Annotated in this window: 52 protein-coding genes (1 of these 52 cut by a window edge); 13 read left to right on the top strand and 39 right to left on the bottom strand. The window is 44.3% G+C overall.

Features of this window, described 5'->3' with window-relative positions; genetic code table 11:
• Window positions 1-570: 570 nt before the first annotated feature.
• From lysS to pth, 12 genes are all read right to left on the bottom strand, one after another.
• Window positions 571-2,064 (bottom strand): lysine--tRNA ligase, encoded by a 1,494-nt coding sequence (gene lysS / locus A5870_RS01275; RefSeq protein ID WP_005230758.1) that lies wholly within the window; start codon window positions 2,062-2,064, stop codon window positions 571-573.
• Window positions 2,065-2,160: 96 nt separating this feature from the next.
• On the bottom strand, window positions 2,161-3,174 hold the full coding sequence (dusB, locus tag A5870_RS01270) for a tRNA dihydrouridine synthase DusB (RefSeq protein WP_086291581.1): 1,014 nt from the start codon (window positions 3,172-3,174) through the stop codon (window positions 2,161-2,163).
• Window positions 3,175-4,056, bottom strand: coding sequence for an Hsp33 family molecular chaperone HslO (gene hslO / locus A5870_RS01265; protein WP_086291580.1), 882 nt, complete (start codon window positions 4,054-4,056; stop codon window positions 3,175-3,177).
• A gap of 142 nt (window positions 4,057-4,198) precedes the next feature.
• Complete coding sequence (ftsH, locus tag A5870_RS01260; protein WP_081119268.1) at window positions 4,199-6,307, bottom strand: ATP-dependent zinc metalloprotease FtsH; 2,109 nt, start codon at window positions 6,305-6,307, stop codon at window positions 4,199-4,201.
• A gap of 73 nt (window positions 6,308-6,380) precedes the next feature.
• Entirely contained in the window at window positions 6,381-6,926 is a 546-nt protein-coding gene (hpt, locus tag A5870_RS01255; RefSeq protein WP_005230750.1) for a hypoxanthine phosphoribosyltransferase, read from the bottom strand.
• 19 nt (window positions 6,927-6,945) lie between these two features.
• Window positions 6,946-8,346, bottom strand: coding sequence for a tRNA lysidine(34) synthetase TilS (gene tilS / locus A5870_RS01250; protein ID WP_086291579.1), 1,401 nt, complete (start codon window positions 8,344-8,346; stop codon window positions 6,946-6,948).
• A gap of 100 nt (window positions 8,347-8,446) precedes the next feature.
• Window positions 8,447-8,890, bottom strand: a complete 444-nt coding sequence (locus tag A5870_RS01245) for a S1 domain-containing RNA-binding protein (RefSeq protein WP_005233352.1) — start codon at window positions 8,888-8,890, stop codon at window positions 8,447-8,449.
• Window positions 8,891-8,964: 74 nt separating this feature from the next.
• On the bottom strand, window positions 8,965-9,411 hold the full coding sequence (locus tag A5870_RS01240; protein WP_086291578.1) for an FtsB family cell division protein: 447 nt from the start codon (window positions 9,409-9,411) through the stop codon (window positions 8,965-8,967).
• 83 nt (window positions 9,412-9,494) lie between these two features.
• On the bottom strand, window positions 9,495-9,761 hold the full coding sequence (locus A5870_RS01235) for an RNA-binding S4 domain-containing protein (protein ID WP_005230745.1): 267 nt from the start codon (window positions 9,759-9,761) through the stop codon (window positions 9,495-9,497).
• Window positions 9,748-11,379, bottom strand: a complete 1,632-nt coding sequence (locus A5870_RS01230) for a putative polysaccharide biosynthesis protein (RefSeq protein WP_086291577.1) — start codon at window positions 11,377-11,379, stop codon at window positions 9,748-9,750. Before A5870_RS01230 ends, A5870_RS01235 begins: the two co-directional genes overlap by 14 nt.
• A 15-nt stretch (window positions 11,380-11,394) precedes the next feature.
• Window positions 11,395-14,913 carry a transcription-repair coupling factor gene (gene mfd / locus A5870_RS01225; protein WP_016608449.1) on the bottom strand — a complete coding sequence of 1,173 codons (3,519 nt, stop codon included), beginning with the start codon at window positions 14,911-14,913 and terminating at the stop codon, window positions 11,395-11,397.
• A gap of 11 nt (window positions 14,914-14,924) precedes the next feature.
• Complete coding sequence (pth, locus tag A5870_RS01220) at window positions 14,925-15,485, bottom strand: aminoacyl-tRNA hydrolase (protein WP_086291576.1); 561 nt, start codon at window positions 15,483-15,485, stop codon at window positions 14,925-14,927.
• 355 nt (window positions 15,486-15,840) lie between these two features.
• Between pth and A5870_RS01215 the strand changes: the two genes are divergently transcribed.
• From A5870_RS01215 to A5870_RS01205, 3 genes are all read left to right on the top strand, one after another.
• Complete coding sequence (locus A5870_RS01215) at window positions 15,841-16,824, top strand: L-lactate dehydrogenase (protein WP_005230720.1); 984 nt, start codon at window positions 15,841-15,843, stop codon at window positions 16,822-16,824.
• A 269-nt stretch (window positions 16,825-17,093) separates the two neighbouring features.
• Complete coding sequence (locus A5870_RS01210; RefSeq protein ID WP_086291575.1) at window positions 17,094-18,491, top strand: L,D-transpeptidase family protein; 1,398 nt, start codon at window positions 17,094-17,096, stop codon at window positions 18,489-18,491.
• A gap of 156 nt (window positions 18,492-18,647) precedes the next feature.
• Window positions 18,648-18,947 (top strand): hypothetical protein, encoded by a 300-nt coding sequence (locus A5870_RS01205; RefSeq protein ID WP_086291574.1) that lies wholly within the window; start codon window positions 18,648-18,650, stop codon window positions 18,945-18,947.
• Between the two features lie 63 nt (window positions 18,948-19,010).
• Here the strand turns inward: A5870_RS01205 and A5870_RS01200 are convergent, their stop codons facing one another.
• Window positions 19,011-19,379 (bottom strand): winged helix-turn-helix transcriptional regulator, encoded by a 369-nt coding sequence (locus A5870_RS01200; RefSeq protein WP_086291573.1) that lies wholly within the window; start codon window positions 19,377-19,379, stop codon window positions 19,011-19,013.
• 97 nt (window positions 19,380-19,476) lie between these two features.
• Between A5870_RS01200 and A5870_RS01195 the strand changes: the two genes are divergently transcribed.
• The 3 genes from A5870_RS01195 (at window position 19,477) to A5870_RS01185 (ending at window position 21,367) form a co-directional block, all read left to right on the top strand.
• Window positions 19,477-20,355 (top strand): aldo/keto reductase, encoded by an 879-nt coding sequence (locus A5870_RS01195; RefSeq protein WP_086293367.1) that lies wholly within the window; start codon window positions 19,477-19,479, stop codon window positions 20,353-20,355.
• A gap of 39 nt (window positions 20,356-20,394) precedes the next feature.
• Window positions 20,395-20,877, top strand: coding sequence for a VOC family protein (locus A5870_RS01190; RefSeq protein ID WP_005233337.1), 483 nt, complete (start codon window positions 20,395-20,397; stop codon window positions 20,875-20,877).
• Between the two features lie 160 nt (window positions 20,878-21,037).
• Window positions 21,038-21,367 (top strand): SdpI family protein, encoded by a 330-nt coding sequence (locus A5870_RS01185; RefSeq protein ID WP_077452392.1) that lies wholly within the window; start codon window positions 21,038-21,040, stop codon window positions 21,365-21,367.
• Between the two features lie 201 nt (window positions 21,368-21,568).
• Here the strand turns inward: A5870_RS01185 and A5870_RS17460 are convergent, their stop codons facing one another.
• The 5 genes from A5870_RS17460 to A5870_RS01160 all read right to left on the bottom strand — a co-directional run bounded on the left by A5870_RS17460 (window position 21,569) and on the right by A5870_RS01160 (window position 25,712).
• Window positions 21,569-22,426, bottom strand: coding sequence for an IS3 family transposase (locus tag A5870_RS17460; protein ID WP_236596275.1), 858 nt, complete (start codon window positions 22,424-22,426; stop codon window positions 21,569-21,571).
• Between the two features lie 35 nt (window positions 22,427-22,461).
• Window positions 22,462-23,154 (bottom strand): helix-turn-helix domain-containing protein, encoded by a 693-nt coding sequence (locus A5870_RS17455; RefSeq protein ID WP_086291571.1) that lies wholly within the window; start codon window positions 23,152-23,154, stop codon window positions 22,462-22,464.
• Between the two features lie 74 nt (window positions 23,155-23,228).
• Window positions 23,229-23,924 (bottom strand): YoaK family protein, encoded by a 696-nt coding sequence (locus tag A5870_RS01170; protein ID WP_077452393.1) that lies wholly within the window; start codon window positions 23,922-23,924, stop codon window positions 23,229-23,231.
• Window positions 23,925-23,987: 63 nt separating this feature from the next.
• Window positions 23,988-24,503, bottom strand: coding sequence for a VanZ family protein (locus A5870_RS01165; protein WP_086291570.1), 516 nt, complete (start codon window positions 24,501-24,503; stop codon window positions 23,988-23,990).
• Between the two features lie 228 nt (window positions 24,504-24,731).
• The gene (locus A5870_RS01160) at window positions 24,732-25,712 is read right to left on the bottom strand and encodes an aldo/keto reductase (RefSeq protein ID WP_086291569.1); all 981 of its coding nucleotides are present in this window, start codon (window positions 25,710-25,712) and stop codon (window positions 24,732-24,734) included.
• A gap of 319 nt (window positions 25,713-26,031) precedes the next feature.
• On the opposite strand from A5870_RS01160, the gene A5870_RS01155 reads away from it, so the two are divergent.
• The gene (locus tag A5870_RS01155; RefSeq protein ID WP_081119252.1) at window positions 26,032-26,613 is read left to right on the top strand and encodes a histidine phosphatase family protein; all 582 of its coding nucleotides are present in this window, start codon (window positions 26,032-26,034) and stop codon (window positions 26,611-26,613) included.
• Between the two features lie 243 nt (window positions 26,614-26,856).
• Here the strand turns inward: A5870_RS01155 and A5870_RS01150 are convergent, their stop codons facing one another.
• The 6 genes from A5870_RS01150 to arcA all read right to left on the bottom strand — a co-directional run bounded on the left by A5870_RS01150 (window position 26,857) and on the right by arcA (window position 32,879).
• Window positions 26,857-27,354, bottom strand: a complete 498-nt coding sequence (locus A5870_RS01150) for an arginine repressor (protein ID WP_077452397.1) — start codon at window positions 27,352-27,354, stop codon at window positions 26,857-26,859.
• A gap of 81 nt (window positions 27,355-27,435) precedes the next feature.
• A complete protein-coding gene (locus A5870_RS01145) occupies window positions 27,436-28,887 on the bottom strand; it encodes a YfcC family protein (RefSeq protein WP_086291568.1) in 1,452 nt (483 codons plus the stop codon).
• 44 nt (window positions 28,888-28,931) lie between these two features.
• Window positions 28,932-29,621 (bottom strand): Crp/Fnr family transcriptional regulator, encoded by a 690-nt coding sequence (locus A5870_RS01140; RefSeq protein WP_086291567.1) that lies wholly within the window; start codon window positions 29,619-29,621, stop codon window positions 28,932-28,934.
• Between the two features lie 42 nt (window positions 29,622-29,663).
• A complete protein-coding gene (gene arcC, locus A5870_RS01135) occupies window positions 29,664-30,599 on the bottom strand; it encodes a carbamate kinase (protein ID WP_086291566.1) in 936 nt (311 codons plus the stop codon).
• A 17-nt stretch (window positions 30,600-30,616) separates the two neighbouring features.
• Window positions 30,617-31,636: an ornithine carbamoyltransferase gene (gene argF / locus A5870_RS01130; protein WP_081119247.1), complete on the bottom strand. Its 1,020-nt coding sequence runs from the start codon at window positions 31,634-31,636 to the stop codon at window positions 30,617-30,619.
• 19 nt (window positions 31,637-31,655) lie between these two features.
• A complete protein-coding gene (arcA, locus tag A5870_RS01125) occupies window positions 31,656-32,879 on the bottom strand; it encodes an arginine deiminase (protein WP_086291565.1) in 1,224 nt (407 codons plus the stop codon).
• 391 nt (window positions 32,880-33,270) lie between these two features.
• Here arcA and A5870_RS01120 point away from each other — a divergent pair, with 391 nt between their 5' ends.
• The gene (locus A5870_RS01120) at window positions 33,271-35,076 is read left to right on the top strand and encodes a M3 family oligoendopeptidase (RefSeq protein ID WP_081119245.1); all 1,806 of its coding nucleotides are present in this window, start codon (window positions 33,271-33,273) and stop codon (window positions 35,074-35,076) included.
• 47 nt (window positions 35,077-35,123) lie between these two features.
• On the opposite strand, the gene A5870_RS01115 is transcribed toward A5870_RS01120, so the two are convergent.
• From A5870_RS01115 to A5870_RS01100, 4 genes are all read right to left on the bottom strand, one after another.
• Window positions 35,124-35,591, bottom strand: a complete 468-nt coding sequence (locus A5870_RS01115; RefSeq protein WP_086291564.1) for a TspO/MBR family protein — start codon at window positions 35,589-35,591, stop codon at window positions 35,124-35,126.
• Between the two features lie 141 nt (window positions 35,592-35,732).
• On the bottom strand, window positions 35,733-36,566 hold the full coding sequence (locus A5870_RS01110) for a glycosyltransferase family 8 protein (protein WP_005233315.1): 834 nt from the start codon (window positions 36,564-36,566) through the stop codon (window positions 35,733-35,735).
• 224 nt (window positions 36,567-36,790) lie between these two features.
• The gene (locus A5870_RS01105) at window positions 36,791-37,312 is read right to left on the bottom strand and encodes an NADPH-dependent FMN reductase (protein WP_086291563.1); all 522 of its coding nucleotides are present in this window, start codon (window positions 37,310-37,312) and stop codon (window positions 36,791-36,793) included.
• Between the two features lie 36 nt (window positions 37,313-37,348).
• Window positions 37,349-37,954 (bottom strand): NADPH-dependent FMN reductase, encoded by a 606-nt coding sequence (locus A5870_RS01100; RefSeq protein WP_086291562.1) that lies wholly within the window; start codon window positions 37,952-37,954, stop codon window positions 37,349-37,351.
• Window positions 37,955-38,153: 199 nt separating this feature from the next.
• Here A5870_RS01100 and A5870_RS01095 point away from each other — a divergent pair, with 199 nt between their 5' ends.
• Both A5870_RS01095 and A5870_RS01090 read left to right on the top strand, forming a co-directional pair.
• A complete protein-coding gene (locus A5870_RS01095) occupies window positions 38,154-39,008 on the top strand; it encodes a MarR family transcriptional regulator (protein ID WP_086291561.1) in 855 nt (284 codons plus the stop codon).
• Window positions 39,009-39,067: 59 nt separating this feature from the next.
• A complete protein-coding gene (locus A5870_RS01090) occupies window positions 39,068-40,819 on the top strand; it encodes an ABC transporter ATP-binding protein (RefSeq protein ID WP_086291560.1) in 1,752 nt (583 codons plus the stop codon).
• A gap of 41 nt (window positions 40,820-40,860) precedes the next feature.
• Here the strand turns inward: A5870_RS01090 and A5870_RS01085 are convergent, their stop codons facing one another.
• The gene (locus A5870_RS01085; protein WP_077452409.1) at window positions 40,861-41,226 is read right to left on the bottom strand and encodes a hypothetical protein; all 366 of its coding nucleotides are present in this window, start codon (window positions 41,224-41,226) and stop codon (window positions 40,861-40,863) included.
• Between the two features lie 163 nt (window positions 41,227-41,389).
• Between A5870_RS01085 and A5870_RS01080 the strand changes: the two genes are divergently transcribed.
• Window positions 41,390-41,722: a helix-turn-helix domain-containing protein gene (locus A5870_RS01080; RefSeq protein ID WP_005230670.1), complete on the top strand. Its 333-nt coding sequence runs from the start codon at window positions 41,390-41,392 to the stop codon at window positions 41,720-41,722.
• A gap of 5 nt (window positions 41,723-41,727) precedes the next feature.
• A complete protein-coding gene (locus A5870_RS01075; RefSeq protein ID WP_034858679.1) occupies window positions 41,728-42,204 on the top strand; it encodes an ImmA/IrrE family metallo-endopeptidase in 477 nt (158 codons plus the stop codon).
• A 69-nt stretch (window positions 42,205-42,273) separates the two neighbouring features.
• On the opposite strand, the gene A5870_RS01070 is transcribed toward A5870_RS01075, so the two are convergent.
• The 5 genes from A5870_RS01070 to A5870_RS01050 all read right to left on the bottom strand — a co-directional run bounded on the left by A5870_RS01070 (window position 42,274) and on the right by A5870_RS01050 (window position 46,505).
• Window positions 42,274-43,086, bottom strand: a complete 813-nt coding sequence (locus tag A5870_RS01070) for a metallophosphoesterase family protein (RefSeq protein WP_086291559.1) — start codon at window positions 43,084-43,086, stop codon at window positions 42,274-42,276.
• Window positions 43,087-43,090: 4 nt separating this feature from the next.
• The gene (gene phnE, locus A5870_RS01065; protein WP_086291558.1) at window positions 43,091-43,873 is read right to left on the bottom strand and encodes a phosphonate ABC transporter, permease protein PhnE; all 783 of its coding nucleotides are present in this window, start codon (window positions 43,871-43,873) and stop codon (window positions 43,091-43,093) included.
• Window positions 43,870-44,649: a phosphonate ABC transporter, permease protein PhnE gene (gene phnE, locus A5870_RS01060; RefSeq protein ID WP_010748971.1), complete on the bottom strand. Its 780-nt coding sequence runs from the start codon at window positions 44,647-44,649 to the stop codon at window positions 43,870-43,872. Before phnE (A5870_RS01060) ends, phnE (A5870_RS01065) begins: the two co-directional genes overlap by 4 nt.
• Window positions 44,621-45,412: a phosphonate ABC transporter ATP-binding protein gene (phnC, locus tag A5870_RS01055; protein WP_005230661.1), complete on the bottom strand. Its 792-nt coding sequence runs from the start codon at window positions 45,410-45,412 to the stop codon at window positions 44,621-44,623. The genes phnE (A5870_RS01060) and phnC overlap by 29 nt, the downstream gene beginning before the upstream one ends.
• A gap of 160 nt (window positions 45,413-45,572) precedes the next feature.
• On the bottom strand, window positions 45,573-46,505 hold the full coding sequence (locus A5870_RS01050) for a phosphate/phosphite/phosphonate ABC transporter substrate-binding protein (RefSeq protein WP_016620312.1): 933 nt from the start codon (window positions 46,503-46,505) through the stop codon (window positions 45,573-45,575).
• Window positions 46,506-46,701: 196 nt separating this feature from the next.
• Here A5870_RS01050 and A5870_RS01045 point away from each other — a divergent pair, with 196 nt between their 5' ends.
• Window positions 46,702-47,373: a cyclic nucleotide-binding domain-containing protein gene (locus A5870_RS01045; protein WP_005233292.1), complete on the top strand. Its 672-nt coding sequence runs from the start codon at window positions 46,702-46,704 to the stop codon at window positions 47,371-47,373.
• Window positions 47,374-47,560: 187 nt separating this feature from the next.
• On the opposite strand, the gene A5870_RS01040 is transcribed toward A5870_RS01045, so the two are convergent.
• The 5 genes from A5870_RS01040 to A5870_RS01020 form a co-directional block, all read right to left on the bottom strand.
• A complete protein-coding gene (locus A5870_RS01040; protein ID WP_086291557.1) occupies window positions 47,561-49,432 on the bottom strand; it encodes a beta-glucoside-specific PTS transporter subunit IIABC in 1,872 nt (623 codons plus the stop codon).
• 138 nt (window positions 49,433-49,570) lie between these two features.
• Window positions 49,571-50,413: a BglG family transcription antiterminator LicT gene (gene licT / locus A5870_RS01035; RefSeq protein ID WP_005233287.1), complete on the bottom strand. Its 843-nt coding sequence runs from the start codon at window positions 50,411-50,413 to the stop codon at window positions 49,571-49,573.
• Between the two features lie 278 nt (window positions 50,414-50,691).
• Window positions 50,692-51,597 (bottom strand): EamA family transporter RarD, encoded by a 906-nt coding sequence (gene rarD / locus A5870_RS01030; RefSeq protein WP_005230654.1) that lies wholly within the window; start codon window positions 51,595-51,597, stop codon window positions 50,692-50,694.
• Between the two features lie 156 nt (window positions 51,598-51,753).
• Window positions 51,754-53,190 carry an MDR family MFS transporter gene (locus A5870_RS01025; RefSeq protein ID WP_242595945.1) on the bottom strand — a complete coding sequence of 479 codons (1,437 nt, stop codon included), beginning with the start codon at window positions 53,188-53,190 and terminating at the stop codon, window positions 51,754-51,756.
• Window positions 53,187-53,433, bottom strand: partial view of a MarR family winged helix-turn-helix transcriptional regulator gene (locus tag A5870_RS01020; protein WP_005230651.1) — the 3' portion only. The gene runs 194 nt beyond the window's last position; the window shows 247 of its 441 coding nt (coding positions 195-441); its start codon lies beyond the right edge, outside the window; it ends in the stop codon at window positions 53,187-53,189. Before A5870_RS01020 ends, A5870_RS01025 begins: the two co-directional genes overlap by 4 nt.

The raw sequence follows: 53,433 nt of genomic DNA, 5'->3' as shown, positions 1-53,433 counted from the left end.
GTCCTACACATTGGTTCGTTTGCTTGCTTTGTTCAGTTTTCAAAGGTCTACCGTGCTGTGTTAGCAACTTTTATATCATATCAGAGCGACGTTTGATTGTCAACTCTTTTTTAAAAGTTTTTTTCGCTCGTTGTTTTTCAACTTCGTAGCGGCTGTCTCAGCGACTTTATTAGAATAACAAATGATTTGTTATTTGTCAACAACTTTTTTTAATTAATTTTGTTGATGTATCAACATCAATTAACTTTTTTAAAATTGCGACTTCGTTATAATATCATCTGTCGAGCTGTGCGTCAACTACTTTTTTCAATTCTTTTTAGGAATTCATTTAGTCATTTGGCACATGTAATAATATACCAACTAAATCCCTTGCGGTCAATCATTTTCTATGGCTTTTTTCAATTTTTACAAACCCGTCTAATCGCATTGGATCCAGCTTTTATCGTTCGCATTTAATCCGTTTTCTAGCATCTGCCCTAACGTATTTCCCTCTATTTCCTCGCTGTTTTTCTCCCTGATCCAGCAGACAAGAAAAAAGCCGCCCATCTCTTGCGAGTGGACGGAGTTTTTTTATCTCATTGTTGGGAATAATAAAACGTCACGAATCGATTGTGCATCGGTCAACAGCATCACTAAGCGATCGATCCCGATCCCTAATCCACCAGTTGGCGGCATACCGTATTCAAGTGCTTCTAAGAAATCCTCATCCACCCCATGGGCTTCATCATTTCCTGCTTCGCGCTCTTTTTCTTGCCCTTCAAAACGTTCTCTTTGATCGATTGGGTCATTCAATTCCGTGAAGGCATTCGCAAATTCACGACCAACGATAAATAATTCAAAGCGGTCGGTAAAGCGTTCATCTTCTGGATTCTTTTTCGCTAATGGCGAAACTTCCACTGGATGACCAAAGACAAAGGTTGGCTGCTGTAACGTTTCTTCAACAAATGTCTCAAAGAATTCATTGATGATATGGCCAACAGTCATGGCATCAGTGATTTCAACATGATGTTCTTTCGCTAAGCTGCGGGCTTCTTCAACGGACATTGGTTGCCAGAAATCCACACCTGTTTGATTTTTGATTGCATCGACCATATGGATTCGTGCAAAGTCGCTAGCTAGATCGACTTCTTGTCCGTCGTATTGGATCGTTGCTGTATGCAAGACTTTTTCAGCAGCATTACGGATAATGCCTTCGGTTAGATCCATCACATCTTTGAAATCTGTATATGCCGTATACGCTTCTAGCATTGTAAACTCAGGATTATGGGTCGTATCGATCCCTTCATTTCGGAAAACGCGGCCGATCTCATAGACTTTTTCCATGCCGCCCACGATCAATCGTTTTAAGTGAAGCTCAAGAGCGATCCGTAAATACAGATCCATGTCTAAGGCATTGTGGTGGGTAATGAAGGGACGAGCCGCTGCACCACCTGCTTGATTATGCAATACTGGCGTTTCGACTTCGATATACCCATGACCGTCAAGGTAACGACGAATTTCGCTGATGATTTGGCTTCGTTTCATGAAACGATCAAAGCTTTCTTTATTACTGATCAAATCCAAGTAACGTTGACGGTAGCGTTGTTCTACGTTCGTCAAGCCATGGTATTTGTCAGGCAATGGACGCAATGCTTTTGATAAGATCACGATTTCTTTGGCTTTGATGGTCACTTCACCGGTATCGGTCTTCATGATTTCACCAGATACGCCGAAGAAATCACCTAAGTCTGCGTGTTTGAATACTTCGTAAGGTTCATCCCCTACTTGGTCTTTACGTACATATATTTGAATACGGCCTTCGCGGTCTTGTAAATGCGCAAAACCAGCCTTACCTTTTCCACGTTTTGTAACGATTCTTCCTGCAATGCTTGCTGAAAGATTCATTTCGGCTAATTCTTCTTTGGTTCTTTGATCAAATAACTCATGTAACTCGGCAGAATTATGGGTGCGTTCGAATCGCTTGCCAAAAGGATCAATGCCTTCTTCCCGTAGTTTTTCCATCTTTTCACGGCGAACCAACATTTGATCATTCAATTCTTCTTGTGTTTGTCGTTCCTCTGTCACGAGTTTTCCTCCATTCTTAACTTGGGTTTCCTTCTTATAATGCCAATGATGACGCAAAAAATCAAGCCGAACTTTCGAATCGACTTGATTTGTTTCTTATTCCTTAAGAGTTGCTAGCGGCTGTTTTTCGATCTTTTCCACAAATGCATCTAATAAATCAAAAATCGTCTGCTTATCTTCCGCTTGGTTAATTGCCGCTTTGACTTTGGCTGCCCGCGAAATACCTTTTAAGTAGTACGCAGCATGTTGACGAAATTCTCGCGAAGCGATTTTTTCCCCTTTTAGATCAGCCAAACGTTCTAAATGAAGTTTCGCTGTCGAAATTTTTTCTCGTGGTGTTGGTTCCGGCAATAACTCGCCTGTCTCTAAGTATTGCTTGGTGCGGTGGATCATCCACGGATTGCCTAAGGCTGCCCGTCCGATCATCACTGCATCGGCGCCGACTTCTTCCAACATTCGTTTCGCATCTTCAGGGGTTTTGACATCGCCGTTGCCCATAAAGGGAATCGTGATACTTTGCTTCACTTGTTTCAACACGTCCCAATCAGCCGATCCTTCATACATCTGTACACGGGTTCTGCCATGCATACCGATTGCTGCGGCACCCGCTGCCTCCGCGGCCTGGGCATTCTCAACCGCAAAGACGTGCTGCTCATCCCAACCGATCCGCATTTTGACGGTAACGGGCTTGTCGATCGCACTGGAAACAGCATGGACCATTTCATAAACCTTGTCGGGATCTAAAAGCCACTTCGCACCAGCTTCTGCTTTGATGATTTTGTTTACAGGACACCCCATATTGATATCAATGATATCGGCAGTTGTGTTCTCTGCGACAAATTGCGCTGCTTCTACTAAGGATGCTTTATTCCCACCAAAAATCTGAATACTAAGAGGATGCTCCGTCTCGTCAATAAACAGCATCTCAAGGGTCTTCTTATTACGCAGTTGAATTCCTCGATCACTGATCATCTCACAGACGACTAAACCCGCGCCAAATTCTTTGACTGTCACACGAAACGCAGAATTGGTGATCCCTGCCATTGGCGCAACGACGACGCGGTTGGGAATCTCAACCGAGCCGATCTGCCATGTCTGTCTATCTTTCACTTACGCTTCCGCCTCTTTCTTCAACGTCGCCAATTCCGTTTCATCAAAATGATACTTGTTGCCACAAAATGAGCAGACTGCCTCTGCCCCGTGGTCTTCATCGATCATCGCTTGGATCTCGTCAGCCCCTAAGGTGATGATCGCTGTCGCAAATTTTTCTTTCGTGCAATCACAGTGGAACTGGACGGGCATTTTTTCTAGTACTTCGATTGTCGTGTCTGGCAACAATGTCACTAAGATCTCTTCTGGTGATTGGCCTTCATCGATCAAGGTTGATACTCGAGGCAATTCTCCCAAACGTTTTTCGATGGCATCAATGATCTCTTCACTGGCACCAGGCATGATCTGTAGCATAAAGCCACCGGCTGCCCGAATCGAATCATCGGTTTCTACTAATACACTCAGACCAACAGCAGAAGGAATCTGTTCTGACACTGCTAAATAATAAGTAAAGTCTTCCCCAAGCTCCCCCGAGACGATCGGTGTTTGTCCAGAGAAGGGTTCTTTTAGCCCTAAGTCTTTGATTACGGTAAAGATCCCTTGGTCACCCACTGCGCCCCGAACATCCAATTTCCCTTGAGGGTTCAACGGCAGACTGATCTGCGGATTTTTTATGTATCCTTTTACGTCCCCACGGCCATTGCTGTCTACGACGATTGCCCCAGCAGGACCATTTCCTTGAATTTTGACGGTCAATTTGTCTTCCCCTTTTAAGGTACTGCCTAATAACAAACTTCCCACCATCGCTCGCCCTAAAGCAGCAGATGCCGTATTCCATGTTTCATGACGTCGTTGTGCTTCGGCGATCGTTTCTGTTGCCGATACGGCGTATGCTCGGACGAAGCCGTCATATGCTAGTGCTTTTACTAAATAATCCTTCATCTTGATTCTCCTTTTTATTCATTAATGAATCATACTAGGAAGCGCCGCTTTTTTCAACTGAATGTGTTTGAATTTAAGGAAAGTCTTCTTAAATAGAAACAAAAAGGCACCGAGTTTCCTCGGCGCCTTGATACGTCTTGTTTTAGGCGTTATCATCTTTGTTTTCTTGATCAGTCGGTTGGCTTTCGCTATTGCGGCGAACGTCTTCCAATTGTTGATCAAAATCGTTTGATGGTGCATCTTCGCTGTGTTTTTCTGCAGCTTGCTTCTCTGCATCTTTTTCTTCCAGCGCACGTTTTGCTTCTTCAAACGTTTGGGCTTTTTCACTAGGATACTCAGAGCTTTCGGTTCCTTCAGGCATTTTGCCTTCTTCAAACAAGGATTTGATTGCTTTGGCATCTAATGTTTCATGTTCAAGCAGTTTTTCAGCGATCAATTTGTGCTGTGCACGGTGTTCTTCAATGATTTCATGGGCTTTTTGATGGGCATCCATTAAAATCTTGCGAACTTCTTGATCGATTTCAAAGGCAACTTGTTCAGAGTACGCTTTTGTTTGACCATAATCACGACCGACAAAGACTTGATGGTTTCCTTCATATTGAACTGGACCTAATTTGTCACTCATTCCATATTCTGTCACCATGCTTCTTGCAAGCGCAGTTGCTTGTTCAAAGTCATTGGAAGCACCTGTTGATTGTACACCGAAGATGATTTCTTCTGCCGTACGTCCACCAAGCAACCCAACGATTTGTTCAAACATATCTTCTTTGGTCATCAAGAATTGATCTTCTTTCGGCAAGGCGATCATGTAACCACCCGCACGTCCCCGAGGAATGATCGTTACTTTGTGTACCACACGGGCACGACTCAAGACTAAACCAACAATGGTATGTCCTGCTTCATGGTAAGCAACCATTTCACGTTCGCGTTTGTTGATGACACGGTCTTTCTTCGCAGGACCAGCGATCACGCGGTCTTCTGCTTCATCGATATCTGAAGCATCGATTTTTTTCTTGTTACGACGAGCAGCAACTAATGCCGCTTCGTTCAAGACGTTTTCCAGATCCGCACCGGCAAACCCTGGTGTTTGTTGGGCAACGACTTTCAAATCAACATCATCTGATAAAGGTTTGTTGCGGGCATGGACACGGAGGATCGCTTCGCGGCCTTTCACGTCTGGACGACCAACTAAAATCTGACGGTCAAAACGACCTGGACGTAGCAACGCTGGATCTAGAACATCCGAACGGTTCGTTGCGGCAATGACGATCACGCCTTCGTTTCCATCAAAACCATCCATTTCAACTAGTAACTGGTTCAACGTTTGTTCCCGCTCATCATGTCCGCCACCCATACCGGCACCACGTTGGCGACCGACAGCATCGATTTCATCGATAAAGATGATGGCTGGTGCATTTTTCTTCGCTGTTTCAAATAAGTCACGCACCCGGCTTGCACCGACACCGACAAACATTTCAACGAAATCTGAACCAGAGATCGAGTAAAATGGTACGCCAGCTTCACCGGCAACGGCTTTGGCTAGCAACGTTTTCCCGGTTCCCGGAGGTCCCTCAAGTAAGACACCTGCTGGGATACGAGCACCTAATTCAACGAAACGTCGAGGATCTTTCAAGAATTCCACGACTTCGACAAGCTCTTGTTTTTCTTCTTCTGCACCGGCTACGTCTGAAAAACGTACGCGGTTGGCTTTTTTGTCCGCTTCTTTGGCTTTTGATTTGCCAAAGTTCATCACACGACCGCCACCGCCACCGCCGCCGCCTTGTTGGCTCATCATCATATAGAAGAAGAAAATGATGATCACAAGTGGTAAGAAGCTAACCAAAAGCGATAACCAAATACCACTGTTGGATTCTTCTTCGATGGTAGTTTTGACCCCTTGTGCTGAGGCCAGACTGGTGACTTCGCTCAGCGTAGAATCATTTGGTAAAATGATCGTTGAAAAGCGGGTCGAACTTGCCTGTGTATTGCCTAAAACAGACAAGCTGTTGTCATTGCTGACAGTTTGTTCTTCATTGTATTCACCCACGATTCGATAAACACCGTTAGCGGGTTGGACAGTAAATTGTTTGACCTTCCCGTCTTTCAGTTGTTCTGTAAACGTGGAGTACTCGATCGTTGGGGTCTGCTGATTGCCATTTCCAAAGATGAAATAAACGACCATGACCATTGCCAACAAGACAAGTACATAATATAAGGTATTTTTTACCATACCGTTATTTTTCTTATTCATGCGTACCTCCCTGGCTATTTTGTTTTATCAATCCTGACCATTTAATTGTATCACAATTGATTTAGAACAGTCACTAATTTGACTGATAAACACTAGGTTTTAAGACGCCAACGTAAGGTAAGTTTCGATATTGCTCTGCATAGTCCAGTCCATATCCAACAACAAACTCATTTGGCACATCGAAGCCGACGTAATCAGCATCGATCTCAACAACACGGCCTTCCGGCTTATCTAATAACGTCACGATTTTCACTGATTTCGCTTTACGGTATTTGAATAGATCTACCAGATAAGCCAACGTGCGACCGCTGTCAATGATGTCTTCAACGATCAAAAGATCGCGGCCCTCAACATTTGTATCTAAATCTTTGATGATTTTGACTTCTCCAGATGAAATCATGGCATTGCCATAACTCGAGACATCCATGAAGTCTAACTCCAAGTAACAATCCATCTCACGAACGATGTCTGCCATGAAAGGAACGGCACCTTTCAGTACACCTACGACTAGAGGATTTTTATCCGCATAAGCCGCCGTTAATTCTTGACCAAGTTCCACACAACGATTTTTGATTTCGTCACGGGAAATCAAAATTTTCTCAATATCTTTATCTAGCATAAAGTTCTCCTTCCAACTCTTACTTCTGATATTTATAAAGAAGTATGTAGTGTATTTTATCAGTTTCTGGCGCAATACTCAAATAGGAAAATGCATGAGGTAGCAAGGCAATCACCTGTTTATCAAGGTTTGTGACGACCCAACTTTTTTCTCGCTCTTCATTAGGAATTTTTGAATCGATAAAAAAACGACTGATCTTTTTGGTCAGGCCACGCGCCAAGCGGATTCGGTCTCCCGGCTGACGCTTACGTACGATCAGCTCAGAGGAATAGTTTAGCGGTAAATCTTGGGAAAACTCTGACCAATTTGTGATTTTTTTGGGAATATGCTGTTCATTTATCGGAAAATACCCAATCCATTCCTTTTCAGAAAGATAGATCCCCTCCCCTAAAACCAGACGCTGACTGACTTCTGTCAACGGCGTTGCAGGCTTTTGGGAAACAGCTACAGGTTCCAATAATAATTGGTCATAACTGCGCCGCAACTGCCACTGTTTGTGCAATGCCAATTGCCATTGCCCTTTCTTTTCGTCTAGCAGACGCAATAACTGCGGCAGCTGTTTTTGATTGAGTGGCTGCTTTGTAAAAGCTTCTGCTTGCTGCAAAATCCCAGCATAGAAAAAATAGCGCTGCGCCGGCGAAAACTTCGGCAGCTGTTGCAGATCGATCACTAAGCGAGCAGCTTGCTGTTGAACGAACGCAGACAACCATTGCTGCTGCTCTTGCTGGATCATCTGATTGGCGAACTGCATTTCTACAGAAAGCTGTTGAAAATGTGGCAGCAGTTGCGGATTTTCCGCTTTTAATGCCGGCACTACTTGCTGGCGTAGTCGATTTCGCAAATACAGCGGTTCGTGATTGCTTTCGTCTTCAAAGTAGGGAATCTGCTGTGCTTGCGCATAGTCGTAAATCGCTGCCTTACTGACACTAAGCAGCGGCCGCAACAGGACTCCTGTGTGAAAAGGCTGCTGCTGCTGCATCCCGCCAGCCGATTGCAAGCGGCCTTCTCGCATCATCTTCATCAGCATCGTTTCTACTTGGTCATCATTGTGATGGGCAGTCAGCAAAACATCATAGCCTTCTTGGGACATGACATCGGCAAAAAACGTATAGCGAAAGTCGCGAGCGCTAGCTTCTACGCCGGTTTCTGGCGGATTTTCCCAACACCGCTCATAAAAAGGAATGCCGCGTTCCTGGCAGTACTGCCGTAAAAAAGCCGCTTCCTCAGCAGATGCTGGACGCAATTGATGGTTCACATGTGCCACGCCAAAACATGGCTCTTTTTGCATTTCGGGAAACAACTGACAAAAGACCTGCAACAAGACCATCGAGTCGACGCCCGTCGATACCGCCAGCAAAAAGCGGCGTTTTTTTTCCGGATCGATAGCAGCGATTTGCCCTCGAACGGTTTGAATGACCATCTTATGACCTCCTTTTCCTTCGGTAGACCCACAAGAAAGAAAGCTGAAACAAAACGAACCAACAGTTTTGTTCCAGCTTTTTCCAACTTGCTATTCATGTTTAGTTACGGCGTCCGCCGCGGCCACCGCGTTTTCCTTCTGTATTTCGACGTAATGATGAAAGACGATCATCACTATCTTTTAGAAAAGAACTCATCAATGAATCGAAGTCTTGTTTATTTACATTCGTAGTTTGATTGCGTGAAAAAGATTTTTTCGGATTTGGTCGATTGAATTCTTTTTTCGGGTATTCACGTTTTTCTTCCGGCTTATCTTCTGCCTTGCGGATCGATAGTCCAATTTTCCCATCGTTGCCGATTGCCGTAACAAGTACTGTCACTTCATCCCCAACAGACAACACGTCGTGAATGTCTTTGACGAATCCGTTTGATACTTCACTGATATGCACCAAACCAGTTTTCCCTTCACCAAGATCAATGAACGCACCAAAATTTGTAATACCAGACACTTTGCCCTTTAGTTTCGCTCCAACTTCGATTGACATATAAAAAATGTTCCTCCTAATTTTTACCCATTTAAAATAATTCAAACTACTGCGCTGAGTAGGTATGACATTGCTTAATCTTGTGACTCTGTGGATGATGATTCTTGCTCGCTTTGTGAAGAGCCTTCATTCGTGCTCTGAGAATCCGTTCCGTCCGGCAAGACCGGATAGATCTTTTCGCCATCTTTTGAATAGAAGAATCGGCTCCGGGCCAATTTCGCTACATATTCATCGTCTTTCAGTAAGGCAACATCCCGCTCCAACGAAGCCACTTTTTGTTCAGCCTCTTTTTGTTCAGCGACTGTTTCCGCCTTATATTCCTTTAGCTTTTGCAGGCGCATTTGATCGTTGAACATCTGAATGCCTACGATCGCAAATATCGCTAATGCCGCTACGAAAAACGCCACCAGCCGACGTCGACGAAACACGACTTGCCGCCGCTCTTTTTCAAACTTGGCAAATTGCTCTTTCGCATAATCGGTCTGCAATAGTTCTATTTTTTTATTTGATTCTTTTGCCACCTGAACTCGCTCCCGTCGCTGTCTTTGTTTTTTACATTATACCAACATCCGCAAAGCTTGTCTAACTGAAAATGCCGTAAAAATCAAGCATTTTCTGAGATTCTTTCCTCTGAAACGATCTCATACATTTTTGCAGCGTCTTCTTTTTTCGTCGATTCATGCAATTCATTGACTTTTACTTCCAAGACCTTATTCCCGAATTGAATGCGCATAGTATCGCCTACTTTGACGTCACTGCTTGACTTGGCTAATTTGCCGTTGATCTGAATTCGTCCCTTGTCTGCCACTTCTTTGGCCACAGAGCGACGCTTGATGATGCGGGAGATTTTAAGAAATTTATCTAATCTCATGTTTTTCACCTCTTCTTAATAGTTTCTTTCCAAATGGAACTAACAGCCATTCGCGAATCGTTAACAATTTGATTTTGATCGCTGTCCCGATAAAGGCTGCGCCTCCCAGACCGACACCGCCTAGGCAAAAAAGCAACGCCTGTAGTCGATGGGTCAAAGGACCGTTCAATAAGATTGCCACGAAGCTATAATATAAGAATAGCACGCTTGCCATGATCCCTAAACAAATAAATAATTTTTTTCCATAATTTCCTTCATACCAAAAGCGATTGATGCTACTTTGTGCTCGACGCTGTTCGGAAACCACAAAACAGCATAAGGTCGCGCCTAACCCCAACAGCGTACTGATACTTGCTCCTGCAGTCCCATAAGAAGCGGTCAGCGGCCACATCGATAGACATTTGACCAAAAGACCGATCCCCGCAGCGAGCAAGCCGAAGGTATAGGTATTGCGACTTTGTTGAATACTTTGATAGGCTTGGATCGTCGCCATCAGAGCGATGGAAAAGACAAACAATACCAGCGCCGCATTGCCAGATCCGTCTTTGAATAAGGCAAAGTTGATATAAGGCAGCAAAATCGCTAAGCCTACGGCGGAAGCCGAAGCAATCCCGATCGTTAGGCGTAAATACATTTTTGCCGACTTTTCAAACAGCTGCTGATTTTTTACCGTCAAATACTTGGTCAATGTTGGCAAAAACGTCGAACTCAACGCCATCGCCACCACAAGACCTAGTTGGACGAGGGGTTGTCCTCGATCATAGATCCCTTTCGAAATCCGAGCTGCTTGTGCCGTCAACCCACCTGCTTCCAGTGCATTGGTCAACAAAAACGAATCCGCTAACTGGAACAAGATCAAATAGCCGCTATAAATCGTCAACAGACCGCCTTCTAAGAAGAACCGTTTTTTCAAGGAGGCTGATAAAACAGCAGTGTTTTCTCCTGTACTAGTGACTGGTTTATGCCATAACGATAAGCGTTTGCCGTTGATTTGTCGGCTATAGTAACTTAAAATCCACCACGCCGCAAGCCCCCCGACTAAGGCACCCATCATGGCGACAGTCCCCGTTTGATAAACCGTCCAACCCAATTGCTGGAAAGCTGCCGCAGCACCTAAAATCACCCCGACTCTAAGGAGCTGCTCTACGACTTGGGAAACTGCGGTTGGCACCATTTGTAAATTTCCTTGAAACATTCCTCGATAAAAGGTCAAAGGTGGGACAAACAAGAAGGTAAAGGAAACGACTCGAATCAAGCCTGACAGTTGGTAGTCCCCCATCACTTGCGCGATTGGACCGGCAAATAAAAAGGTCATAGCCCATAAGCCGATCGCCGACCAAAGCACATAAGGCGTCAAAGCTTGTAGCCGTTCCTTGCTTTTCAAAGGATCGGGTTCTTCAGCGACAATGCGGGAGATAAACTGTGGCAAACCTGACAACGCCAAAGTCATTGCCAATCCATAAATCGGATAGACTTGTTGATACACATAAAACCCTTCGTCCCCTACCAGGTTCTGAAAAGGGACCCGATAAACGGCACTTAAGATTTTTGCGATAAAGGAAGCGATCGTTAAAATAAACGCCCCTTCCATCGTACGCTTCAATTGTGATTTCGGCATCCCTCTGGTTCCTTTCTAGCCTTGACTGGCGTATTTTTGTTCCCGTAATGCTTTGACAAAATCTTGGATTTCTAATAGCCAGGTGCTTTCTTTCATCACTGGTGGAATCTGTAATTTGATGGTCATTTGCTCATGATCGACACCCATCGTGGCTTTTAATTTAGTGGCTTTTAATGCCTCAAACAGCTGCTCCACCGAATAATTTTTCGTGCCGACTTTACTCAAAGTAAACGACACCGTCTGTTGCTGCTTACGGATAGTTTCTAACAAGGCGCGATCGCCGTTCATCTTGATCTCGCCCACCGTTAAGAGGTGCGCCACTTCAACAGGGTATTCTCCAAAACGGTCTAACAAATCATCTTGAAGTTCATCGACTGCTTCTTGGGATTCCAACTCACGAATTCGTTTGTAGATCTCGATTTTTTGCCGTTCATCTTCAATATACGAAGTCGGCAAGTAGGCATCGATCCCCAGATCAATCTCAACAGTCGTTTTCTCTGTTTGGGTATTTTTCCCTTGCTTACGGGTAACTGCTTCCGACAGCATTTGCGAGTACATATCAAATCCGACTGCATCGATAAAGCCGTGCTGTTGCGCCCCCAATAGATTTCCCGCTCCCCGAATCGAAAGATCGCGCATCGCGATTTTGAATCCTGAACCTAACTCCGTAAAGTCCTTAATGGCTTGTAGTCGTTTTTCACTGACTTCGTTCAACACTTTTTGCTGTTCATACATGAAATACGCATAGGCGACTCGATTGCTCCGACCGACACGGCCGCGCAACTGATACAACGTCGAAAGCCCCATGTAATCGGCATTTTCCACAAACAACGTATTGGCATTGGGAATATCCACACCGGTTTCAATGATCGTCGTCGTCACCAACACATCGTATTGCCCTTCAATAAAGTCAAACAGGGTATTTTCCAATTGGATCTCGGTCATTTGCCCGTGAGCATAAGCGATTCGTGCGTCTGGCACTAACGCCTGCAGTTCTTCGACTTTTCGCTCGATCGTATCGACACGATTATAGAGATAAAACACTTGCCCTCCCCGGGCCATCTCCCGTTGGATCGCTTCTCGCACCGCTCCTGGATTCATCTCCATCACATAGGTTTGGATCGGGTAACGATTTTCCGGTGGTGTTTCGATCACAGATAGGTCCCGCACACCCAGCATTGACATATGCAATGTTCGTGGGATCGGCGTTGCCGTCAACGTCAACACATCGACTTGCGAACGCAGTTGTTTCAAGCGCTCTTTGTGTTTGACCCCAAAACGTTGTTCTTCATCGATCACCAACAAGCCCAAATCAGCAAACTCGACATCTTTTGACAATAATCGGTGGGTCCCCACCAAAATATCGACTTGCCCTTTGCGCACTTGCTCGATCGTTTCATTCTGCTGTTTTTTCGTCCGAAAACGACTCAGCACCCCAACATTGACGGGGAATCCTTCAAAACGATCGACCATCGTTTCATAGTGCTGCTGCGCCAAGATCGTTGTCGGCACTAAGAAAGCCACTTGTTTGCTTTCTTTGATTGCTTTAAAAGCAGCCCGCAGCGCCACTTCTGTTTTCCCAAAACCGACATCTCCGACTAACAAGCGGTCCATCGGTTTTTCTTTTTCCATATCCCGCTTGATCTCTGCCGTACTGCGCAGTTGATCATCGGTTTCCGAATACGGAAAAGCATCTTCAAATTCTTTTTGATAGGCATCGTCTGGTTGAAAGGCATAGCCTTTTTCCGATTCGCGTTTGGCATACAATAAAATCAAATCATCTGCGATGTCTTCAATTTTAGCCGTCACTTTGCGCTTGGTCTTCGCCCACTCACTGCCGCCTAATTTATTGATTTTCGGTGTTTTCGACTCGGAAGCCACATATTTCTGAATCAAATTCAATTGGGTGACTGGAATAAAGAGCTTGTCTTCGTTTTGGTACAAGATCGTCATGTAATCTTGGTGGACGCCATCGACTTCTAAGGTTTCCATGCCGATGTACTTCCCGATCCCATGATTCGCATGGACGACATAATCGCCGGCTTTTAACTCATTGTAGCTTTTGAGACGTTCCGCATTGGTGACATTTTGCCGGCGGGCTCTTTTTTTGTTCATCTTTTGGAAAATTTCTTTTTCCGTAACCACCACTAGCTTGTCTTGCGGCATTTCAAAACCGCTTTGCAAACGTTCCACCACGATTTGGGTGCGTCCCGTAAACAGACGGTCTTGTTGCGTCTGCACGGCATAGATATCATGATCTCGCAGATCTTGCTCTAACTTCTTAGCCCGTTCTTGGTCACTGACCAGAAAAATCACCGTTTGCTGTTGCTTCTCCCAGCGATCGATCTCAACTTTCAAGAGACCCATTTGGCTGAAAAACTGCTGCATCGGCCGGTATTGGAATTGATGGATCGCTTGGAAGCGAATGTTCCCCATTCCTTTTTGGAATAAAGAAAAGAAGCTGGTCACAAAGGTTTCTTTTTGCAGCAATTGATGGACATCGATCCCGAATTGCTGTTCAGAAAAGACCCGCAGTTCCGCTAATTTTTGGGTATGCCACTCCGCTTCTTCCCGTTCGATCTCACGATTGGTCTCCATGATCCGGGCATAATCATCGATCATTAAAAAGGCATCTTCAGAAAAATAATCTAAGACACTTGTTTGCTGACGATAAAGCAAATCCGTGTAATAGCGGGCACTTTCACCAGGAATCCCCGCTTGCCATTGGGAGGCCAATTGGCCGAAATAGTCTTCTAAAAAGGCACGATCGGTTGCTTCTTTGGTGACTGCCAACCGCTTGTTCAATAATTCTTGCAACTGCTTTTGCCCCGCAGCTAAATCTTCCGCTGAGAAAACTAATTCAGTAGTGGGTAAAATAGCCACTTGTTGCAGCGTTTCCACTGAGCGTTGCGTTTCCACGTTGAAAGAACGCATCGAGTCGATTTCCACATCGAACAACTCGATCCGTACGGGGTATTCGGCATTTAATGGGTATATATCGAGGATGCTTCCACGAATACTGAATTCGCCGGGTTTGCCAATCATTGACTGCCGTTCGTAACCCATCAAGATCAATTGTTGCGGCAAACGCTCTAAATCGATCTCATCGCCAATCTGCCATTGAAATTGGTTGGCTAACCAGGTTTTCTTTTCAGGCAAATACTTTCGCAAAGCCGCCACCGGCAACACATAGATCCCGGTTTTTCCTTGCGAAACAGCATTCAGCGCGGCCACTCGTTCTTCTCGTGCTTCTGGTGAAGAAAAAGCCATTTCGGCTGACAACACTTCATCCACTGGAAAAACATAGACATCTTCCGTCACATTGCGCAGATCTTCGGCTAGTTGATTTGTATAATAGAGATTTGGTGTCACCACGATCACTTGCTTTTGAAATGCCTGATACACACCGGTGATCGCCAATGTTTTTGCCGATCCAGCTAGACCGGTCAATAATTGCCGGGGGGCCTGTTCACGTAAACCTGTATGCCAAGCCGCCACTGTCGGCACTTTATTTATTAATTCAATTAAATCCATCTCGGCCCTCCTTAGTTAAATCGATTCATTGTGGCAAGAAAGTCGCCGTTGGTCAAGTAATCACTACTTGCCTCGACCGCTTTATCAATACTTTGTAAAACGATCGGCAGATCGTCTTTTGCAAAAGGACTCAGGACATGATTGACCACGGTTTGTCCCTGTCGCGGCCGATCGATCCCGATTTTGATCCGGTCAAAGACTGTCGAATCCAAGTGAGCGATCAAACTCTTGATCCCATTGTGACCACCTGCACTGCCTTTTTGGCGCAAGCGGATTTTCCCTAATGCTAAATCAAGGTCATCATAGACCACCACTAATTCTTCTTGGTAGATGCCAAAATAGGTCATCAACGGACCTACCGCACGACCCGATTCATTCATGAAGGTTTGCGGTTTGACCAAAAGAATTTTTTCACCCTTCAAGAAAAACTCTGCCACCTCTGCTTCAAAAGCCGACTTTTTAAAGGTTGCTTGGTACTTTTGTGCCAACGCATCCACTACCATAAAGCCAACATTATGTTTGGTTTTTTCATATTTTTTGCCGGGATTTCCCAAGCCTACAATCATTTTCATTTTTTAGTTACGCTCCATTATTTCTAGTTTCAAGCTGATTCTTCATCTATTTTATCGGTTTTCTTATCCAAACACAAAATACTGGGCACACAAATGCGCCCAGTTCTTTTGCTTAGGTAATTATAACACGAAATGGACTGTTATGGTGGCGTCCTCTTGCTCAGTTTTTATCTTTCTTAACGAATCTTAATAAAACGTTGGTATATCTTCTTTTTGACGTAATAACAAAGAAAGCATTTACAACTGAAACAGTGATATTTTGTGTAATATTGTTGTGCAAATCACATGACAAATATACTTGAAAATGGTAGGATGATAGCGAGTAAAACAATTATGCGGAAGGAATGATACACAGATGACTGCAAAAACGAACAAAAAAGATCACCAAAAGGTAATTCTTGTTGGAGACGGTGCGGTTGGTTCTAGTTACGCGTTTGCGCTGGTGACCCAAAACATTGCGCAAGAAGTCGGAATCATTGATATAAATACAGCAAAAACAGAAGGCGACGCAATTGACTTGTCCCATGCTTTGGCCTTTACTTCCCCTAAAAAAATCTATGCCGCTTCTTATGAAGATGCACATGATGCTGATTTAGTCGTTATTACTGCTGGTGCGCCTCAAAAACCAGGCGAAACCCGTTTAGATTTGGTTCATAAAAACTTGAAAATCAACCGGGAAGTAGTTACCCAAATCGTTGATTCAGGCTTTAACGGAATTTTCTTAGTTGCAGCAAACCCAGTCGATATTTTGACTTATTCTACTTGGAAATTCTCAGGCTTCCCGAAAGAACGCGTTATCGGTTCAGGTACCTCATTAGACTCTGCCCGTTTCCGTCAAGCATTGGCTGAATTGGTCGATGTCGATGCCCGTAACGTCCATGCCTATATCTTAGGGGAACACGGCGATTCAGAATTCCCTGTTTGGTCTCATGCCAACGTAGCTGGCCTACAAATCTATGAATGGGTCAAAAATAACCCAGACATCGATGAAGAAGCCATGGTCAACATTTTCTTCAGCGTTCGTGATGCAGCCTACACCATCATCGAGAAAAAAGGTGCGACTTTCTATGGGATCGCAGTAGCTTTAGCACGGATCACTCGTGCGATCTTAGACGATGAAAATGCTGTCTTACCACTATCTGTGTATATGAATGGCGAATATGGTTTAAACGACTTGTACATCGGTGCGCCTGCAGTCATCAACGCCCAAGGGATCCAAAAAGTGATTGAGATCCCATTGACGGATGGGGAAAAAGACCGGATGGCCGCTTCTGCAAAACAATTAAAAGATATTCTTGATGAAGCTTTTGCAAAACTAGATGCAGAAGACAATCAATAATTTCTTTCACTTCGTTTAGCTAATCAACCATGCAACTGAACGAACCTTACAGCTTACTCTTTTTCAGAACAATTTGATCAAGATGACCTGCTGCCGGTTCGTTCAGTTTTTTTATGCAATGAAATGCTTTTCTACAGCTTAGCTAAAGATAGTTTAAGAATTTTCTATTTTTCATGGAAGTTTCATTTGCCATATTCGCTTTCCTGGGGGAATATGGTATGATTTAAGCGTTATTATCTATTATGCCATTAGAAAAAAGGAGTAGTTGAATGACTCGTTCAAACAAACATACTGACGCCAAGAACAATACCAAGAAAATTGTTCTGATCGTTGTGGCTGCTTTATTAGTAGTGATCGCTGGCGGCTATACCTACCGAAGTACATATTATGCAAACCGTTTTTTACCAAAGACTGAAATTGAGGGCATCGATATCAGCAACAAAACCGTCGCTGAGGCCAATGCCCTGCTGCATGACCGCTATTCGCAAGAAGATTTCACCATCAAAGAAGGCGATAGCGAATGGAAGACAATCAACCTTGCTCAATTTGGTTTACAGACGGATTTCACCGATGAGCTACAATCGTTAAAAGATGAACAGAACCAGTGGAGTTGGGGAATGGCTTACGTTTCTGCTGCAGAAGAAAAAACACTGGATAATCTCTCGGTAGATCAAGATACGCTAAACAGCGAAACAGACACGATTCAAAAGGAACTAGAAACATTAAATGAGGATCGTACCAAGTCTGCCGATGCAACATTGGAAAAAGGCGAAGACGGTTTTTCTATCAAACCAGAAGTTGACGGCGATGCCATTGATGTGGACAAAGCAGTGGCTGACTTACAAGAAGCCATCGTCAGCGGCGAAAAGGAACTAAATCTCGGCGATTACATCACAAAACCAAGTGTGACCGCTGATGATCCTGATCTAACCAAAGAAATGGATTCGTTGAATAAAATCGCCAAAGTAACCGGCAATTATACGATCAACGGAAACACGTTTCAAATTCCAAGAGAATCGATCATGGATTGGCTCTCTTACAAAGATGGCAACACCACGATCGACGAAGACAAAGTAAGAAGCTATGTCGCTTCGATCGGTGAGCAATACAACACCAGCACCAATTCTTCGACCTTCAAGAGTACCAAACAAGGCGAAGTAACAGTTCCAGCCGGCACCCTCAGCTGGACGATCCAAACCGATGCGGAAACAGAAGCATTGATCGAGGCGTTAAAAGCCGGCGAAGACTTCACCCGCACACCGATTGCTCAAGGAAGCACCGATGCTGGCAGCCCGTTATTTGGCAACACGTATATTGAAGTTGATTTGAAAAACCAACACATGTGGTATTACAAAGATGGCGAGCTGGTGCTAGATACGAAAATTATCTCTGGGAAACCAGCTACACCAACGCCAACTGGTGTCTTCTATGTCTGGAACAAAGAAGAAGATGCAACCTTGACCGGTGAAGATTATGCGTCCCCTGTTGATTACTGGATGCCGATTGATTGGACCGGTGTCGGAATCCATGATTCTGATTGGCAAACGGAATACGGTGGTGATCTTTGGAAAACCCGCGGCTCTCACGGCTGTATCAATACTCCGCCAGGCGTCATGAAAGAATTGTACAGCAAAGCCGAAGTCGGGACACCCGTGATCGTGATTTAACCGAAAAAAGAGTCAGACCTTTTTATAGATGAACCAAAAGCTGCAAAAGAAAATTCTTTTGCGGCTTTTTTTGTTATTTCCCCCATGTTCCTATTTACAAAGCGTCATTTAATTAATATACTTAATTAACTACATTAATTAATAAGAAGAATCATTTTGGTAAAAGTCGTCTTCATCGATCGTTCTACTTTGGCTGGAAGTTTGATTAAAATTTTTGCCCGCAACATCCAAATGCTTTCTGAGGATCAAATCAGCGTGACGGTTCTGACACCGGAACGACTAGCAAGTTATCGTTTTTCGCAAGAAAAAATCGTTTTGGTCGACCCCTTGCTTTCTTTAACAGATCCAATGATCCAACAAGCTATCCCACCGCGCATCAAACGCCTGTCGTTTCCTGTCAATCATTACAGCGGCATGAATACTGAAGCCATTCTAGAATTGATCCAACAAGCATAACCTAAAAAGGCCGACGGAAACCAATGGTTTCTACCGGCCTTTTCTCATGCCACTTGCCCTTTGCTAGACCATCGCTTCTTCTTGTTCTAACAAAGTAACTTGCTCTCCTTTGTCTTGCAGCGCGGCGACGTGCATCGTCCCCCACTGGCAAAGGGTATCCAATAAGCCGCCTAACGTTTCTCCATATTCACTCAAGGAATACTCAACTTTGGGTGGTACTTGATTATAGGACTTGCGGGTAACGATATCAGACTCTTCTAATTCCCGCAATTGCTGCGTCAACATTTTTTGACTGATGCCAGGAATTTTCCGCCGTAAATCACTAGGACGCAATTCCCCATGGCGTAAATTACAAAGAATGATTGGTTTCCATTTCCCGCCGATGACATCCATTGTTGCTTCTACACCAATATTATAAATTTTTTCTTCCATTTTTTTCACCTCATCATGTTTGCTCACATACAAAAGTTACCAAAAGGTGTGTATCAAACAAAAAAGTACGTACTATACAACTTTACCTCCTCATTATATGATGATTACAGAAAAAAATAAAGGAGATGTTTTTATGATCGAAAAATTATCGGATACCGTTACACTGAACAATGGCAGTAAAATCCCCGGTTTGGGGTTAGGTGTCTTTCAAATCCCTGAAGCTGAAACAGCAGAGGTCGTGAAACAGGCCATCGTCAATGGGTATCGCCTGATTGATACGGCGGCTATCTATGGCAATGAAACAGGAACAGGGAAAGGAATCAAACAAGGCTTACAAGAAACGGGGTTGTCTCGTGAAGAACTCTTTGTCACTTCCAAACTTTGGAACGATCATTTAACTTATGATGAAATGATCCACGCCTTCAATGAAAGTTTGGCCCGCTTAAACCTCGAGTATCTCGACTTGTACTTGATCCATTGGCCGGGAAATCAGGCATTTCAAGAGTCATGGCGCGCATTGGAAGACTTGTATGCCGCAGGAAAAATCAAAGCAATCGGGGTCAGCAACTTCCAGATTCATCACTTGGAGCAATTATTGGCCGTTGCTAAGGTCGTTCCTGTCGTCAATCAGATCGAACTGCATCCCAAACTGACGCAGCATGACCTGCGGAACTTTTGTGCTGAAAAGGGGATTGCGATCCAAGCCTGGTCACCTTTGATGCAAGGCAAACTGCTGACAGATGACACCGTCTTGGCGATCGCCGATGCACAGCAAAAATCAGCGGCACAAGTGCTTTTACGCTGGGCTATCCAACAAGGAATCTTAGTCAATGTCAAATCGACACACCCTGAGCGAATGATCGCCAATGCAGCGATTTTTGATTTCCGTTTATCAGAAGAGGAAATGGCCCGCTTGAACACATTAAATGAGGACCTGCGAGTGGGTCCAGATCCAGACACATTCGATTTTCATTAATCACACTATATACTAAACAAAACCTTAGGAGGAAGTAGAATGACAAACACAAACACAGGATTTTCAATGGTGAACCACGTGGGAATCACCGTCAGCAATCTCGAACGTTCCATCCAATTTTATGAAGCATTAACTGGAAAGAAAATCGCCAATCAAGATACGATCGGTGGCAAACGCATGGCGCAAACGCAAGGTTTAGAGGATACATTGATCAAATACGCCAATCTTCATTTAGACAATCTCAACATCGACCTTTTAGAATACGTCGAACCAAAATCCAACAAAGCTAGCTATTCCAATGAGCAAATCAGTGCCATGCATCTTTGTTTTGAAGTCGAAAATATTGATGAAGCCGTTGCTCGTCTAAAAGCCATCGGGGTTGAACCTGACGGTACCCCAATCGTTTTTGAAGAACAAGATGGTTTAAAAAGCGGCTTCGGGACAGGAGTTGCCTACTTTACAGATCCAGACGGTACCAATCTTGAACTGATTGCACCAAAAGGACCATTTCAACGCGGATAATTGAAAAAGGGATGGCGACTTATAGCGCCCTCCCTTTTTATTTACGCAAAACTATCTATTTTTTCAATAGTTCACCTTCATAGAACTCTTTACAGCGAGTACAATAAATAGATAATCCTCTTTATTCGCTGGTTTCCCAACAAACCTCGCTTGAAAGGAAGTGATCTCGATCGATATTGGCCTTTTGTTGTTGATTTTTACGGGGATTTTTTTCATCGTCTTCCTGTTCTTTTACCGAGAAGAACCCAATTATATCTTCGGCTTTCGCACCAAGCGCAGTACAGCCAGTGTCAGCAATTGGCGTTTTTCCCAGCAGTGGTTCTCCCTTTTGGCGATGCTCTTTCTAGGTGGGGTCATTGTGCTGCAGCGCAACGAGCTGATTGAAGAGAAATTTTACCAGCTAGCCGTCCTTGGCAGCTATCTTCTAGCAGCATTGCTGGTAGAAATAGCGCTTTATCTCAAAGATTCACGCGCGAGCACCAAAAAGTAAGACAAAAAAGACATACCGGGGAATGCTGGGCTCCCCGTCAAGTGGACAATGAAATAGAATAAAATTATTTTGACGACTGTCTACCGAAATTCGGTAGGCAGTTTTTATGTTTTTTACTTTGTTTAACCTCAACTTTGCTCGACTGGCCTCCTTCTTGGTTAAGCGGATTTATTCTATTCGCTTGTCCAAGAGGGGGAGTGATTAAGCTGCCATTAATAATTCTTGATGAACTTGGATCGGTGTTTTGCTCTTCAAACATCGTTGATAGCGACCATTGTTGTAATAGTTCATGTATTTCTCGATCATTTCAACGAGACTTTCTCTACTGATAAACTTTCGCCGATAATATTTTTCTCGCTTAAGCATTCCCCAGAAGCCTTCCATTGGACCATTATCGGTACAACGGGCGACACGAGACATACTCTGCTTCATTTTCGCTTTCTTTAGCTTTGTGCAAAAAACTTTACTTGTATATTGAAATCCGCGATCGCTATGAAATAGCGGATGAGCGGTTGGTTCGGCGGCGACTGCTTGATCGAAGGTATCAAAGACTAATTTATTGTCATTTTTGTCGCTGATGACAAATGAAACAATGCGACGATCGGCGAGATCGAGAATAGCGCTCAAATAGATTTTCTTCACTTCAGCCCCTTCATAATACTTGAATTCACTCACATCTGTTAGCCATTTTTGATTCGGTTGATCCGCATTGAACTTTCGATTCAAATAATTTTTCGCAATATGATACGGAGTCTTGGATGCCTTAGTGATACTATTGCCTGAATGCTTGATGGTTGATTGGATTTGAAGTTTGCGACAGATTCGAAGAATACGCTTGTCATTCACTTGAAAGCCATAATCATTCACGAGATCTTCACAGATTCTGCGATATCCTTTATCGTTGTCTGCTTCATAAATATAACGAACAAGGTCAGCCAACTGTTCATTCAATACCACTTCAGGCAGTTTGGGATTTTTTAACCAACGATAATAGGCCGATCTTGTGACATGGAGCAGGGTACACATGGTGTTAATTGGATAGCTTTTTGTCTCGTGCAGCTCTTTGATCGATTGGTATTCAAACGTATGACGAACTAATTCAAATCCCGCCTCCTTTCTAACTCGCTGACTTTTTTTAACAGGTCATTTTCCATTTCAAGCAACTTGATCCGTCGTTCTTGTTGAGCCAGTTTATCGCGCATTTCTTCTTCGGGTGTTCTGGCAGGTTTACTTCCCGCTCGTTGCCCTCGACGGTCTTCTAAGCCTTTTTCTCCCATCTCGTCGTATTTCAACACCCAGTTCCGAACTTGTTGGTAAGAGACTTGGTACTGAATCGCGGTTTTCCCATAGTCTCGACCGTTGATAATACAGTCATGCACAATTTTAATTCGTTCATTCAATGTTGTTTTTCTGGATTTACTCATTCTACTTCCACCACTTTCTGATTTGAAGTTTCTATGAGTATTATATATCTTTAACCAGTCTTCTAATTGTTTTTTGTTACGAAGCCCGTATTTCTTGGCGACAGCTCTTAAGCTACCATGTGTTCCAGCTAAATAATCATGGACCGCATTCAGTTTCAACTCTGTTGAGTATGATTGATTCCTTTTTGTAGGGAGTAAACCTGTGGGTCCTTCATTCTCATAAAGAGTGATCCACCTTTCTATCGTACTGAAACTTACTTGTGCTTCTTTGGCCAGGCTATTTATGCTAGCTTCATTTCTTAAAGCTCTTTCTACAAAAGCTAGCCGTTTTTCTGAACTTAATTTCATTTTTCCTCTAGACATACAAACTCCCCCTATATAAGCCACTTTATATTTCAGTGTCCTATATAGGGGGAGCATATCAGAATGTCTTTTTTCTATTCTTTATTTTGACTGTGGATCGTGATTCCCAACACCAGGGCTAAAATTCCTGAAACCACCCAGATGGTCCGGTGGAATAAGAAAATTCCTAGCAAGCTGCTTAAAACCGCCCCAAAAAAGAAACCGCCGATGATCAAGGAAATAGAAATGATCTTGGGTGTCACTGATCGGTCCTGCTTAAACCAGCGCAAATACAAGTAATCAGCCAGCGAACGTAAATTGCCAGTGGTCATCGTGGTGGCATAGGGCATCCCTGCCAAGCGCCGATAGGCGGCATATTGAATCGCTGCAAAAAAAGATAATCCGGAATCAACCAGGACATTGGGTAAAGAACGCGCAAAAAAGCCCAGAACCAAAATACCGATTGCTTCAAAGATCAACGCAGCATTTTGCCAAACGATCCAACCACCAGTCGGAAAATGATGTTGCAGATAATTCGTCACCACGATCCCCACTAAAAACATACAGATTGGTGGCAGATACCGAAAGGCTTGTTCAAACTGCCCCGTTGAAAGATTGATCCCTAACAAAATAACATTCCCCGACTGCATGCTCGCAAACACTTCACCGTGAAAGAGATAGGTATAGGCATCTAAAAAGCCGCCAGCCATCGCGAGAAGAACCCCCACCGGCAAACTTTCATGCACGACAAACTCGGTTTTGCCTTTGACACTACTCAAACTTTTTTCCATTGGTTTCGCCTCTTGTTTTTTATACTTTCTAACAGCATAACGCTTAAAAACGCCGACAACTCGTTATGTTTTGCGGCGTTTAGGTGACTTTTTCGATAGCTGACAAATCAACCACCCCAAAAGAACGGCGGTCAGTGCTCCAGCTGAATCCAGCATGACATCTTGAAAAAGCGGCGTCCGTCCTCCCGTCAGCATTTGATGGTATTCATCGATCCCAGCATAGCCGGTGGCTGCCAACCAAGCAAAAAAAGCGGCTAGCCAATACGGCATACGGCGATAAACGAGCACGAAAAACAAACTGCCCCCTAGGACAAAATAGGTAAAGAAATGTGCGCCTTTACGAATGAAAAATTCCACAAAGGAGAAATAGCCTTTTTCCGCAATACTGATCTCCGAACCAGCATAGTAAAAAGAAATCTTCTCTAGCCACTCTTTCAATGGTTCATTTTTTAAGATTCGTGAAAGCAACCCGATTTGCGATTGCTGCTCATAGGTTTGTGAAGAGCTGATAAAGAGGATGACCATGACCGCAACTGCGATACAAAAGTAAAAATTCGGTTCTTTCAGTAATTTTTTCATAATTTTCACTCCTCATTTTCCTATCTTACCATTTTCATTTGGTGATGCAACTGTTTTTCAAAAAGAGCGTTCTATTGATCCTTCAGCGTTTCGATGAAAAACGATCTTCCTTTAGAGTCTCTCTTTCAAAGCGATTCCTCAAAAAACATAAAAAAGTATCTGAAACAGCTTTTCATGCCATTCAGATACTTTTCTAATTTCTCAGACCATAACCTAGAAGGAAACGAATTATTCAAACCCAACGATTCGATGAGGAACATAAGGCTCCTCGAGATATGCAATATCAGCGGGATCCAAAGCAATGCCTGTCGCCTTAACTGCTGTTTCAACATGAGACATTTTCGTCGCGCCAATCACTGGTGCTGCCAGAGTTGGTTTGCTGAATAACCAAGCTAGAGAGATTTCTACTCGACTGACACCATAGCGACTAGCCAATTCTCCAACGCGGTCAATAATCAGTTGGTCTTTATCTGCGGTTTCGTCATATTTGGAGCGAGCAACCTCATCAGTCACTAACCGTTTTGATGACTCATTGTTGCTTCTGGCCAAACGACCAGAGGCTAATGGACTGTACGGTGTAAGAGCGATACCTTCTGATTCACAATAAGGAATCATTTCTCTTTCTTCTTCACGATAGATCAAGTTTAAATGATTCTGCATAGAAACGAATTTGGTCCAACCATTTTTCTCAGCAATATAATTGGCTTTTTGAAATTGGTAAGCATGCATCGCTGATGCGCCAATATAGCGAGCTTTTCCTGATTTGACCACATCATGTAAGGCTGCCATCGTTTCTTCGATCGGTGTGTTGTAATCCCATCGATGAATGATGTATAGATCAACATAGTCTGTTTGCAAACGTTTCAAGCTCTGATCTATTTGGGACATGATATGTTTCCGAGAAAGTCCACCGCCATTAGGGCCATCAAACATTTTCTGATGTACTTTTGTTGCCAGCACGATTTCATCCCGTTTAGCATAGTCTTTCAATGCTGCACCTAGAATCTCTTCACTACGCCCGATTGAATAAACATTCGCCGTATCAAAAAAATTGATTCCCAAGTCAAGTGCCCCTTTAATGATTGGACGGCTGTCAGCTTCTTCCAAAACCCATTTGTGTATCCAATTGACTGGGTCACCGAAACTCATCGCACCTAAACAGATTTTGGAAACATCCAAACCCGTATTGCCTAATTTGGTATACTCCATTTTACTGATCACTCCCCACTATTTTCTTTGTTAGCTGAATTTTAATTCAAACAAAAAGCGATGTCTATTGCTTAAAAAACGCCTTCCTATGCTTTTTAGGCATAGACTTTCTGGCGATTAGGTGATCACTTGATCTTTCCTAAGATAAGTGATGTATCCACTTAATAAATAGTCTGCTCAAAATTACGCAGCTAGAAACAATGCTTATCCATTTTTTAAGGGTTCAATATGGCTTTTGTGGTCACAAAAAAACAAGGCTTGTTCCCCTTGACTTCAAGTACACTCAAACAGCTACAATAGTAAAAAAGGAGTAATGATTATGAAGCGGTTATACTTAATGCGCCACGGAGAAACTCTTTTCAACAAACTTGGCAAAGTACAAGGATGGTGTGATTCTCCCCTAACGGAGACCGGCAAAGAGCAAGCCCATAAGGCAAAAGCTTACTTTGCAAGAAACCAACTAACTTTCGGCCATGCAGTAGCATCGACTCAAGAAAGGGCCTGTGACACACTAGAAATAATTTGCGGGACAACCGACTATGAGCGCCGAAAAGGATTGAAAGAAATGAATTTTGGTCTATTCGAGGGAGAAAGTACCCACTTGCAGCCGAAAGGACCAAAAGCTTACGAACATTTTTATCAATCCTTCGGCGGAGAATCTGCTGCTGAAGTTCGCCAACGAATGTTTGCCGAGCTTGTAGATATCATGACCACTACCAAAGCTGACAATACCTTAGTTGTCTCCCACAACGGAGCAATCTTTTATTTTTTCAAACACTTATTTCCAAATGAAGTTCCCCCTTTACGATTGGCTAATTGCGGTTTTATGGTCTTTACTTATGAAAATGGCCACTTTTTTTATCTCGAGACCGTTGATCCTACAAGATCAGTGACCAACTGATTCAATAATACCGTCTCCTTTCAGCACTCTCCCATAATAACCAACTGCTGTCGTGACCTTCCTGCTTAACCATGTTCTACCTATAAAAAAAGTGCGTCGAACCTATCTCTGTTCGACGCACGGATTTTTTCATCATTCACTAGTCAGTAAAAACAGCTTTGTTCATCCTTATAGAGCTGACATACTTCTTTTGAAACAACTTAAGCGACACATCGCTGCCTACCTGCAAGTTTTTGCTTATTTTCAGACCTGTGGTTCATCCTTGAAGAGGCTTGTACCCATCTCATAGCCCTCGACATAATGATTTAAGCGGCGAACGACGGCTTCAGCAGCAGCTTTTGAAGGGGTAATGATCAATAGGATATCAAAACCTGCGATGGTACCGGCGATCTCCGGTAGCTCCATCTCATCTAGGTAGTTGGCGATGACATCTGCTCCATTTCCCGCAGTATGCACCACCACCATAAACTCGACTTGCGTGATCGCTTTTAAATATTCATACATAGAAAAAGCAATTTTGTCCTCCAAATTGCGCTCTTTTGATTCAAAAATCGAATAATAAGGACGACCATTTTTCGCATAGGTTTTGGCAATATTCATTTCTCGCATATCACGGGAAATCGTCGCTTGGGTTGCTGTAACGTTTTCTTGTTTTAATAAGTTCATCAATTCTTCTTGAGATTCGATACGGTGTTCCGCAAAAAGACGTTTGATGATCACTTGACGCTCTTTTTTCTTCATTTGTTCAATCAGCTCCTCTCAGATCTTATTAAATAAGCAGAACCTCTCACTCAGTGGGGGAGCAGCAAGACAGATTGCCTATCATAGGAAGAGCATCGAGAAGATCAAGATCAGCAGATTCGAAACCCCAATCACAAGTAACGGTTTGCGCATAAAGCGGGTCCAAGTGGAATAGTTGACCCGAGCCAGCTCCAATCCCCCCATCACGACGCCAGAAGTTGGTGTGATCAAATTCACTAATCCGCAACCAGCAGTAAAGATCATCACCATAACGTTCGGATTGAGTCCGATGCTTTGCGCCAAGGCCCCCATGATTGGGATCGATACATACGCTAGTCCGGAAGTTGATGGAATCAAGAACGATAAGAGCAAATACAAAATGTAGGCGCCAATCACGAACAGGACGGGCGATAAGCCTTCTAAAAGATGAGAAGCCCGATCCAAAATAAACAGATCCAAGTAGGTCGTCTGCATAATATAGGAAGCACCCCGTGCCACAACGATGATCAAGACCACTGATAAAATGTCTTTGACCCCATCAATAAAGTTGGTCACGATTTCTTTTTCTGAGAACCCTTGAATCAACGCGATAATGATACTGATGTAGAAGAACCACATGGCCAAATCACCAAAATACCATTCACCGAAGCTATTGCCGGTCAAAAAGGCGGTCCAACCGTCAAACACATGGATATCAAAGTCGCCCCAAGGAATCAAGGAAACCACCATGATCACAAAGGATAAGCCAAAAATCGTCAAAATCAGGCGATGTTTTTGCGTAAACACCAAGGCTTCGTTCGTGTCTTTGACAAAATGTTCTTCCATTTCTTTTTGCTCTTGCAGCGATAAGATCGTCGACCCTTTGTCAGCTTTGACTTTTTTGGCATAAGACATCACTACAAAGATACAGTATGCGGTCGTGACTAACCAAAGCATTGCCCCGACTACTAAGATCGTGCCGTTGTTTGGGGCAATATCGATGCTTCGCAAGGCATCCATCGCAACGCCGGTCGCAAAGGGATTGACGGTGGAGCCAATCACGCCAGCTCCAGCACCCAGCATAACGGTTCCTGCTGCGACGATCGTATCAAAACCTGATGCCACCATCGTGATTGCTAATAAGGAATAAAAAGGAATCGTTTCTTCCGCCATTCCATAAGTGGAGCCGCCGATCGAAAACAGGATCATTAAAATCGGAATCAAAATCAACTCATTGCCTTTGAGTTTTTTGACCAAATGTTGAATCCCGGCTTCCAAAGCGCCTGTTCGCGTGACGATATTCAAAAAACCACCTAAACAGAGAATAAACACACAGATCTCGATCGCATCACGAAATCCGTTAAAAGGCGCCATAAAGAAATCAGAAAACTTGGCACCTACCACTTGGCTGACCATCTCTTCTTGGCCTGCTGGTAAAGAAGGCGCAAAAGGCTGCCCTGCTAAAAGCCAGGAAGCGACCGTCAAGGCGATAATGATCAGAAATAAGATACTGAACGATGTCAGCGACTTTTTTTCTTTTTGCTTTTTTTTCATCTGTGTTCCCCCTTTATTGAATCAATCCTATTTGCTGCCAGCCATTATTTGGCAACATGAGAAAAATAATCCTGGTCATAAATAATGAGTTCTTTGTAGCGATAGTAAATCTTTCTTTTATGCACGAGCGCCTTGAGCGTTTGACTGACTGTCTCTCGCGTCGTTCCACTGTACTTGGCTATATCATTGATAAAAACGGGAAAAGGGATGCGAATCTGCTCACCTTGTGTCTGCCCATGCTCGATCATCAAAAGACCAATCGTATTGACGACTCTTGTTTGCGCACTGGAGGTGACACAATACTCGACACGGCGTCTTTGTTTTTCCAATTGACGGCTCAGTTGCTGATTGAGCCACAGCAACTGACTTGTAGACGAAACAACTAGCGGTTCAAACAGCGACATCGCTGCAAACTGCACGACAATGTCTGTTGCAGCGAATGCCGATACATCATAGTTGTCTCTTTCAAACAAGCCAATCAAAGGAAATAACTGATCAGGCCCAACAAAATCTACATAACAATAGGAATCAGTTCCGTCGGTTTTTTCGATCCGCACAAGTCCTTCTATCACGAGGAATATCCGATCTCTTACGTCGCCTTCATAAAAAAGTACCTGGCCTTTTTTGTACGTACGGCAGTAAATATGCTCTTTCAACCGCTGCTGATTTTCTTCTTCCAGCCATTGAAAGCTGTTCACTCTTGTTGATGGATCTTTTATTTGGTGGTCGATCATTTTTCTCACTCCAATGTTTTGGGTCTTGCTTTGCTGCTTCGCTTATTTCCAGGTGATCTGCGTACCAGCGTCTTCGATGTCCGCCAGCTTGTCTAAAGAAGTAATCACTGCCTGTTTTTCCGCCCCCATTTTGACAAAATTCAAAGCGGCTTGCACTTTCGGCAACATACTACCTGGTGAAAAATGGCCTTCATCGACATAGGTTTCCAATTCAGCGGCGGTCACATGATCCAACCACTGCTCATTTTCCTTACCAAAGTTCAAAGCGATTTTTTCTACGCCCGTTAAAATGATCAGCTGATCCGCATCGACTAATCGAGCCAATTTTTCAGAAGCAAAATCTTTATCGATCACGGCTTCAACACCCAGACCATTGTCTAACACGGGAATGCCGCCGCCTCCTGCACAAATGACGATCGTGTTTTGTTCAATCAGCGCTTTGATGCTGGCAACTTCTTGGATCGCTTGTGGTGCAGGACTGGCTACGACTTTCCGCCAACCACGACCAGCATCTTCACGATAGATGGCATCTGTTGCCGCCATGGCTTCTTTGGCAGCCGTTTCCGTTAAGAAAGGCCCGATTGGTTTTGTCGGATGGGCAAATGCTGGATCTTGGGCATCGACTGTAATTTCCGTGACCACAGTCACCACCGGCTTCGCTATTTGAGCGGCTTTCAACTGGATTCTCAGCTCATTTTGCAACCAATAGCCAATACTGCCTTGGGTCATGGCGACACAGGTATCTAAAGGCATCGCTGGATTTTTACTAGAATCGCTCGCTTGCTGCTGCAAAACCAGGTTTCCCACTTGGGGCCCATTCCCATGGGTAATGATCAAATGAACGTCTTTTTGGATCAGGGGAATTAAATACTCGACCGTCTGTTTAAGCCGCTCTTTTTGCCCTTTGGCACTGGCATCTTCTGCTAAGATGGCGTTGCCGCCAAGGGCGACAACGATCGTTGGTTTCTTTTCACTCATCTGCTCACTGCTCCTTCTTACACTCTAGGAATAAATAGATCGCCTAAGGTTACTGCCATGATCGCTTTGATCGAGTGCATCCGGTTTTCAGCCTCTTCAAATTGACGACCCCAGTGACTACGGAAAATATCGTCTGTGATCTCCATTTCAGAAATGCCGAATTTTTCTTCGATCATTTTTCCATACGTCGTATTCGTATCATGGAACGCTGGCAAGCAATGAAGCACGATCAAGCCATCGTCTTGTTTTCCGGTAGCCATCACCATTTCGCGGTTGATCTGGTAATCTTTCAACAGCTTCACCCGCTCTTCGAACTGGTCTTCTTCCCCCATTGACACCCAAACATCGGTATACAAGACGTCTGCATCTTTAACACCTTTTTGGATATCGTCTGTTACCATCAACTGACTGCCAGATTCTTTAGCAAATTCGTTGGCATAATCTGTCACTTCTTGCGCTGGGAAAAGTTCTTTTGGTGCACAGATACGAACGTTGACCCCTAAAATCGCCCCCGTCACTAACAAACTATTCGCCATATTGTTCCGACCGTCACCCACATAAACTAGCGTAATGTTTTCCAAGGTACCGAAGTTTTCTTTGATGGTCATAAAGTCAGCGATCATTTGGGTTGGGTGCCATTCATCGGTTAAGCCATTCCAAACAGGAACACCGGAGAATTTGGCTAAATCTTCAACGACTTGTTGGCTGAACCCACGGAACTCAATGCCATCAAACATGCTGCCTAAAACTTTTGCTGTATCTTCGACGGATTCTTTTTTGCCTAGCTGAATATCATTCGCGCCTAAAAATTCTGGATGGGCACCAAGATCGATGGCAGCTGTCGTAAAGGCCGCCCGTGTCCGAGTCGATGTTTTTTCGAACAAAAGAGCAATGTTCTTGCCTTCCAAATAGCGATGAGAAATATTTTGTTTTTTCAACTGTTTCAAATAGATTGAAAAATCAATGAGGTATTCTAACTCGGCTTTCGTAAAATCTTTTTCTGCTAAAAAACTTCTTCCTTTAAATACTTGTTCCATCGATGATTCCTCCTCTGATTTAAATATCTTCTCTAACAAATGGCATGCTCATGCAACGAGGGCCGCCACGACCGCGAACCAATTCACTGCCGGAGATTTTGTGCAATTTGATGCCGGCTTCTGCCAACTTCTGATTGGTGATGGTATTGCGGTCATATACGACGACTTCGCCAGGTGCGATCGTTAAAGTATTCGAACCGTCATTCCACTGTTCCCGAGCCGCTGCAATCAAATCGCTGCCACCGCAACGAATCAATTCAACCGCATTCAGTTCTAGATAGCGACATAAAATATTTTCCAACGTGTCCTTTTCTTCTTTGATCGTCACCCCATCACCTGCTCGTGAGATTGAATAAACCGTCAGCTCTCCTTCGATTTCTGGATGGATAGTAAACTTGTCATGATCGACCATTGTAAATACCGTATCTAAATGCATGAATTTGCGCTCTTGACCAATGTCAAACGCTAGGACATATTCAAAGCTTGGCTCATTTTCGAATACTTTGCGGGCCAGCTGCTCAATCGAAGCGGCATCCGTTCGTTGCGAGATACCAATCGCCAACACATGTTTTGACAGAACCAATTCGTCGCCACCTTCGATGCGGGTTGGTTGGGCGCGATCATAAAGCATATGAGGCGGATTTTGCTGAAACATTGGATGATGAGCAAAAATATATTTGCCGTATAACGTTTCGCGCCGTCTTGTTTCTGAATACATGCGATTCAACGAAACGCCGTTTCCAATCGTCGCAAAAGGATCGCGCGTAAAATACAAATTCGGCATTGGATCGATCAGAAATGGGTATTGATCATCCACGGTCCCAGCGAGGCTCTGGGTGTTTGGCAGCTCCAGTTCATTTTTGGCTAAACCAGCCATGGTTTTGTCGATCAGTTCCCGATCATTGTCACAAGACAGAAAATAATCCGTGACTTCTTTGATGATCTCGGGACTTTGGATCGTTGTTTCCGCTAAATAATCCTTGAGAAATTGCTGTTTGATTTCTGGTGACGTGAGCGATTCAGCAGCTAAATCTTCTAGGTACAACACCTCCACATCATTTTGACGTAGGACTTCCGCAAACCGATCATGTTCTGCTCTGGCTTGTTCCAAAAAAGGAATATCATCAAATAGCAGGCGGTTCAAATGATCAGGAACAAGGTTCTCCAATTCCCGACCAGGGCGGTGAAGCATGACTTGCTTCAAGCGTCCAATCTCTGAAAAAACATGAATAGCATTTGGCATTTTTCTTCCTCCTTCTTCTGTTTACGCCTCTATGCTACCTAATTGTATACGCTTTCGTAGTGGTATATTTCGTGTTCTTTTCGCAAAGGATTTGGCATTATGCATGAAAAAGCGAATATCGCTCTTCAGACGTTTTTTTACTCGCTGTTTTTTTTCATATGTAATATTTATCCATCGTTTTTTTTCTAAGAATTTGATGAGGATGTAATAGTTTTTTTATTTTTGACGTTTTTCCGCCCTATCAATAGATCAAGGAGATATACATTCCATTTTTTGCTTTTGATATAGTTTCATCAAAAACCCTTATTTCATAAGGATTCTGATGGTTGCGACCAAATTTCGTTATGCTATACTTAATAAGATCGAAGGAAAAGAAAGGGGTTTGATAGGAATGACCTATTCAATCAATTGGGATCTAGAAACAATCTTTCCGGGAGGCAGCGATTCTGTTCAATTAAAAGAACGCATGAGCCAACTGGAAGAACAAATTGCAAATTACCGAACAACAGTCGATGCATGGTCGCCCAACAGCGAAGACGATGCAGCAAAATTAGGAGAGTTACTTGATTTATCCGCAACTATCAGTCAAGGATTTTCACAATGTGGTAGCTTTATCAATGCCTTGCTTTCAGCCAATGTCAATGACAGCAAAGCCAAAATCCTGACGGGTGACCTCTATGCAAAATTGCCAGCACTGCAAGCAGCACAAACCGTTTTTTCAAAAAAATTGACAGAAATTTCTGAGGATGATTGGACAGCACTAGTTAAAGCAGAAAACTTAGCATCTGTCGCTTTTCGTTTAAGCGAGATTCGCCGCGACGGCAAAGAATTGTTATCCGAGGCAGAAGAAACCATCATCAACACTTTAAATTTAGATGGCTTGAATGCTTGGAGCCAACATTACGATACAATCGTTGCCTCAATCGAAATTCCTTTCCAGCAAGAAGACGGCACGACGATCAAGTTGTCAGCTGGTCAAGCCTTCAATAAAATGATGGGCGATCCTGATCCGGAAGTTCGTGCGCGTTTATTCGATACTTGGGAAAAGACGTGGGCAGAAAAAGAAGACCTCTTTGCGGATACCTTGAACCACTTAGACGGTTTCCGCCTCTCTACCTTCAAACTTCACGGTGTCACTGATTACTTGAAGGAACCATTAGAATACAATCGTCTGCAAAAAGCGACATTGGATGCTATGTGGGGCACGATCCAAAAAAACAAACAGCCGATCGTTGATTTCTTGACCCGCAAAGCCCAGCTTTTCGGCAAAGAAAAAATGGAATGGCAAGACCAAGATGCGCCAATCATTCTTGGGGACATGGAAGAAAGAACCTACACCTTTGATGAAGCAGCTGACTTTATTTTGACCAACTTCCGTAAGTTCAGTCCGAAAATGGCTGACTTTGCCCAAGTCGCTTTTGAAAAAAGCTGGATCGAAGCAGAAGATCGTCCAGGCAAACGTCCTGGCGGCTATTGCACCAGCTTGCCAGAAACCAAAGAGTCACGTATTTTCATGACCTACAGCAATTCAGTCAACGAAGTAGCGACGCTCGCCCATGAGCTCGGTCACGCTTTTCACAGCAGCGTTCTTTGGGAGCTGCCGGAATTAAACCGCAACTATGCCATGAACGTTGCCGAAACAGCAAGTACCTTTGCTGAATTGATCGTTGCGGATGCAACCCTTAAAGAAGCAACAACAAAAGAAGAAAAAATCAATCTATTGGATGCCAAAATGCAAAATGCGATCGCGATGTTCATGAACATCCACGCACGCTTTATTTTTGAAAACAGCTTCTATCAAGCTCGTCAAAAAGGCTTGGTTTCAGCGGAACAAATCACGGAAATGATGACAGCGGCGCAAAAAGAAAGCTATGCCGATGGGTTAGCGACTTATCACCCACATTTCTGGGCAGCCAAATTGCACTTCTTTATTGACGATGTGCCGTTCTACAACTTCCCGTATACCTTTGGTTACCTCTTTAGTATGGGGATCTACGCGTATGCCAATGAAAAAGGGTCTAGTTTTGAAGAAGAATACATTGCTTTATTGCAAGATACTGCTTCAATGACCACCGAAGAATTGGCACAAAAACACCTTGGTGTCGATTTAACGAAACCAGACTTCTGGCAAGCAGGGATCGACATGGTCCTAAAAGATGTTGCCAGCTTTATGGAATTGACTGAAGACTATATCTAAAAGAAAAAACCCTCTTCCAACACGACGCTTGGAAGAGGGTTTTTCTATCAGGTATTCAATAAAGTTAAGCCGATCGTTAAGTAGCCTGCGTACAAACACCAAATCAAATAAGGAATAAACAAGTACATCGCTTTTTTGTCGATACGGGCAAAGAGGATCATACAGATAATCACTGATAACACTAACAAGACAATAATGATGGTTCCGGCCCAGTAAGCATTCCAGCCAAAGAAAACAATACTCCACAAGAAGTTTAATACTTGCTGAATCGCAAAAAAGATATAGGCATTTTTTTTAAGTGCTGGATTGACTTTGGCTACGATCAGTAGATACAACGCCGTTCCCATAAAAGCATACAAAATCGTCCAAACGATCCCAATGATCCCGCCAGGAGGGTCCAAAAAGGGTTTTTCCATTTGCGCATACGTTCCGGCAATGTCCCCTGCAAACAAACTCGAGATGATTCCTGTTGCTTCAATGCCGATCACACAGACCAGCCAAATTAAAAACTTCATGTTCTCCACTCCTTCTTTTTTTCATGACTCTCTCGTTTCATCGTACCATCGAATCGAAAAAAAGCAGAATAGAACGCTTAAAAAAAGAAACGCCCGTGTGGACGTTTCTTTCAAGGTAATTTTGATTATATTCAATGACAGCTACTTTGATTGTTCCTCTTCAAACTTCCGCCGTTCATTTTCTACATATTTGTATAACGAACCGTAGCGGCTGCGATAGCCTTTCTTCCATGGTTTCTCTTTGCCGCAAAAATGCAGCAAAACGGTATGTTCGATGACCCAATCCAAACTCCATTCCCCTAGGCTAATCGTCTCATACGTACGGTTTTTCCGTACATCATAGTTATAGAGCTGATCAGGAATCGCCAGCACCCGATCGCCATATAACCCATTCAAAATATCTTGATCCGGCAAAAAGAGGTTCAAATGATTTTTCTCAATGAAGGCTGCGATCTCTGTTTCTTTGACCTCTTGCCGTAGCTGGTGCACGTTCATCAGCAAAACACCTGAATTATAGTAGCCTTCCGACTCATAATTGCGCAAACGGACTTTATTGATGACTGTTGTCACTTCTGTCAGTTTAGAATGGCTGGCGGCGGCATACAGAAAATCCCCTAACGTCAGCTCATACAAGGGGCGCAAATCATTGATGCACAAAATATCCGCATCTAGATACAGGATTTTTTCCACCTGCTGCGGCAAGTAATTTTGTGCCAACAATCGATAGTAGATCGACTCTGGGTAGCGGTCACTAACTGGTGCCGTTTTAAAGATCGAACCAGAACCGATGATGACGGGATGATAGGTCATCGCCAATTTTTGACAAAAGACCTCTAGCTCTGCACCTTGTCTCAATTCTTTTTCTTGTAAAACATAGACATCGAAAGATGCTGCTGTCGTATGACGTTTGATTGAATATAACGTTGTTTTTAATTGTTCACTGAATCGATCATCAATCGCAAAAAGTAGATTCATGCTCTTGTTCACTCCTCTGTTACTGGTTGCGTGCTCGTTTTTGGAAAAATCGAACGCAGTTGCCCGCATCTTCTGCTCTTCTAGTATACCCGATTTTTAGTCATTCTTTCAGTGAAATAGCCTTTCCAGTGAAAACCATCCCTTGGAAACGCAAAAAAATGCTGCTCCATTCAATGAATGAAACAGCAAATGATCGATGATAAATGGTGACATCCTAAAACAGATCAGCGAATCGTGGCAAAAGCTTTTGACCACAACAACAATTCATCTAGCATATCATTGACACCCGCAGCCATGTGCTCACCGGGTTTGAAGGTACTGAAATTTTCAAAATCAGTAAATAAGTTGAAGGCTGGGTTGGTCCGCACGGTGGCAACTTTTTGTTCAGCTAATACGTTGCGCAATTGTTCAGCGGCCCGAATCCCACCGCCAGAACCGTAGCTGACGATCCCAGCAGCTTTATCAAACCATTCTTCCCGAGCAGAATCTACGGCATTTTTCAAGGAAGCTGCAAAACCGTGGTTGTATTCTTGCACGATGAAGATATAGCCATCTAACTCAGCGATTTTTTTGTTCCATGCCATATTTGGCTCAGCCGTTCCCATAAACGGTAAATCAAATGCCTTTACATCAACGATCTCAAACTGATGCTCTGACCGTTGAGTAGCAATTTCTTGAATATATGCTCCGACTTGCGGACTTACGCGTCCTTCTCTTGTACTGCCTAAAATAATACCAAATTTCATGATAGGTTCCTCCTAAGATTGTTTTCGTTTGTTTTTTTAACGATTGGCAAATGTGTCTGCCCAGTCCAATAATTCCGTCAACATGTCGTTCATTCCTGCAGTCATATGCTCGCCAGGGGTAAAGGTGGCAAAGTTTTCAAAATCAGTAAATAAGTTGAAAGCAGGATTGGTGCGCACCGTGGCTACTTTTTGTTCCGCCAAAATCAAGCGAACTTGCTCAGCGGCCCGAATCCCTCCTGCTGAACCATAGCTGACGATTGCTGCTGCTTTGTTGAACCATTCCTCGCGGGCGCTGTCCAACGCATTTTTCAAGGAAGCCGAGACCCCATGATTGTATTCTTGCACGATGAAGATGTAGCCATCTAATTCAGCGATTTTTTCGTTCCACGCTTGGTTCGCTTCGCCTGTACCCATAAAGGGTAAGTCGTAGTCTTTGATATCAATGATTTCAAACGAGCGGTCGTTATGTGCTCGTGCTGTTTGTAACACGTAATTGGCTACTTGCGGACTCACGCGGCCTTCTCTCGTACTGCCAACGATGATTCCGATTTTTTGCGCTTTTTTCTTTTCTGGGGTGCGATACACCTCTTTAATCACTTCTTTTTCAATTATTTGTTCTTTTTTCCCAAATCCAAAGACCATTCTTTTGTACTCCTTTTATTGTGTTTTCTTAAACGATGGACTCAGCATACCAAACTTACTTTTAGTAAGTCAATCCTTTTACTTACTTTTTGTTAGAAAAAAACAAACTATTTTCTCTTGACATTTGTTCGGCACCGAACTATAATCAATCCATCGATATCGTTAGGTACCGAACAATAATCTAAAAGGAGTGTTCTCAATGAGTACAATGACCGATCACTTAATGAAACAGCTTCGTTTTATCAGCGAAGCCAGCAATGCCTTTATGAGCCAAAACAACCAACGCCTTTCTGGACAGCAACGCGTCCTTGCCGTTTTAAACTTAGAAGATGGCTTGGTACAAAATTACCTCGCAGAAGTTTTAGATTTACGGCCAAGTTCCTTGGCAGAACTATTGAAGAAAATGGAAAACAGTGGGGATATCCAGCGCAAAGAAGATGCAGCCGACAAACGGATCAAACGAATCTACCTGACAGAAACTGGAAGAAAAAAAGCGGAAAAATTACTGGCACAAAAAGAAGCAGCCAGCAGTCAGTCGTTTTTTGCAGGGCTCTCAGAGGAGGAACAAACCGAATTTGCTCGTCTGCTTGAAAACATTGCCGCTGGGTGGGAGACGGACTTCCAACAGCAGGCACAACGCTTTATTGACCCAATGGATCGTTTGCAAGCCATGCAAGAGATTCGGGAAGAAATGATGAAGCAATGGGACGGAAATTGGCAGGAAATGTCGAATGAGGATCGTCGAAAAATGAGGCAACAAATGAAAGATACTTGGCAAGAAATGGGCGTTGATGAGCGACGCAAAATGAAAAAACAGATCAAGGAAGCCATGCGGCAAATGCCGTTTCCTGGACATCGCGGCATGGTTGGCAATCGACCATTTGAGCCGTTTGGGCCGTTTGGGCCGTTTGATAATAGCGAGGCGAATGATCCACGGTACACATGGGTAAAAGGCAACTTTTTTGATGCCTACGGGTTTGGACAAGACCGCAAAGCAAGACCGACTTCCGCTTCTAAAGACGAAGCAGCCGAGGAGGATTGGCAGGATTTCTAATAACACCTAGTTAAAAAGAAAAAGCGGTGAGCCATCTTGCTTGCTGCGGAGGAAAACGAATGGAAACAACGACACCAACAGTGAACAAAAACAAATTTAAAATGAAAGACTTTATCCACCTGATCGTCAGTGTCAATCCTAAGAAAGGCTTGTTTCTTTTAGGGATGCTCTTTAGCCTGATCACAAGTGCCGCCAGTTTGGTCGTGCCGCAGCTGACGAAAACGCTGGTCGATGCCAGCGGCACCCCCACGTTCAGCACCTCCATGCTGGTCGTTTTGATCCTAGCCTTTGTGCTGCAATTAGGTGTAGGGACTTTAGGCGGCTTTCTCTTGCGCTATGTGGGAGAAAGTGCTGTGAAAACGTTGCGGGAACGTCTTTGGAAACATCTGCTGCATTTGCCAGTCAGCTATTTTGATGACCACAAGTCGGGGGAAAGCAGTTCGCGACTCGTCAATGATACGTCAGTGATCAAAGAACTAGTCACCTCGCAATTTCCCAGCTTTGTCACTGGCTTGATCCAATTGGTCGGTTCGATGATCATCTTGTTTTTGATGGATTGGCAGATGGCTGCGATCATGTTCAGTGCGGTGCCTTTGATCACCTTGATCATGTGGCCAATCGGCAAGATCATGTCGAAACTAGGACGCCAGTTGCAAGCAGCGACCGCCGATTTCAATGCGGATGCCAGCGAAAAACTCTCAGAGATCCGTTTGATCAAAGCCAGCAACGGAGAAGCCAGTGAACAAGAAAACGGTCGGCGCAACATTGGGGCAATTTTTACCCTCGGGGTCAAGGATGCGAAAGTCAGTGCGATTTTGCAGCCAATCATGACGACGGCCATGCTGGGCTTACTCGTGGGAATCCTCGGTTATGGCGCGATCCGTGTGCAAGCCGGCACCTTGACGAGTGGCGCATTGATCGCTTTTCTACTGTATCTCTTTAATATTATTGCGCCTGTGACGACGTTTGCGATGTTCTTTTCGCAAGTTCAAAAAGCGATGGGTGCTACGGAACGGATCCAAGAAATTTTGGATACGCCGCTGGAGCCGATCCAGGCAGCACCCAAAGCCGCCATCGATGGCGCTGTCTTACGGGCAGAACAGATCGATTTCAGTTACGATCCCAAACGGCCGATTTTGCAAAACATTTCTTTTGAAGCCAAGCCCAACACCGTGATTGCTTTTGCGGGACCAAGCGGCGGTGGAAAATCCACGATTTTTGCTTTACTAGAACGCTTTTATGAACCCACCAGCGGGCTCTTGCTGATTGGTGAACAGCCGATAGCTGACATTGATCTGCAGGACTGGCGGTCACAGATCGGCTACGTTTCCCAGGACAGTGCGGTCTTTGCTGGTACGATTCGGGAAAACTTGCAATACGGATTGGGACGGACGCTGTCAGAGGAGGAATTGTGGCAAGGACTGGCATTGGCTTATGCCGATCAGTTCGTCCAAGAGTTCCCCGAAAAACTAGAAACACAAATCGGCGAACGCGGCGTCAAACTATCTGGCGGGCAAAAACAACGGATCGCCATCGCACGAGCATTCTTGCGAGACCCCAAGCTGCTGATGCTGGATGAAGCGACCGCCAGCCTAGATTCTCAGTCGGAAGAAAAGGTCCAGCGGGCGTTGGATCATTTGATGGAAGGGCGCACGACATTAGTGATTGCTCATCGCTTATCGACCATCGTGGATGCCGATCAAATTTACTTTATAGAAAAAGGTACCATTACCGGTCAAGGTACCCATGCAGAATTGATCAGCAATCACCCGCTTTATGCTGCCTACGTGAATGAACAAATGATCAATTAAAGAATAAAAACTGCTTATTGATGGATAAGCAGTTTTTTTTATTAGCCAACGGCTGAATGTTGCTTCTCTTCACGCGTCCCAGGCACTTGATTTACTCGCTGCCATTCTTTCAGCACCTGATTTTCTGCCCGCAAAAAATCCCGTTCGCTTTGGGCAGTAGCAAGCTTTCCTTGATAGACCAAGACTTCTTCTTGGTAGGTTTTGGCGGTCTTTTGGACTTCTTCTTCTAACTGGTCGATTTTATGGGTCAATTCTTGATTGATCTGTTCATATTTCAGGTAAAGCTTTTGGGCATTTTCGATATTCGTTTGTTCCAAATTCGCTTTGCTGGATACTCGGGTAGCCAAATAAGTAAGTACACCAGTAATGAGTGACGGCAAGACAACTGTTACGATCGATGTATCCATGATTCTCCCCCATTCTTTTTGATACGATTCATATCATCTGTTTCCAGTATAAAAGATACGATTCGTATCGTCAACTGATGTGATATTTTTTATATCAAATAATACAAAAATAGATACAAATTATATCCAACGTGCTATACTACAAAAAAGGAGGCGATCACTCATGCTTGGCGAACGGCTAAGAACACTCAGACTACGAACCAACCAAACCCAACAGCAGATCGCAGATCAGCTAGGGATCACCCGTGCAGCGTATTCGCATTTCGAAAATGATCGTAACGAACCCGATGGCGAGACCATCGTCAAACTCGCGGAGATTTTTCAAGTATCCACCGATTTTTTATTAGGCAGACAAGTCCCGGCAGGCTTTACTCCGCCCTCTGCAAAAGTTCAAACCGTTGCGGCCCATATTGATGATGACGTCACCGATGAGCAGATGGAAGACATCCTCAGCTATATTGAATTTATAAAACAGCGGCACGCCCAAAAGGAATGATGGAAATGGATAAAGTAGAAGAACTGATGGCCGCCTACCCAGACTTGCACTTTATTTTCGATAAAAATATGCCTGATGGTCAGCAAGGATTGTACATCGATCACCATATTTACTTGAACCCTGACCAATCACAAGAAGACCTCTTGAGCACCATCGGTGAAGAAATCGGTCATTATTTGACCAGTGCTGGCGACATTACCGCCCAAGACACCAACGAAAAGCGCAAACAAGAACGCAAAGCCCGCGACATTGGTTCTGCGATCGTGGTCACGCCCTATGATATCATCGCTTGTTTTGAAGAAGGCTGCAAAACATTGGCGGCATGCGCTGATTTTTTAGGGGTTCCCCCACAAACCTTCAAAGATGCGGTCACGTATTATGCTCGCCGCTTTGACGGTATCAAAACCGAAGAAAACTATACCTTGTTTTTCCATATCGACGGCACGATTGAAGTTGTCAAAACCTTTGGCAATCAAGGTTAAGCCTTTTTTACACAAAAACAGACGTTCCTTTTCTGCTGCTAAAGGCAGCGTTGACGGAACGTCTGTTTTTTATCCTTGCATGTTGACCCGCATCAATACACGGTTCGGTCGATAGTTTTCTGAGGATTGATGAACCAATGCACCTTCCTCGAAACGATACAAATTGTATCCATAGCGTTCTTCAAAACGGACCATCCCATCGCCTTCATCTTCCCCGACAAACGACATACTTGCCACAGTATAGTAAGGAATCCCTGCGATCGTTCCCGTAAACGCATGATGGGTATGTCCACTGAGAATACAAGAGATTTGATACTGCTGCAATAATGCCACCAAACGATTGGCACCGGCCCATGCCGGCGTGCTTGCTTGGTCGGGCAACAAATGATGGTGTGTCACAAAAACGATCTTTTTCTCTTTGAGCTGTGCCAGCGTGGCTTGCAGCCATTCAAACTGTCGCTCATCTACGATACCGTCGGCATAGCCATAGCAGGAATTATCGAAAGTCACGATCGCCAATGTCTCCGTTTCATAGACTTGATTAAAAGGTGTATCACTGGCGGTTTCTACTGACTTGCCTTGCCAGCCTTGGCGAAAATGCCGTTTGATATCATGATTACCTAGCGTTACCACGATCGGCACTGAGCCAAAGGCTTTTTCTAAATATTGCTTCAAAGAGGCATAATCGGCAGGCGCGCCATCTTCGGTCAAATCGCCACTGATCACCACCAAATCGATCGCCCCTCGCGCCTTGGCATCCTGGATACACTCTTCCAGAGGAATCAAGGGATTTTGCATGGCTGCCAGCATTCCTTGATACCCTTCTTCACAAGGCAGGTAACTTTCTCGAAAATGGATATCTGATATATGCAATACATTCATAGGTTTATCTCAATTTCTTTCTGATGATTCCAGTCAACTGGTCTAATAAGAAGACGGTCACAACGACGCCCAACAAAATAATACTTACCTTGCTCCAGGTTCTGGTTTGAATAGCAAAAATCAATGGTGCACCGATCCCGCCAGCACCGACTAATCCTAATGTTGCCGCACTGCGGACCGCAATTTCAAAATGATTCAATGCAAAGGAACTATAGATGGGTGCTAAGTAAGGGACCCGCACGAAAAACATCGTCTGCCAAAAGTTGGCACCAACTGCTTGCATCTCTTCCGTCAAGCGCTCATCCATGGCTTCCATTTCTTCGGTGAACAACTTGCCCAGCATACCGATCTGGTGGACACCGATCGCCATAACCCCAGCGAAAGGTCCCGGACCTACCACACGGACAAAAATAATCGCATAAACTAGCTCTGGAAATGCCCGCAAGATATTGCAGATCATTTTGCCGATTTTTGCGACCCATGGTGTCGAGGTCCATAGGTTGGCGGCACTCAGCAAGGTCACTGGAATCGCACAGACTGTTGCGATCATCGTTCCTAGACAAGCGATGCCGATCGTCAGTAACAATAAGCTCCACAGATCCTCCCCGCTACCGTCGTAAAAGAAAGACCAGTCTGGCTGACTCAACCCTTGAAGGACATCTCTTCCCATCGCTAAGGAAAAAGTACTCAATCCGGAATAATCCAGCGTCGCTGCGGATAATACCAGTAAGATAGCAAAGAGTCCCCATAATAGCCAAGTCGTTTTCTTCACTTCTCTGATCATCATAGGAATGACCTCCTTACCCGCTCACTGAGAAAATCAACGATCGCTACCGTTAGCAAAATCGTCAAGATAATGATTGAGACCCGTTCATAATTCAATAATGCCAATGAGGCGTTCAGGATGACCCCGATCCCGCCGGCACCAACATATCCTAACACCGTCGAAGCTCGAACATTGACTTCAAAGGCATAAAAAGTATAGCTGGCAAACTGGCTGATGACTTGAGGTATGATCGCCCAAACAGTCACTTGAAATTTATTTGCCCCTACCGCCGCTGCTGCTTCGATTGGCGCAAAATCAATGGTTTCGATCGCTTGGAACATCAGCTGTGAAACCATACCAAAGGTAAAGACCGCGATGGTCAAAACACCAGTGGCTTCACCGATCCCAAAAATCGCTACGAACAATGCCGCCAACAATAGGTTGGGAATCGTCCGCACCAGCCCTAAGAGAAAACGCATCGGCACAGAGACCCAACGGCTTTCTGTCACGACTGTCGTCGCCAACAGACTCACCGGTATTGCTGCGACTACTCCTAAAACGGTGCCTAAAAAGGACATCTGCAATGTCTTGATCAAGGGCATCATCAGTTGCGGTAAATAACTAAAATCCGGATGCAAAAACCGAGCCATGAAAGCCGTCATCTGGCTGCGATTCGACCACACTTGGGCAAAATCAGCCCCCGTGATCCAGGCACTGCTTTGAAAAAAGAGCAGCAATAAAAGAACCAGCAGCAGGTGTTTGTACCAATTAAAATGAACTGTTTCTTTCAGTTTCATCGATTTCTCCTGCCTTTTCTTCAAAAATTGCTTTGCCATAGATTTGTTCTAAACGCTGATCTGTCAAAGCGGCTGCGTTGCCGTCAAAAACGATCGCACCTGCTTTTAAGGCAATGATCCTTGTCGCATACTGACGAGCCAAGGGAATCGAATGCAGATTGATGACAATCGTTTTGCCCATTTCTTGATTGATCTTCTTCAGATCCTCCATCACTTTCTCTGTCGTGATGGGATCTAGTGATGCCACGGGTTCATCAGCTAAAATCACCGGCGCTTGTTGAACCAAGGCACGGGCGATGGATACTCGCTGCTGTTGCCCACCACTCAACTGGTCGCTTCTCGTTTGCAGTTTGTCTGACAAGCCGACAGTCGCTAGCGCTTCTTTCGTTCTTTCGTAGTCTTCTTTCGTAAACAACCCTAAAATACTTTTCCAGGTCCCGTAATACCCCAAACGCCCAGACAAAACATTTTTTTGAACGGTACTACGTTTGACCAAATTGAAGCTTTGGGAGATCAATCCGATTTGTCGGCGAATCAAGCGCAATTCTTTTTTATTGGCTTTCGTGACTGATTTGCCATCTACCCGAATATCTCCTTCAGTGATTGGCACTAAGCGATTGATCGAGCGCAAAAAGGTACTCTTACCAGCACCACTCAAACCAATGATTGCCACAAATTCTCCTTGTTCAATCGTTACATCTATGTTCTGTAATCCTTTGACCCCATTTGGGTAGACTTTGGATACATTCTCAAAAGTTATCATCTGTTTTCTCCATTATGTAGGGACCGCGGCAAAGTTTCCCCAATCGGTCACGGTCTATTTCACTAAAAAATGCACTGGTACTGCGTATTCCACCTATTCCCCTAGTAAATCGCTGCACATCTCCGTGTCCCGTTATCCTTCTATCGCAATCCCTGATTTTTTACTCTGCTGCTCGTTGTGTATAATCGCGAATGGTATCGTAAGCAGAATCAGCTGCTTCTTCATACCCTTGGTGTCCCCACAAGCTCATTGCTTCGGCGCCTTCTTCATCATCTGCCATGTTCAAGAACACTTCTTTAATCTGCTCTTTTAGTTCAGCATCCATCGTCGGTTGAACGGCAATGGCGTCATTCGGGATGTCCCCTTCGGTTAAGTAAAGAACTTTTAGATCTTCGAATAAATCGTTATCTGGGAAGCTTGACGCAAAGACATTCCGTGCCCCTTGAAACACAAAGGCGGCATCCATCTGACCATTCAAGACTGCAGTGATCTCACTTGGAATATCGTTCACCGTCGTTAATGTAGCATCCGTCGTTGGATCAACTCCTGCATCTTTCAACTCGGCAACTGGGTAAATATAGCCGCTGGCAGAGTTCGGACTCAATGTAGCGATTTTTTTCCCTTTTAAGTCCGTCAATTCTGTCATATCGCTATCCGCACGGACCAAGATCTCCCCTTTGAAGGTATTGGTTTTTTCCCCTTCTAATGGCAAGCCGGTCTCTGGATCATAGGCACCTAATTGAGAAGTCAAAATCGCTTCGGCTGCATCCATGTCTTTGGCTTGAACATAAGCGGCTGGCGGCATGATCCCTAAATCAACTTGTCCAGAAGCCATCGCTTCTACGATCGTCGAATAATCCGTTGCTAACGTTACTTCTACTTCACGGTCTAATTTTTTTGATAAATACTCAGCAAACGGTTTTGCTTTGGCTTGCATCGAGCCGTCATTATTGGTCGGTACGAATTGTACCACCAGCTTTTCTTTTTCGGCTGCGGCACTGCTGTCGCTGCTGCTGCTCCCATTCCCACAGCCGGTCAATGCTGCAACTAACGCAATTCCTAACATTCCTTTAACAATTCGTTTCAATGGCATTTTTTCTCCTCCTAATGGTTTGAAGCTTTCTTACATTCAAATCATACCAAGTATCCCTTCAAAATGAAGTGACACATGTCCTATTTTACCTTATTTTTACATACAATTTACATTAGATTTTATTTATCGTTCGTGTTGAGTCAAAAGGGGAACTAAGCTATACTTAAAGAAAACCATTCAGGAGTGGCTGATTTCCATGAAAAAAATCGATGATACCGCACGCCTCAGTAATTACATTGACACATACGATCTGCAATCTTATATGGACAATGATTTGTTAGCGATGGCCACTTTGCATTCCTTTGAAAAAGAAGAGCACCTGATTCGAACGGGCACGCCTTCTGAATACTTGTATTTTCTCGTAGAAGGAACCGTGATGGTCTATTCCTTCTCTTCGGATACCCAAACGATTTGTATTGATTACGCCAAGCCGGCTGCACCTTTAGGGGAAGCTTCCTCTTTATGGGAACTCTTGCCGAAAAGCAGTGTCAAAGCCGCTTCTGCTTGCGTCTGCGTCTGCATCCCTTTGAATCGCTACCGCAGCACCTTGCAACAAGACGTCCGCTTTTTGCAAACCATCTGTCAGTTGCTCAGTTCCCGCTTGAATTCGGGGATCAACTTAGCGAATTCATTGACGGAACCTGTAGAGACACGGTTGGCCAAATTTATTCTTGCCCATCAAGAAAATCAACACTTCTCCTTTCAGTTGACCACCTGTGCCGCAATCTTGAATGTCAGCTATCGCCACCTGCTGCGAACCTTTACCAGCTTTCGAGAAGACAAGCTGATCGAAAAACAAAAACAGGGCTATGCGATTCTCGATTTCCCCGCTTTAGAGTCGCTTGCCGAAAATTTAAGCCATGTGTAGGGAGCAGTCCCCAAGAATGTTCGGGTTTTCCCTGAGTAGGCATTCCTGATGTTGGTCTTGCCCTTAACTAGCGCTGTGACAAGCGTTTGCTACCATGTCAGGCAAGCGAGAAGGGCAACTGCGCCTTATTTTCTTACAAAAAACCCGATCCTTGCTGATATTCAGTCGAGGATCGGGTTTCTTTTGCTTATTTTACGATGGCTAAGAAGTCTTCTCCTTGCAAGACATCGGTTTGATTCATATCCATCACATCTAAATATTGCGGGGTATTCGTCACAACGATTGGTGTGATCGTGGATAAGCCGGCTGCTTTGATCGTATCTAGATCAAACTTCACCAACAAATCACCGCGTTTGACTTGATCGTCTTGTTTAATAAAGACCTCAAAGCCTTTGCCATCTAGTTCCACGGTATCCATACCAATATGCATCAAGACTTCTGCTCCATCCGTGGTGGTCAAACCAACGGCATGGCCGGTAGGAAAGAGCGTCGTGATGGTGCCATCTGCCGGCGCATACAAAGCCCCGATGGTCGGTTCGATGGCGATGCCTTTTCCTAATGCACCAGAAGAAAAGACTTGGTCTTTGACTTCTGCTAAGGGAACCACTTTGCCTTCTAACGGACTGCTGAGGATCACACGTTCTTTAGACGAACTATCTGTGGGTGTAACTGGCTCTTTTGCCGGTGCTGCACTGGCATCGGTTGTTGGCTGATCTTCAAAACGTAAGAAGAAGGTCAAGACAAACGCGGCGCCAAAAGCGATAGCCGTTCCGATTGAAGCTGCGATCAGACCACTTAGATCTTTCGTATCTTGTGGGATAAAGGACGGCAGACTTAGCAAGCTGACTAACCCAAAGGTATAGTTTTCGACTTGGCTGAAGCCAATGAAGGCACCACCGATGGCACCACTGATACACGCGGCAATAAATGGTTTTTTCAATGGCAAGGTCACCCCATACACCGTCGGTTCTGTGATCCCAAAAATTGAGGTGATCGTTGAAGAAAGGGCCAACCCTTTCAATTTCACATTTTTTGTCATAAAGAATACTGCTAGCGCTGCACCCCCTTGAGAAAGGACAGCTGGCAACAGCATCGGCACCATCGTATCGACACCGGTTTGGCTGAGATTCAACATCATGATCGGTACAAAGCCCCAGTGCATGCCAAACATCACAAAGACTTGCCATAAACCACCCATGACAGCCCCGGCGATCAGTGGGCTAAAGTGGTAAATGCTGTCGTAAGCACTACCTAACAAGTTTCCTAAAATCGTTCCTAGTGGACCGACGACAATAAAAGTCAATGGCGCCATGATCAAGAAGACCGCTAAAGGTACACAGATGATCTGTAAGAAGCTAGGAATGACTTTTTTAAAGAAACGCTCCACATAGCTTTGTAAAAAGACCGCTAAAATAATCGGAATGACGGAAGACGTATAAGCACTCGCACCAATAATGACCGGTAAGCCTAGGAAACTCAACGTTTGTCCAGCCAAAGCGGTAATATTTGGATGAACCAATGCCATCGCTAAGGAAACCGCTAGAAATTCATTGGTACGAAACTTCTTCGCTGCAGTAAAAGCCAACATCACTGGTAAATAGGTAAATAACCCATCGGCAATCGCATACAATACAGTGTAAACCCCAGAATCAGCTGCCAGCCAATTCAAGGTGACTGCCAGCGTTAAAAATCCTTTTAAGACACCGGCACCTGCCATTGCGCCTAAAAACGGCGTGAAGATCGACGAAATAATATCCACCAGTTGATTCAACAGGTTGCCTTTGTCGCCTTTGCTGTCTGCTTCGCCATCGAAGTTCGCTACTCCATTCAATTCACGATAAACGTCGCTGACATGACTGCCGATCACCACTTGGTATTGTCCGCCGCTTTGAACGACTTGGATCACGTCGTCGTCTTGATTCAAGCGTGCCGTATCCGCTTTGTTCTCATCTTTTAATTTGAAACGCAAGCGGGTCGCACAATGCACCACGCTGTTGACATTTTCTTTGCCGCCCACCGCATCGAGGACGCGAACGGCAATTTCTTTATTTGAACTCATTTTTTCAACACTCCTTTTTTTAATAAAAAAACCCAGATTGAAAAAACGACCGTCTAACGAGTTTTTTCCTCGCTGACTGTTGTCTTTTCAATCTGGGTATTGCCTGCCTGACAGTAACAATCCGTTAATGATTGAATGTTAATTGGTTTGATCATTGACGACACGTTCGATATGGATCGTTAAGTAGATCATTTCTGATTCACCGATCGATTTGTCGTAGGTTTTGATCAAATATTCGTTGATCCGTTGGACCGTTTGAAACGCTTTAGGGTACTTCGATTGCACAAGGGCAAATAAAAATTCATCTTTTTCCCCCGAAAGTTCATCGCTTAAATAGCGCTGCGCAAAATACTGCAAATGCGTGGTGATCCGTTGATAATTCAAGGAATCTGGGTTAAAGACTCGTCCATAAAAGCGACTGATGATCGCCAGTACGTCACGTACGATCTCTACCGCTTGCATCGTGGTTTCCATCGTACCATTGGCTTGTTCGCTATTGACGATATGAAAGGCGATAAAGCCAATTTCCGATTCCGGCAATGAAATCCCGAAGACTTTTTCAAAATAAGCAACGGCATCTGCTGCAACCGCATACTCTTTCGGATAAAATTTGCGGGTCTCAAACAACAATGGATTCGGCAGCTCAATGCCTTCACGTGCCCGAACCAGCGCATAATGGATATGATCGGTCAGTGTCAAATAAATATTTGGCGACAGCTCGATCCCCAAGGATGCTTCCGCATCATCCACCACCTGCTTGACGGCTTCGACTTCTTCCACAGGAATGTCTGAAAACAATTGCTGAAACTGATTTGCGGTAAAGGTATCCTTTAACACAAATTCTTTTTCGACAAAGGCTTCATCCACTGGATCGCCGACCTTCTTCTTAAACGCAATGCCACGACCCATATAGATCACTTCCTGACCGGCATCATTGGTCGAGATGACGACATTATTATTTAAAATTTTCCCAATAACCATCGTTTTCCCTCACTCCAAAATAAAAAAACCTAGAATCTCCCCATTAGCGCGCTACGGTCAATTCTGGTTTTGCCTGCCGAACAGTAACAATCCTTGTAACTGAAAGAATAATAACACACCCCTGTGGCAGATGCAACCCTTTTCAATCAGAATTTCTGCAACGTGCTTTTCCTTTGTTATACCATTGAACAATTCTCCTTGCAACATCCTTCACTATCTAAATTGAGTTGTTTTTTAATCAAAAAAGGAACGGCCCAGTTGCAGCCATTCCTAATCTATCAGAGTTGCTTTCTTTGCTGTCCCATGCGCCGCTCTTTCATCGCCGTGCCTAACGTACCATAGGTGAAGACCGCGATCCCCAGCCAAATAAACGCAAAGGCGGAAAATTGGGCCAGTGAATAGGTTTCGTGAAACAAAAAGATGGCCAACAAAAGCATGATCGTCGGATTGACGTATTGAATAAACCCAAGCGTAATGTAAGAAACATTTTTCGCGGCTTCCGCAAACAGCAACAGCGGAATAGCCGTCACGATCCCGGCACCCATCAATAAGAGATTGGTTTGCAAGGGATAATTCATAAAGCCGACGGTTGAAAATCCTAAAATATACACGAGCGCAAAGGGGAAAATCACCATCGTTTCGATCGTTAACCCAGTAACCGAACTAATGGGGATCCTTTTTTTGATCAAGCCATACGTACTAAAGGAAAAGGCCATGATCAGTGAGGCATAAGGAATCGTTCCTGTTTGGATCGATAATAAGATTACCCCGATACTTGCCAGCAGACACGCCAGCATGCCAGTACGACTAAGACGTTCCTTCAAAAAAACGGTTGCTAACAAGACATTGACTAGCGGATTGATGTAATAGCCTAAGCTGGCTTGCATCACGTGGCCCGCACTCACCGCGAAGATAAAAGTGAACCAGTTGATGGAGATCAGCACAGACGCTAAAACGATCAGTCCAGCAAATGCTTTGTTCTTCCACAGCAGACGCGCTTCTTGTAAAAATTGCGTTTTCTTCCCAGAAAGCACGATAAACAACACCATAAAAACAAAGGACCACACGATTCGGTAGCACATCGTGGCTAACGGGGAAACCCCAACGATTATTTTCCAATATAGTGTGACCAAGCCCCACAAGACATAGGCAGACAACCCAAAATAAACGCCTTTATTCTTCATTTTCTCCCTGATTTTTTTCCATGAAAGCAAGTCTTTCCTGAAAAAAAATACTCCTCCTAAACCATAAGTTATCTTATTATATCGAATTTTTTGGTTTTTCATAGAGTTTCATGAAATAAATCAAGAAAAGCACCCTTCAAAGAAAGGTGCCCCTCTTTATTCCAGTGGTTCTTCTGCCCCTTCTAGCCACACGGCTTCTGGCTTCTGATCACGAATCAAAAATAGCCCCGTTGCAAACAGCAGACCAGAAGCGATCGTCATCAATAAGAAAGAAACATTCATCCCATGAAGCAGTGCACTCGTCCCCGTTAAGGTCGTGCTTTTTTGCGCCACACTATTCATGATCCCGACAAATAATGCTGTCCCGATGGCGCCTGCCACCGTTCGCAAAGAAGTCAATAACGCTGTTCCATGCGCCGTCAGCTGCGGCGGAATATTTTTATTTCCCCACGTCACAAAGGGCATCAACAAACAGCCGGTGGCGGCACAGCGCAGCATGTTCAAAACCACTGCTACCCAAATACCCGTGTGCATATGGATGAAATACATGCCGATGTTGCTCAAGACCAGTGAGCCGCCGCCAAAAAGCGTCAACAGACGGATGCCGACTTTGTCATAGATTCGCCCAGCCACGGGACTTAAAAAAGCCGAGACCAGAGAACCTGGCAAAACGACTAACCCTGAGATCGTCGCTGATTTGCCTAAAATCGACTGCACGTAAAGCGGCATCAGCATCGCCGAACCCATCAAGACCAAGTAAAGCATGATACTGCCAAAGACACTGATGGCATATTCTTTTGTTTTCAAGACCCGCAGATCCAAAAATGGGGTTTCCGCTCTTAACTGACGGAAGACAAAGAAGACCCCTGCTACCAAACCGATCCCTAAGGTTCCTAAAACCGGCAAGCTGAAAAAGCCATAGCTGCCGATATTGCCAAAGCCTAAAGTGATCCCACCAAAAGCGAAGGCACTCAAAACAAAAGAGGTCTGATCAAATTTGCTGTTGCTTACTGGCAACACATCATAAAAAACCTTTATGGCCCAAATCAATGAGATCAAAACAATCACGGCAACGATATAAAAAATTGCATGCCAGTTCAACCGGTCCACGATCAGCCCAGCAAGAGTCGGTGCGATCACGGGTGCCGCGGTAATTGAGAGTCCATACCAGCCCATCACCACACCGATGCGATTGATCGGATAGATCGATAAGAGGATCACTTGCGCCATTGCGGTCAAGATTCCATTGCCTACGGCCTGCAAAATACGCGCAAGCATCATGACTAGAAAATTGGGCGCTGCAGCACAAAGCAGCAAACCCACCAACGCAATTCCTAAGGCAGCGAGATACAGCTTTTTGGTTGGTACACGATTCATAAGATATGCCGTCAAGGGCATAACGATCGCCATCGCCAAGGAATAACCGCTAGTCAGCCATTGTCCCGTAGTCACAGAAATCTGCAGGTCAGTGACAATGGCGGGTAAAGCCGTCGTCAAGGCGGTCGCTAACATGGATACGGCAATACATGTAATCATTAAATTAATAAAAATCAGCGTCCGCTGACGTTCCGTTCGTTGGACTGTTTCACTCAATCAACGTCCGCCTCCTTCTCAAGATAAAACTGTTCGATTTTTGCTAAGGCTTGACCAAAGGCTTGTTTTTCTTCTGCCGTCAAATAGGTCAGCATTTCTTGGTGCGCCTTGCTACGTTTTTCTTTCATTCGCTGTGCCTCTTCCTTGCCTGCTTCTGTCAGCGAAATCAAATGGCTGCGTTTATCTTTCGGATCGACTTCTTTTTGGATCAGCCCTTTTTCAGCCAGTTTCTTTAGTAGTTCG

Origin of the sequence: Enterococcus sp. 2G9_DIV0600, from assembly GCF_002140615.1 — a bacterium.
In the GTDB taxonomy this organism is placed as follows: domain Bacteria; phylum Bacillota; class Bacilli; order Lactobacillales; family Enterococcaceae; genus Enterococcus_D; species Enterococcus_D innesii.
Note: the sequence above shows the minus strand (reverse complement) of the source record. Positions and strands in the feature narration are given on the sequence as shown.

Bases quoted from the DNA above. Each gene is read 5' to 3' on its own strand.
- pth (WP_086291576.1), bottom strand. From the start codon at position 15,485: ATGAAAATGATTGTAGGCTTGGGAAATCCCGGCAAAAAATATGAAAAA.
- A5870_RS01245 (WP_005233352.1), bottom strand. From the start codon at position 8,890: ATGTCAATCGAAGTTGGAGCGAAACTAAAGGGCAAAGTGTCTGGTATT.
- hpt (WP_005230750.1), bottom strand. From the start codon at position 6,926: ATGCTAGATAAAGATATTGAGAAAATTTTGATTTCCCGTGACGAAATC.
- A5870_RS01140 (WP_086291567.1), bottom strand. From the start codon at position 29,621: ATGATCGACCACCAAATAAAAGATCCATCAACAAGAGTGAACAGCTTT.
- A5870_RS01085 (WP_077452409.1), bottom strand. From the start codon at position 41,226: ATGGATACATCGATCGTAACAGTTGTCTTGCCGTCACTCATTACTGGT.
- A5870_RS01105 (WP_086291563.1), bottom strand. From the start codon at position 37,312: ATGAAATTTGGTATTATTTTAGGCAGTACAAGAGAAGGACGCGTAAGT.
- A5870_RS01075 (WP_034858679.1), top strand. From the start codon at position 41,728: ATGGATAAAGTAGAAGAACTGATGGCCGCCTACCCAGACTTGCACTTT.
- A5870_RS01210 (WP_086291575.1), top strand. From the start codon at position 17,094: ATGACTCGTTCAAACAAACATACTGACGCCAAGAACAATACCAAGAAA.
- A5870_RS01090 (WP_086291560.1), top strand. From the start codon at position 39,068: ATGGAAACAACGACACCAACAGTGAACAAAAACAAATTTAAAATGAAA.
- A5870_RS01170 (WP_077452393.1), bottom strand. From the start codon at position 23,924: ATGGAAAAAAGTTTGAGTAGTGTCAAAGGCAAAACCGAGTTTGTCGTG.
- A5870_RS01050 (WP_016620312.1), bottom strand. From the start codon at position 46,505: ATGCCATTGAAACGAATTGTTAAAGGAATGTTAGGAATTGCGTTAGTT.
- mfd (WP_016608449.1), bottom strand. From the start codon at position 14,913: ATGGATTTAATTGAATTAATAAATAAAGTGCCGACAGTGGCGGCTTGG.
- phnC (WP_005230661.1), bottom strand. From the start codon at position 45,412: ATGATAACTTTTGAGAATGTATCCAAAGTCTACCCAAATGGGGTCAAA.
- A5870_RS01100 (WP_086291562.1), bottom strand. From the start codon at position 37,954: ATGGTCTTTGGATTTGGGAAAAAAGAACAAATAATTGAAAAAGAAGTG.
- A5870_RS01150 (WP_077452397.1), bottom strand. From the start codon at position 27,354: ATGAAGAAAAAAGAGCGTCAAGTGATCATCAAACGTCTTTTTGCGGAA.
- A5870_RS01080 (WP_005230670.1), top strand. From the start codon at position 41,390: ATGCTTGGCGAACGGCTAAGAACACTCAGACTACGAACCAACCAAACC.
- A5870_RS01115 (WP_086291564.1), bottom strand. From the start codon at position 35,591: ATGAAGTTTTTAATTTGGCTGGTCTGTGTGATCGGCATTGAAGCAACA.
- A5870_RS01190 (WP_005233337.1), top strand. From the start codon at position 20,395: ATGACAAACACAAACACAGGATTTTCAATGGTGAACCACGTGGGAATC.
- A5870_RS01235 (WP_005230745.1), bottom strand. From the start codon at position 9,761: ATGAGATTAGATAAATTTCTTAAAATCTCCCGCATCATCAAGCGTCGC.
- A5870_RS01160 (WP_086291569.1), bottom strand. From the start codon at position 25,712: ATGGAGTATACCAAATTAGGCAATACGGGTTTGGATGTTTCCAAAATC.
- A5870_RS01110 (WP_005233315.1), bottom strand. From the start codon at position 36,566: ATGAATCTACTTTTTGCGATTGATGATCGATTCAGTGAACAATTAAAA.
- A5870_RS01215 (WP_005230720.1), top strand. From the start codon at position 15,841: ATGACTGCAAAAACGAACAAAAAAGATCACCAAAAGGTAATTCTTGTT.
- hslO (WP_086291580.1), bottom strand. From the start codon at position 4,056: ATGAAGGATTATTTAGTAAAAGCACTAGCATATGACGGCTTCGTCCGA.
- argF (WP_081119247.1), bottom strand. From the start codon at position 31,636: ATGGAACAAGTATTTAAAGGAAGAAGTTTTTTAGCAGAAAAAGATTTT.
- arcC (WP_086291566.1), bottom strand. From the start codon at position 30,599: ATGAGTGAAAAGAAACCAACGATCGTTGTCGCCCTTGGCGGCAACGCC.
- A5870_RS01070 (WP_086291559.1), bottom strand. From the start codon at position 43,086: ATGAATGTATTGCATATATCAGATATCCATTTTCGAGAAAGTTACCTG.
- A5870_RS01145 (WP_086291568.1), bottom strand. From the start codon at position 28,887: ATGAAAAAAAAGCAAAAAGAAAAAAAGTCGCTGACATCGTTCAGTATC.
- A5870_RS01120 (WP_081119245.1), top strand. From the start codon at position 33,271: ATGACCTATTCAATCAATTGGGATCTAGAAACAATCTTTCCGGGAGGC.
- tilS (WP_086291579.1), bottom strand. From the start codon at position 8,346: ATGGTCATTCAAACCGTTCGAGGGCAAATCGCTGCTATCGATCCGGAA.
- arcA (WP_086291565.1), bottom strand. From the start codon at position 32,879: ATGCCAAATGCTATTCATGTTTTTTCAGAGATTGGACGCTTGAAGCAA.
- rarD (WP_005230654.1), bottom strand. From the start codon at position 51,597: ATGAAGAATAAAGGCGTTTATTTTGGGTTGTCTGCCTATGTCTTGTGG.
- A5870_RS01200 (WP_086291573.1), bottom strand. From the start codon at position 19,379: ATGGAAGAAAAAATTTATAATATTGGTGTAGAAGCAACAATGGATGTC.
- A5870_RS01040 (WP_086291557.1), bottom strand. From the start codon at position 49,432: ATGAGTTCAAATAAAGAAATTGCCGTTCGCGTCCTCGATGCGGTGGGC.
- A5870_RS01095 (WP_086291561.1), top strand. From the start codon at position 38,154: ATGAGTACAATGACCGATCACTTAATGAAACAGCTTCGTTTTATCAGC.
- ftsH (WP_081119268.1), bottom strand. From the start codon at position 6,307: ATGAATAAGAAAAATAACGGTATGGTAAAAAATACCTTATATTATGTA.
- A5870_RS01165 (WP_086291570.1), bottom strand. From the start codon at position 24,503: ATGAAAAAATTACTGAAAGAACCGAATTTTTACTTTTGTATCGCAGTT.
- phnE (WP_086291558.1), bottom strand. From the start codon at position 43,873: ATGATGATCAGAGAAGTGAAGAAAACGACTTGGCTATTATGGGGACTC.
- A5870_RS17455 (WP_086291571.1), bottom strand. From the start codon at position 23,154: ATGTCTAGAGGAAAAATGAAATTAAGTTCAGAAAAACGGCTAGCTTTT.
- A5870_RS01230 (WP_086291577.1), bottom strand. From the start codon at position 11,379: ATGCCGAAATCACAATTGAAGCGTACGATGGAAGGGGCGTTTATTTTA.
- A5870_RS01155 (WP_081119252.1), top strand. From the start codon at position 26,032: ATGAAGCGGTTATACTTAATGCGCCACGGAGAAACTCTTTTCAACAAA.
- A5870_RS01195 (WP_086293367.1), top strand. From the start codon at position 19,477: ATGATGATTACAGAAAAAAATAAAGGAGATGTTTTTATGATCGAAAAA.
- licT (WP_005233287.1), bottom strand. From the start codon at position 50,413: ATGGTTATTGGGAAAATTTTAAATAATAATGTCGTCATCTCGACCAAT.
- A5870_RS01045 (WP_005233292.1), top strand. From the start codon at position 46,702: ATGAAAAAAATCGATGATACCGCACGCCTCAGTAATTACATTGACACA.
- phnE (WP_010748971.1), bottom strand. From the start codon at position 44,649: ATGAAACTGAAAGAAACAGTTCATTTTAATTGGTACAAACACCTGCTG.